General features: G+C 33.4%; 49 protein-coding genes and 2 tRNA genes (2 of these 51 only partly in view). 27 read left to right on the top strand and 24 right to left on the bottom strand.

Annotation, left to right across the window (positions count from 1 at the left end; genetic code table 11):
* The 7 genes from QLQ95_RS02785 to QLQ95_RS02755 form a co-directional block, all read left to right on the top strand.
* Nucleotides 1-1,561, top strand: partial view of a SusC/RagA family TonB-linked outer membrane protein gene (locus tag QLQ95_RS02785; RefSeq protein ID WP_482502527.1) — the 3' end only. Its footprint begins 1,607 nt before the window's first position; 1,561 of the gene's 3,168 nt are visible here — the last part of the coding sequence; its start codon lies off the left edge, out of view; it ends in the stop codon at nt 1,559-1,561.
* Between the two features lie 11 nt (nt 1,562-1,572).
* Nucleotides 1,573-3,135, top strand: coding sequence for a RagB/SusD family nutrient uptake outer membrane protein (locus QLQ95_RS02780; RefSeq protein WP_095931029.1), 1,563 nt, complete (start codon nt 1,573-1,575; stop codon nt 3,133-3,135).
* Nucleotides 3,136-3,155: 20 nt separating this feature from the next.
* On the top strand, nt 3,156-4,226 hold the full coding sequence (locus QLQ95_RS02775) for an IPT/TIG domain-containing protein (protein WP_482502525.1): 1,071 nt from the start codon (nt 3,156-3,158) through the stop codon (nt 4,224-4,226).
* Between the two features lie 81 nt (nt 4,227-4,307).
* Nucleotides 4,308-5,567, top strand: a complete 1,260-nt coding sequence (locus QLQ95_RS02770) for a fasciclin domain-containing protein (protein WP_482502523.1) — start codon at nt 4,308-4,310, stop codon at nt 5,565-5,567.
* Nucleotides 5,568-5,647: 80 nt separating this feature from the next.
* Nucleotides 5,648-6,880, top strand: coding sequence for a glycoside hydrolase family 27 protein (locus QLQ95_RS02765; protein ID WP_482502521.1), 1,233 nt, complete (start codon nt 5,648-5,650; stop codon nt 6,878-6,880).
* Nucleotides 6,881-6,892: 12 nt separating this feature from the next.
* Nucleotides 6,893-7,906, top strand: a complete 1,014-nt coding sequence (locus tag QLQ95_RS02760) for a glycoside hydrolase family 5 protein (RefSeq protein ID WP_482502519.1) — start codon at nt 6,893-6,895, stop codon at nt 7,904-7,906.
* Between the two features lie 690 nt (nt 7,907-8,596).
* A complete protein-coding gene (locus QLQ95_RS02755; RefSeq protein ID WP_248727866.1) occupies nt 8,597-9,691 on the top strand; it encodes an outer membrane beta-barrel protein in 1,095 nt (364 codons plus the stop codon).
* Between the two features lie 409 nt (nt 9,692-10,100).
* Here the strand turns inward: QLQ95_RS02755 and QLQ95_RS02750 are convergent, their stop codons facing one another.
* The 5 genes from QLQ95_RS02750 to QLQ95_RS02730 form a co-directional block, all read right to left on the bottom strand.
* Entirely contained in the window at nt 10,101-11,006 is a 906-nt protein-coding gene (locus QLQ95_RS02750) for an N-acetylmuramoyl-L-alanine amidase (RefSeq protein ID WP_320492297.1), read from the bottom strand.
* A gap of 27 nt (nt 11,007-11,033) precedes the next feature.
* Entirely contained in the window at nt 11,034-11,582 is a 549-nt protein-coding gene (locus tag QLQ95_RS02745; protein ID WP_095931022.1) for a hypothetical protein, read from the bottom strand.
* A gap of 41 nt (nt 11,583-11,623) precedes the next feature.
* Nucleotides 11,624-12,937, bottom strand: a complete 1,314-nt coding sequence (rimO, locus tag QLQ95_RS02740; protein WP_095931021.1) for a 30S ribosomal protein S12 methylthiotransferase RimO — start codon at nt 12,935-12,937, stop codon at nt 11,624-11,626.
* Between the two features lie 209 nt (nt 12,938-13,146).
* Nucleotides 13,147-14,649, bottom strand: a complete 1,503-nt coding sequence (locus QLQ95_RS02735; protein WP_320492296.1) for an OmpP1/FadL family transporter — start codon at nt 14,647-14,649, stop codon at nt 13,147-13,149.
* Nucleotides 14,650-14,691: 42 nt separating this feature from the next.
* Nucleotides 14,692-15,687, bottom strand: coding sequence for a hypothetical protein (locus QLQ95_RS02730; RefSeq protein ID WP_482502517.1), 996 nt, complete (start codon nt 15,685-15,687; stop codon nt 14,692-14,694).
* Between the two features lie 102 nt (nt 15,688-15,789).
* Here QLQ95_RS02730 and proS point away from each other — a divergent pair, with 102 nt between their 5' ends.
* The 4 genes from proS to rpsT all read left to right on the top strand — a co-directional run bounded on the left by proS (nt 15,790) and on the right by rpsT (nt 17,940).
* Complete coding sequence (gene proS, locus QLQ95_RS02725; RefSeq protein WP_320492294.1) at nt 15,790-17,268, top strand: proline--tRNA ligase; 1,479 nt, start codon at nt 15,790-15,792, stop codon at nt 17,266-17,268.
* Nucleotides 17,269-17,346: 78 nt separating this feature from the next.
* Nucleotides 17,347-17,418: transfer RNA gene (locus QLQ95_RS02720), tRNA-Glu, on the top strand.
* Nucleotides 17,419-17,463: 45 nt separating this feature from the next.
* A tRNA-Glu gene (locus QLQ95_RS02715) sits at nt 17,464-17,535 on the top strand.
* Between the two features lie 153 nt (nt 17,536-17,688).
* On the top strand, nt 17,689-17,940 hold the full coding sequence (rpsT, locus tag QLQ95_RS02710) for a 30S ribosomal protein S20 (protein WP_073417115.1): 252 nt from the start codon (nt 17,689-17,691) through the stop codon (nt 17,938-17,940).
* 235 nt (nt 17,941-18,175) lie between these two features.
* Here rpsT and QLQ95_RS02705 read toward each other — a convergent pair whose 3' ends face one another.
* Together QLQ95_RS02705 and QLQ95_RS02700 are read right to left on the bottom strand one after the other, a co-directional pair.
* The gene (locus QLQ95_RS02705; RefSeq protein WP_248727859.1) at nt 18,176-18,586 is read right to left on the bottom strand and encodes a response regulator; all 411 of its coding nucleotides are present in this window, start codon (nt 18,584-18,586) and stop codon (nt 18,176-18,178) included.
* A 5-nt stretch (nt 18,587-18,591) separates the two neighbouring features.
* Nucleotides 18,592-20,301, bottom strand: a complete 1,710-nt coding sequence (locus tag QLQ95_RS02700; RefSeq protein WP_320492293.1) for a PAS domain-containing sensor histidine kinase — start codon at nt 20,299-20,301, stop codon at nt 18,592-18,594.
* A gap of 168 nt (nt 20,302-20,469) precedes the next feature.
* On the opposite strand from QLQ95_RS02700, the gene typA reads away from it, so the two are divergent.
* The gene (typA, locus tag QLQ95_RS02695) at nt 20,470-22,266 is read left to right on the top strand and encodes a translational GTPase TypA (RefSeq protein WP_095931015.1); all 1,797 of its coding nucleotides are present in this window, start codon (nt 20,470-20,472) and stop codon (nt 22,264-22,266) included.
* A gap of 127 nt (nt 22,267-22,393) precedes the next feature.
* Here the strand turns inward: typA and QLQ95_RS02690 are convergent, their stop codons facing one another.
* The 4 genes from QLQ95_RS02690 to QLQ95_RS02675 all read right to left on the bottom strand — a co-directional run bounded on the left by QLQ95_RS02690 (nt 22,394) and on the right by QLQ95_RS02675 (nt 29,122).
* A complete protein-coding gene (locus QLQ95_RS02690; protein WP_482502513.1) occupies nt 22,394-24,844 on the bottom strand; it encodes a T9SS type B sorting domain-containing protein in 2,451 nt (816 codons plus the stop codon).
* A gap of 164 nt (nt 24,845-25,008) precedes the next feature.
* Nucleotides 25,009-27,357: a choice-of-anchor L domain-containing protein gene (locus tag QLQ95_RS02685; protein ID WP_482502511.1), complete on the bottom strand. Its 2,349-nt coding sequence runs from the start codon at nt 27,355-27,357 to the stop codon at nt 25,009-25,011.
* Nucleotides 27,358-27,370: 13 nt separating this feature from the next.
* Nucleotides 27,371-28,207: an ABC transporter permease gene (locus QLQ95_RS02680; RefSeq protein WP_428237656.1), complete on the bottom strand. Its 837-nt coding sequence runs from the start codon at nt 28,205-28,207 to the stop codon at nt 27,371-27,373.
* A gap of 3 nt (nt 28,208-28,210) precedes the next feature.
* Nucleotides 28,211-29,122 (bottom strand): ABC transporter ATP-binding protein, encoded by a 912-nt coding sequence (locus tag QLQ95_RS02675; RefSeq protein WP_095931012.1) that lies wholly within the window; start codon nt 29,120-29,122, stop codon nt 28,211-28,213.
* Between the two features lie 106 nt (nt 29,123-29,228).
* Here QLQ95_RS02675 and QLQ95_RS02670 point away from each other — a divergent pair, with 106 nt between their 5' ends.
* Both QLQ95_RS02670 and QLQ95_RS02665 read left to right on the top strand, forming a co-directional pair.
* Nucleotides 29,229-30,281, top strand: a complete 1,053-nt coding sequence (locus tag QLQ95_RS02670; protein ID WP_320492289.1) for a hypothetical protein — start codon at nt 29,229-29,231, stop codon at nt 30,279-30,281.
* A 58-nt stretch (nt 30,282-30,339) separates the two neighbouring features.
* Entirely contained in the window at nt 30,340-31,197 is an 858-nt protein-coding gene (locus tag QLQ95_RS02665) for an SdiA-regulated domain-containing protein (protein ID WP_428237655.1), read from the top strand.
* A 162-nt stretch (nt 31,198-31,359) separates the two neighbouring features.
* Here the strand turns inward: QLQ95_RS02665 and QLQ95_RS02660 are convergent, their stop codons facing one another.
* Entirely contained in the window at nt 31,360-35,091 is a 3,732-nt protein-coding gene (locus tag QLQ95_RS02660) for a metallophosphoesterase (RefSeq protein WP_428237654.1), read from the bottom strand.
* A 26-nt stretch (nt 35,092-35,117) separates the two neighbouring features.
* Here QLQ95_RS02660 and QLQ95_RS02655 point away from each other — a divergent pair, with 26 nt between their 5' ends.
* Nucleotides 35,118-36,305, top strand: coding sequence for a Pycsar system effector family protein (locus tag QLQ95_RS02655; protein ID WP_482502508.1), 1,188 nt, complete (start codon nt 35,118-35,120; stop codon nt 36,303-36,305).
* A 218-nt stretch (nt 36,306-36,523) separates the two neighbouring features.
* On the opposite strand, the gene QLQ95_RS02650 is transcribed toward QLQ95_RS02655, so the two are convergent.
* The gene (locus QLQ95_RS02650; RefSeq protein ID WP_482502506.1) at nt 36,524-38,893 is read right to left on the bottom strand and encodes a GAF domain-containing protein; all 2,370 of its coding nucleotides are present in this window, start codon (nt 38,891-38,893) and stop codon (nt 36,524-36,526) included.
* Between the two features lie 227 nt (nt 38,894-39,120).
* On the opposite strand from QLQ95_RS02650, the gene QLQ95_RS02645 reads away from it, so the two are divergent.
* Nucleotides 39,121-39,873, top strand: coding sequence for an SDR family oxidoreductase (locus tag QLQ95_RS02645; protein WP_482502504.1), 753 nt, complete (start codon nt 39,121-39,123; stop codon nt 39,871-39,873).
* Nucleotides 39,874-39,944: 71 nt separating this feature from the next.
* On the top strand, nt 39,945-40,526 hold the full coding sequence (locus QLQ95_RS02640) for a TetR/AcrR family transcriptional regulator (protein WP_482502503.1): 582 nt from the start codon (nt 39,945-39,947) through the stop codon (nt 40,524-40,526).
* A gap of 92 nt (nt 40,527-40,618) precedes the next feature.
* Here the strand turns inward: QLQ95_RS02640 and QLQ95_RS02635 are convergent, their stop codons facing one another.
* The 9 genes from QLQ95_RS02635 to QLQ95_RS02595 form a co-directional block, all read right to left on the bottom strand.
* The gene (locus QLQ95_RS02635) at nt 40,619-41,677 is read right to left on the bottom strand and encodes a nucleoid-associated protein (RefSeq protein WP_095931005.1); all 1,059 of its coding nucleotides are present in this window, start codon (nt 41,675-41,677) and stop codon (nt 40,619-40,621) included.
* Between the two features lie 45 nt (nt 41,678-41,722).
* Nucleotides 41,723-42,082: a four helix bundle protein gene (locus tag QLQ95_RS02630; RefSeq protein WP_320492283.1), complete on the bottom strand. Its 360-nt coding sequence runs from the start codon at nt 42,080-42,082 to the stop codon at nt 41,723-41,725.
* 93 nt (nt 42,083-42,175) lie between these two features.
* A complete protein-coding gene (locus QLQ95_RS02625) occupies nt 42,176-42,718 on the bottom strand; it encodes an IS1096 element passenger TnpR family protein (RefSeq protein WP_095931003.1) in 543 nt (180 codons plus the stop codon).
* 198 nt (nt 42,719-42,916) lie between these two features.
* On the bottom strand, nt 42,917-43,516 hold the full coding sequence (locus QLQ95_RS02620) for an HPP family protein (protein ID WP_482502502.1): 600 nt from the start codon (nt 43,514-43,516) through the stop codon (nt 42,917-42,919).
* A gap of 82 nt (nt 43,517-43,598) precedes the next feature.
* Nucleotides 43,599-44,879, bottom strand: coding sequence for a chloride channel protein (locus QLQ95_RS02615; protein ID WP_095931001.1), 1,281 nt, complete (start codon nt 44,877-44,879; stop codon nt 43,599-43,601).
* Between the two features lie 349 nt (nt 44,880-45,228).
* Nucleotides 45,229-45,618 carry an SMU1112c/YaeR family gloxylase I-like metalloprotein gene (gloA2, locus tag QLQ95_RS02610; protein ID WP_095931000.1) on the bottom strand — a complete coding sequence of 130 codons (390 nt, stop codon included), beginning with the start codon at nt 45,616-45,618 and terminating at the stop codon, nt 45,229-45,231.
* Nucleotides 45,618-46,193 (bottom strand): sugar O-acetyltransferase, encoded by a 576-nt coding sequence (locus QLQ95_RS02605; RefSeq protein WP_250837055.1) that lies wholly within the window; start codon nt 46,191-46,193, stop codon nt 45,618-45,620. The genes gloA2 and QLQ95_RS02605 overlap by 1 nt, the downstream gene beginning before the upstream one ends.
* 3 nt (nt 46,194-46,196) lie before the next feature.
* A complete protein-coding gene (locus QLQ95_RS02600) occupies nt 46,197-46,655 on the bottom strand; it encodes a YciI family protein (protein ID WP_095930998.1) in 459 nt (152 codons plus the stop codon).
* A gap of 159 nt (nt 46,656-46,814) precedes the next feature.
* A complete protein-coding gene (locus QLQ95_RS02595; protein ID WP_095930997.1) occupies nt 46,815-47,273 on the bottom strand; it encodes a DinB family protein in 459 nt (152 codons plus the stop codon).
* A gap of 141 nt (nt 47,274-47,414) precedes the next feature.
* Between QLQ95_RS02595 and QLQ95_RS02590 the strand changes: the two genes are divergently transcribed.
* The 9 genes from QLQ95_RS02590 (at nt 47,415) to QLQ95_RS02550 (ending at nt 54,396) form a co-directional block, all read left to right on the top strand.
* Complete coding sequence (locus tag QLQ95_RS02590; protein WP_482502500.1) at nt 47,415-49,580, top strand: TonB-dependent receptor; 2,166 nt, start codon at nt 47,415-47,417, stop codon at nt 49,578-49,580.
* A gap of 227 nt (nt 49,581-49,807) precedes the next feature.
* Nucleotides 49,808-50,215 (top strand): DUF2141 domain-containing protein, encoded by a 408-nt coding sequence (locus QLQ95_RS02585; RefSeq protein ID WP_172426937.1) that lies wholly within the window; start codon nt 49,808-49,810, stop codon nt 50,213-50,215.
* Between the two features lie 49 nt (nt 50,216-50,264).
* The gene (locus QLQ95_RS02580) at nt 50,265-50,885 is read left to right on the top strand and encodes a hypothetical protein (RefSeq protein ID WP_095930994.1); all 621 of its coding nucleotides are present in this window, start codon (nt 50,265-50,267) and stop codon (nt 50,883-50,885) included.
* A 21-nt stretch (nt 50,886-50,906) separates the two neighbouring features.
* On the top strand, nt 50,907-52,244 hold the full coding sequence (locus QLQ95_RS02575; RefSeq protein WP_095930993.1) for a 2TM domain-containing protein: 1,338 nt from the start codon (nt 50,907-50,909) through the stop codon (nt 52,242-52,244).
* On the top strand, nt 52,244-52,567 hold the full coding sequence (locus QLQ95_RS02570; protein WP_482502498.1) for a 2TM domain-containing protein: 324 nt from the start codon (nt 52,244-52,246) through the stop codon (nt 52,565-52,567). Before QLQ95_RS02575 ends, QLQ95_RS02570 begins: the two co-directional genes overlap by 1 nt.
* Nucleotides 52,548-52,877 carry a 2TM domain-containing protein gene (locus QLQ95_RS02565; protein WP_482502496.1) on the top strand — a complete coding sequence of 110 codons (330 nt, stop codon included), beginning with the start codon at nt 52,548-52,550 and terminating at the stop codon, nt 52,875-52,877. The genes QLQ95_RS02570 and QLQ95_RS02565 overlap by 20 nt, the downstream gene beginning before the upstream one ends.
* A gap of 2 nt (nt 52,878-52,879) precedes the next feature.
* Nucleotides 52,880-53,185: a 2TM domain-containing protein gene (locus QLQ95_RS02560; protein ID WP_248727832.1), complete on the top strand. Its 306-nt coding sequence runs from the start codon at nt 52,880-52,882 to the stop codon at nt 53,183-53,185.
* A gap of 13 nt (nt 53,186-53,198) precedes the next feature.
* On the top strand, nt 53,199-53,591 hold the full coding sequence (locus tag QLQ95_RS02555) for a 2TM domain-containing protein (RefSeq protein WP_482502494.1): 393 nt from the start codon (nt 53,199-53,201) through the stop codon (nt 53,589-53,591).
* Between the two features lie 40 nt (nt 53,592-53,631).
* The gene (locus QLQ95_RS02550) at nt 53,632-54,396 is read left to right on the top strand and encodes a LytR/AlgR family response regulator transcription factor (RefSeq protein ID WP_095930988.1); all 765 of its coding nucleotides are present in this window, start codon (nt 53,632-53,634) and stop codon (nt 54,394-54,396) included.
* Between the two features lie 265 nt (nt 54,397-54,661).
* On the opposite strand, the gene QLQ95_RS02545 is transcribed toward QLQ95_RS02550, so the two are convergent.
* On the bottom strand, nt 54,662-55,687 hold the full coding sequence (locus tag QLQ95_RS02545) for a COX15/CtaA family protein (protein ID WP_320492279.1): 1,026 nt from the start codon (nt 55,685-55,687) through the stop codon (nt 54,662-54,664).
* Nucleotides 55,684-57,135, bottom strand: a complete 1,452-nt coding sequence (locus QLQ95_RS02540) for a CCA tRNA nucleotidyltransferase (RefSeq protein WP_482502492.1) — start codon at nt 57,133-57,135, stop codon at nt 55,684-55,686. Before QLQ95_RS02540 ends, QLQ95_RS02545 begins: the two co-directional genes overlap by 4 nt.
* Before the next feature lie 350 nt (nt 57,136-57,485).
* On the opposite strand from QLQ95_RS02540, the gene yaaA reads away from it, so the two are divergent.
* Nucleotides 57,486-57,671 carry the beginning of a peroxide stress protein YaaA gene (gene yaaA, locus QLQ95_RS02535; RefSeq protein ID WP_482502490.1) on the top strand. The gene runs 573 nt beyond the window's last position, so only the first 186 of its 759 coding nucleotides appear in the window; its start codon is at nt 57,486-57,488; its stop codon lies off the right edge, out of view.

Here is a 57,671-nt window from a genome sequence, read left to right as displayed (position 1 = left end):
TCATCATTTTAATGTTTTGGCTGGTCAAGAGGCAAATGATAGTCATTGGTTCGGTAATTCGCAATCTGTTTCTGGGTTATTAAGTAATGATATTCATTCTATTAGTTTAGGAGATCCCGATTCAGTTGTTGCTTCAGAATATAAAGGAAGTTCTGCTTTATATTCTTTCTTCGGATCTTTTAATTATGATTATGATAATCGATATGGTTTACAGGCAACCATGAGAGCAGACGGAAGTTCTAATTTTGGCCCAGGTGAAAAGTGGGGTTACTTTCCTTCAGTTTCTGGTTATTGGAAACTTTCGAACGAAAAGTTTATGGAAGGAACTAGAGAATATATTGATAATATCAAGTTTAGAGGTGGATATGGAGAGACTGGAAACCAAAACATTGGCGGTGGCGGTTACATGAGCACGGTTCGTGCAATCAAATCGGCAATGGGGAACTTCTTTACGGTTAATAATATTGCAAATCCTGACTTAACTTGGGAAACTTCTAAACAAACCAATTTAGGTTTAGATTTTACACTTTTCAAATCAAAACTTCAAGCAACATTTGATGTATACAAAAAAGAATCTGAAGGATTTTTATTTGTGTTGCCATTGCCTTACTACGTTACTGGTACAGATGCGTATCAAGGAGGTTTAGGAGCGCCAAGTGTAAATCTAGGAAGCTTAAGAAATCAAGGTTTTGAGATGACTTTAGATTATAATGAGAAGTTTGGAAAAGATTTTTCATGGAATTCAAAAGTAATTTTTTCTACAAACAAAAATAAATTGTTGAGCTTACAAGATAATTTCGATTTGACAAAAGATGTATTGCTTAATGATTATACGACAAAAGCGGTAACTAAAACTATAGTAGGTCAGCCAGTAGGTCAGTTTTATGGATATCAAGCAGTTGGTATTATCAGAACGAACGAACAGTTGGCCAATGCACCAATTCCTTTTACAGGAAATAAAGCAGTAAAAAGCCAGTTGGGAGATGTTGAGTATGTAGATCAAAACAAAGACGGTCTGATTGATGATAAGGACTTAACCTATATTGGCAATCCCGCACCAAAATTTACTTACGGTTTCAATAATACTTTTAAGTATAAAAATATCGATTTAGGGGTCTTTTTGCAAGGATCGTATGGTAACAAAGTAATGAACTTAACAAGACGTGCAGGTACTAAAAATCAACGTCTGTATGAAAATCAATTGGCAGAAGCGGCAGATTTTTGGACACCAGAAAATACCGATGCAAAATATCCAAGACCTGATGGCGGAGACGGACATCCAAATATTGCAATCTCTGATCGTTATGTAGAAGATGGGTCGTATTTAAGAATTCAGCAAGTTACTTTAGGGTATAACATGCCTTCAGATGTGATCTCAAAAGCGAACATTAGTAAATTAAGATTTTATTTTGGTATTCAAAATCTTTACACATTTACCAAATATACGGGCTATGATCCTGAAATTGGGTCATATAACCAAGATCCATTATTATCAGGAATCGATTCAGGGCGTTACCCAACCAATCGTAGTTTCACTTTTGGAATGAATTTAGAATTTTAATTACTACTCTTATGAAAAAATATATCAATATAAAGACCTTAGTTTTATTCTTAACGCTAGGTTTGGCAACTACTTCTTGCAGCGAAGATTTCTTGGATCGCCCATCTGAAGATAGTTACAGCAGTGACCAGTTTTATAATACTGATGAGCAGGTAGCAAGAACCACTTACGGAATGTATGGTGCAATGTGGGCTCCTTATTATACTAAAAACTTTTACGCATTATCAGAACTGTCATCAGGGAATTGTTTGGCTTATGCCGATGGACCAGAGCTGATTCAGTTTAAATTAACTTCTGATAGTCCAATATTGTTAGATCCATGGAGAGCTTGTTTTGCAATTGTAGCGCAAGCCAATAACTTGATTAATAACATTGAAAAAAATGCTACTGCAGAGGTAAATAAGGCAGTTATTAAAAACACTATTGCAGAAGCGCATTTTTTTAGAGCGATAGCCTATTTTTATTTGGTTCGTTTGTACGGACCAGTGCCTATTATTGAAGATAATTTGGCTCTGGCAAAAGATCCGATGGTGAATACCAATAGAGTTGAAGATGTTTATACATTCATCGAAAACGACTTAAAATTTGCGGCAGCAAATCTAAAATCAAAAATTAGATCTAGATCTGCTAGCGGAGAAAATATTTTTGTGTCGCAAGGTTCTGCTGAAGCATTTTTAGCTAAAGTATATTTATATGAGAAGAAATTTGCTGATTCTAAAACAATGGCCGAAAAAGTAATTAACTCAGGTGAGTTTGGATTACTGCCAAATTTTGCAGATTTGTTCTTGACAAGTAAAAATAACAACGAAGAATCTATTTATTCTTGGCAATGGTCTGGTGCTATCAATACTTATGGAGGAGGAAATTTCTCTAATATCCAATATGGTTTAGATATTTTGAATGATAATGCTTCATACGGTGCTACTTATGTGCCAAGTAATGACGTTCAAGATGCTTTTGAAATTGGAGATTTAAGAAGAAAAGAATCTTTTATGATTTATGGAGATTCTTATCCTAACATTAAAGGAGATGGTGTGGTAGGTTTTGTTATGGATAAAACCAAATATCCAGATGTATTAGCCAATACAGGAGCAGCGGTTAAGAAATATGTTGTAGGGCAAGTTACTAGCGAGACAGGTCCAGCTGATGGATGGGGCGGAATGAGTAACTGCAATTACATTATGCGTTATGCCGATCTTTTATTAATACATGCTGAGGCAACTATGGCTGGAGCTGATGAAACTACTAATGCAGCAGCAAAAGAATCATATAACAAGGTGAGACTTAGAGCGGGTCTTGGAACTTTAGGAAATAATGTGCCTTTAACAAAAGCAGCTTTGTTTCATGAGCGTAGAGTTGAATTTGCTTTTGAAGGTGAATTTTGGTTCGATTTAGGAAGATTGCCACGTCAAGAAGCAATCAATATTATTTCTCAGCAAGATAGAGGTTTCGATTCGCAAGGGGTAATACATTATACGCCAACGCCAACTGATTTTATTTATCCAAAACCAGATGTCGAAGTTAGAAAAAATCCAAAATTGAAAGAGGCACCAGTTCCTTACACTTTCAAATAATTTTTTAAAAGTAAATCACTATGAAAAATATAAAAAATAGAATGTTATTGAAGTTGTATTTTTTAGCTTCGATTTCAATTTTCCTATTCGCTTCTTGTTCCAATGATGATTCAGTAGGTTCATCTGGAAAACTGGAAGTAACTGGAATTAGCAGATCTGTTGTTGACGACCCTTTGGTTGAAGGAGATAGAAAAGTTGATGTTCCTACAGATGTTATTAATGCAGGAAATTATTATATCATTAGAGGATCTGGTTTTGCGACATTAAGATCAATTTCGTTTAACGGATTAGAGTCTTATTTTAATCCGACATTCGTAACAGATAATGCAATTGTGGTTATGGTAGATTCAAAAACGCCATACTATAATGAAATGGATGAAATGAAGATCGTAACCAATTTGGGTACTCTGAATTATAAAGTGGCTATTAGACCTCCAAGTCCTAATATTACAGGATTTCCTGTCAATGCAAATCCAGGAGATGTCATTACCATTACAGGAGAATATTTCTTGCGTCCTGTCGTTAATTTTGGCGATATCCAAGTTGAGCCAGTGTCTTCTACGTTAACAGAAATTGTAGTTAAAGTTCCTGAAGGAAGTTATTTGAAAAATTTATCTGTAACAAATGTATCTGGAACAACAGTGGCTCCACAAGTAATAGGTTCAGAAATATATGATGATGCTTTCACTAATATTTGGGGCTGGCAATCGCTGTGGGATGGAACTAATGAGTTTGATGCAGCCTACGCTAAAGATGTTTATCAAGGAACGAAGTGTGTTCAATGGAAGGCGGGTGAATGGGATGGATATGTTATTGGTATTAACAACTGGTCTTATCATGATACAGATAAATTCAAAGCAGTAAGATTTTGGGTTAAAGGTGAAAAAGCTGGAAAAGTGAAGTTTTTTGCTAATGGAGATGCTGAGAAAAACATCGTGATCGTTGATGTCAGAACTTCTTGGACTTATGTTGAGGTGCCATATACTTCGCTAGGTAATCCAACTGAATTATCTCAAATTGGATATCAAGAATTTGGCGGTTTTGGCGGAAATGTGATCTATCTAGATGATATCGGATTGGTGTTAAAATAATTGTTAGGATTCAAATAAAGATTTCGACAAAAGTCCAGTCTATTAATCAGAATCCATAATTAAAAAACTAAAAGAGAATTTATGAAAAATATATATAGTAAAATAAAACATATTGCTCTAAGTGTCTTTTTGGTTGTTGCAGCTTCTTCCTGCGATAACGAAATTGAAGATATTGGTGGAGCGCAGCAAAATTATAATACAGCGTATGGCTTAATTCAGGCAAATAGTAATTTAACTACGTTTACAAAAGCAATAAAATTAGCGGGTTTAGAATCAACATTAAATACACCAGATAATTACACGTATTTTGTTCCTAACGATGCCACTTTCGATGCTTATTTGGTAGCCAATGGCTATGTAAATGATCTGGGATATCCAGATATTACGCTGGTTCCTGTAGAAGATTTAAAACAACTTGTTTTAAGTCATGTTATTAAAGGTGTCAAAAAAAGAGTGGGCAAACTTGCAGGGGTTGAAGCCGATTATTTAGAAACGGGAGATTATGCTACAATGGCAAACGCTGTAAATTCAGATTTATACTTGTTAAGCATTAATGTAACCAACGGTGTTTTAAAGGTAAACGGATCCGATAAAGAAGCGCCAGGATTAGATTATTACGGTACAAATGGTTTCGTAAATATTTTAAGCAATGTTATCGAATTAACTCCGCCAGCACCAGTAATTTCAGGATTATCACAAGTGTTAGCTTCTCCTGGAGATGTTATTACAATTACAGGGCAAAATTTTGTAAAAGTTAAAAGCGTAAAATTCGGATCTACTGAAGCGACATTTACTGCGGTTTCTAAAACAGAAATAAAAGCTACAGTTCCAGCTGATTTTGATTCGTATGCGCTTATTGTTGTAGAAACGGAGTTTGGAGTGTCTGCTCCAAGCGGAATCGGACTTAAATATTTATTATACGAAGACTCATTGAAAGGATGGGGCTGGGGCTGGGGAGGAGACATTACCTGGGAAAGCACAGAAAAAGTAAGCAGAGGTACACATGCAATCAAAAAAGTTGCAGAAGCTTGGAGCGGACTTTTCATGCACTCAGATCTTCTTCTAAAAGCGACAGATTATCAATTTGTCAAAATGTCAATATTCCCAACAGAAAGCACTAAAATTATGGTGACTATAAATAGCGACACAGGCGATTCTGCTAAAGGTACGACTGTTGTCTTAGTGCCAGGGCAATGGAATAATATTTCAATTCCTATTTCAGCTTTGCATCCGGAACTTTTAACGGATGGAAATTTTGATAGCGTGTTTATTCAAGAATTTTCTGGAGGAACAATTACTCCGTCTAGCGTATTTTATATAGACGATATCGGATTTTTATAAAAAAATAATATGTTATGAGTTAGTTTGAGGTATTCCCTAATTGAGAAATTAGGGAATATCTTTTTTAAAAAAGATAAAGAATGAAAAAAATAATTTTAGGGTTTCTTCTCAGTATTTCGAGTTTTGCTTTCAGCCAAGGAAATACTCATAAACAGCAAGGCGGAAAATTTGATGGTCTTGCAATGACACCGCCAATGGGGTGGAATTCATGGAATACGTTTGCAACTAATATTGACGAAAAGTTAGTAAAAGAAACGGCCGATATCATGGTTTCTTCTGGTTTGGCAGCGGCAGGTTATAATTATATTGTTTTAGACGACGGATGGATGACGCACGAGCGTGATGCAAACGGTGATTTGGTTCCCGATCCAGAAAAATTTCCAAGCGGAATGAAAGCGCTTATAGATTATGTGCATAATAAAGGGCTGAAATTCGGTTTGTATAATTGTGCAGGAACAAAAACTTGTGCAGGTTATCCTGGAACAAGAGGTTATGAATATCAAGATGCGAGGTTTTATGCAAAACTCGGAATTGATTTCTTAAAATACGACTGGTGTAATACAGAAGGGATCACGGCAAAAGAAGCTTACACCACAATGAGTAATGCCTTAAAAACAGCTGGAAGACCAATTGTTTTTAGCCTTTGCGAATGGGGAGATAATCAGCCGTGGGAGTGGGGAAAACCAATTGGAAATCTTTGGAGAATATCTGGGGATATTTATCCTTGTTTTGATTGCGAATTCAAACATCCAGAAAATTGGTCTTCTTGGGGATTCATGAAAATTGCCGATATGCGAAAAGATATTCGTAAATATTCAGGTCCAGATCATTGGAACGATTTTGATATGATGGAAGTTGGAAATGAAATGAACGATACCGAAGATAAAACGCATTTTGCAATGTGGTGCATGCTTTCTTCTCCTTTATTTACAGGAAACGATTATCGTAAAATGTCAAAAGAAACTTTGGCAATTTTAACCAACAAAGAATTGCTTTCTGTAAATCAAGATAAATTGGGAATTCAAGGTTTTAAATATGCAATTTTAGATGGAGTAGAAGTATGGGTAAAACCGCTTTCTGATGGAGCTTGGGCAGTAAGCTTTGTCAATAGAACCGAAACTTCAAAAAAAGTAAATTTCGACTGGAAGAAAAACAATATCAAAGATGCTGATTTTGGTTATGAAGCCGATTTTAGCAAGACAATCTTCAAAATAAAAGACCTTTGGAAAAACAAAGAAATCGGAAATACGAAAAAGGTCTTTATTGCTGAAATAGCTTCTCATGATGTGATTACTTTAAAGCTAATTCCTTAAATCTAATTGATTATGAAGTTTAGTAAAATTTTAGCGTTTGTTTTTGTATTTGGGTTTTCATTTTCAAATGCTCAGGTAGAAACACATGGAAAACTTAGCGTAAATGGTACTCAATTGGTAAATAAAAATAAAGTGCCCGTTGTTTTAAGAGGAATGAGTTTTGGATGGCATAGTATGTGGCCAAGGTTTTACAATAAAAAAGCAGTAAGTTGGTTAAGAAAAGATTTTAATTGCAACATTGTTCGTGCTGCATTAGGAGTGGAGCTTGGAGAGTATTCATACATGAAAAATCCAGAATTTTCAAAAGAGAAAATAGAAGCTGTTATTAAAGGAGCAATAAAAGAGGATATTTATGTGATTGTTGATTGGCATACCCATAATATTAATTTGAAAGAAGCTAAAGAGTTCTTTGCAGAGATATCAAAAAAGTATGGTAAGTATCCTAACATTATATATGAGATATTTAATGAGCCTGATTATGAAACGTGGGCAGAGGTTAAAGCTTATTCTGAAGAGATAATTAAAGTAATTAGAGAAAATGATCCTGATAATATAATTTTGGTAGGTTCACCGCATTGGGATCAAGATTTGGATCTTCCTGCTTCAGATCCTATTTTAGGGTATGATAATATAATGTACACCATGCATTTTTACGCCGCTACCCATGGGAAAGAATTACGAGACAGAACTGATGCCGCAATAAAAAAAGGACTTCCTATTTTTATTTCAGAATCTGCAGGGATGGAAGCTTCAGGTGATGGGCCATTAAATTACCAAGCTTGGCAAGAATATATAGATTGGATGGAGGAGAGAAAATTGAGTTGGATTGTATGGTCTGTTTCTGATAAAGATGAAACCTGCTCGATTTTATATAAATCTGCGAAGTCGGGAGGAAAATGGAAAAATAAAGATCTGAAAGAATCTGGAGTAAAGGCCCGTGAATATTTTAAAAAATATAATCAATGGACTTATGAAAGATATTTGCCTGCAAATTGGAAGGAGACTGGATATCGCCTGAAAGACTAAAATCATGAAAAGATTGTAATGATTTGTATTTAATATGAATTAACAAAACGGACGCACTAGAAGGTGCGTCTTTTTTTATGCCAATATTTAAGCAAATGTAATTTCCCATAACCTTTATAGATATACAATTAAAGGTCTTTTTTGTCTCTTTATTTTTTAAAAAATGAAGTTGAGGTTTGTAGTGTAGTATAGCGTTTAAATGGTTTGTTTTTTGTAAGAATTTATTTGAAGTAAAAAGAGGAGGGTATATTTGCTTTTTGTATTTTATTGTGTTTTTTGTTTTTTATTATTTTTTACTATACCCCTATAAAAAATAGGGGTTATGGTTTTTAAGTTTGGTTTTTTTAATGTTTTGTGATTTGTTTTTGTAGTATTTTTTACTTTTTGCATTGTAAAAATCAAAAAAACCTTTAAAATTTTGTTATTGAATTTTCAAAAACAATTATCGATAAATGTCAAATCATGATTATTGGAGATTTAATTTTTGTAATCCGTAATTCTTCGCCTAAAACGTCAAAAAAGCCGTTTCGAATTATTCTACTCATACAAAAGTTAATAAATTCGCTAATGAAAATGATGATGATTTGAAGGGCGCATGAAAGGTTTTAGAAATGACTTATACTATTAAAATAGATATATAAAAAGATTAACTAACCAGAATCAATTAATAACTAAAAACCAAATTAAAACATGAAAAAAGCATTTCACATTTTAGCCGCGATGTTAACAAGTTCTTTTGCCTTTGCCCAAGAAGAGGAAGCAGCCGCTACCGCTCCAGCAACCACATGGGGAGGTTCTGCAGATGCGTACTATAAATATGATTTTTCAAAACAAATGAATGGATTAACGAGCTTTACCAACTCACAGAATTCATTCGAATTAGGAATGGCGTCGATTGAAGCAGGTCATACTTTTGGAAAAGCTTCTGTTTTTGTAGACTTAGGTTTCGGAAAAAGAGCAGCAGAATTTTCATATAATGAAACGCCAGATAAAGATGCAAGCGCAAAATTTATGATTAAACAATTATTTTTTACATACAATTTAACTGAAGAGTTTAAGGTAGTGGCGGGTAGTTTCGGAACCCACATCGGATATGAAGTGTTAGATGCAGTAGATAATAAAAATTACAGTATGTCGTATGCGTTTTCTTATGGGCCATTTTTCAATACTGGGGTTAAAGCACAATATACTTCAGGTCAATTTACTGCGATGTTAGGATTAACCAACCCGACAGATTTTAAATCGGCTATGGATGCAGGTTCTTACCAAAAAACATTCATCGGGCAAGTAGGATATATTGGGGATACAGGAAGTGCTTATTTAAATTTTACAACAGGAAGTAGTAATCCAATTCCAGGAAGTACAATTCCAGTTTCAGACGAAAATAAAACGCAGTTTGATTTAACAGCATCTAAAACAATTAGTGATAGTTTCGCTCTTGGATTAAATGCAACTTATGCAAAAACAACAAATGATTTTGATAGCAATTTAGATGGAGATTGGTTTTCTGTAGTAGGATATGCTAATTATACTTTTAATCCAGCATTGCTTTTAGCTTACAGAATAGAATATTTTGATGCTAAAGATGCCGCTCCAAGTTTAGGAACTTTAGCAGGATCAAGTGTATTTGCCAACACAGTTTCTTTAAATTACAAAGTTGGAAAACTTACCATAATTCCTGAGTTAAGATACGATGCGGCTTCTGAGGATATATTTTTAGACAAAAATGCATTGCCAACAGGTGGAAGCTTCTATGGTTTAATTGCAACAACATACTCTTTCTAGAGATAAAGATTGATATTTTTTTTTTTTTTTGGAGCTGTCGAAACATTCTAATGTTTTGGCAGCTTTTTTACATTATGATGAGTTTTAAATTATGAATACTGCTTAATGATTGTTTAAAATTGCTGTGTGTTTTATTTATATGATTGTAGAGATGCGACGTAGTGCGTCTTTTTTCGAATCGTAATGGCGAATTGATTAATATGATTTATATTGTGGAAACGCACCGCAGAACGTCTTTTTGCAAATAGTAAATAGTGAATCGATTAATATGATCGTAGAGACGCGCCGCAACACATTTTTTTTGATAATATGAATCGTTAACTGTATTATGAGTATATTATTATGGAATAAAAAAACGCATTTCTAAAATCTAGAAATGCGTTGTATATTTTAAAAAAATAATTTTTATTTATTGGATTTGTTTTTTGTAAATAGAATAAATAGTGTCTATTGTTTTTCTGTCTAAGACTGAGGTTGCATCAGTTTGAATATAATGCAGTTTAAAAGCTTGAATTGCGGCACTTAAGTTTTTAGTATTATAGCCTATTATTCTAAGTGCGGGTTCAATTTTAAAATCAAAAGGAGCAGGTTCTAAGACTTCGTCTGGCCAAATTCCGAATCCTTTTTCTGCTAAAATTTTCCACGGAAACAATGCGCTCGGATCTTGTTTTCTTCCTGGTGCAATATCAGCATGGCCTAAAAAGTTTTGCGTCGGAATGTTATAATCCTTTTTTAGTTTAGTTAATAAAGCTACTAAACTGCTAATTTGTGCCTCAGTAAAGGGTTTAAAACCATTATTGTCTAATTCAATACCAATCGAACAAGAGTTTAAATCTGTTGTTTTCCCCCAAGTAGAATTTCCGGCATGCCAAGCTCTTAGATAATCATTAAGCATTTGAACCACCTTTCCGTTTTCAGAAATGATATAATGGGCACTTACTTGAGTTTTGGTTTTGGTAAAAGTATTAATCGTCTGCTGCAGCGAATCTTGTGCAGTATGATGAATAATAACAAAACTTGGTTTTCTTAAATTAAAATTTACAGTACCAACCCATTCTGTATTTATTCCGTTTACCAAATAAGTAGAGCCGGTTTTAGATAAAGTGTCTTTTACGATTCCCAGTTGTTGTGCATAAGAAGTGTCAATTGCTAATGGTGGAACCGCAGGAATTGTTTTGGATTCTTTGCTTGTAATCTGGTTTTCTAAAGTTTTCAGTTGCTGATCGTAAGCTTTTTCAGTAGTCTTGTACGGATTTGTAGAGCAAGAACTAATTACAATAGCTAGTATCAGATAACAAAAATGCTTTTTTGTCATAATTCGTTGTTTTATAGTTAATAACGATTATTCTGAAATTTTCGTATCTGGGGCGTCTTTTACTTCTTTTGAATCTTCTTTAGAATCTTTATCTTTTTTCTTTTTTGATTTGGTCTTTTTTATTTCTTTTAAAGAATCCATAAAAGTTTTATACTTTTCAACTTGGTCTGGATTTAAAAAAGCACTAATTTTCTTATCGGTACTTTCGCGTAAAGCTTTTATCTGCTCAATTTTTTGATCTTGATTACTGCTTTCGTTTTTTAATAAAATACCTTGCTCACGTATACTATCAGCCAAAACATTTGAAATTGCAATTGACTGCAACTCATCTAGATTAATTTGCTGTTTCATCTGATCGACAATCAATGCTGCCGTTTGCTCTGGAGGAGTCTCCTTAGGTTTGCTTGGTGTACTTTGCGGACCAGCCATCATACTTCTATCCATGCCCATTCCGCCACCTCGACCATAACCGTTGCCATAGCCATTATTGTAGTATCCGTTTCCGTATTGAGCAGAAACAGTACTGAAACAGAATAAAGTGAAAACGAAAATAATTAAGTTGAGAGTAGGTTTCATAAAAGTATTTTGTCTAATGTTAGCAATAGTTATGTGTAAATTTAAGCAGGTTCTCCGTATAAATCAAATTCTGTCGCTTCAATTATTTTTATATTAACAAATTCTCCAGTTTTTACATAATGTTTAGAGGCATCAATTAGAACTTCGTTGTCAACATCTGGACTGTCAAACTCTGTACGTCCCACAAAATGAGCGCCTTCTTTTCTGTCAATAATACATCTGAAAACTTGACCAACTTTCTCCTGATTCAAATCCCAAGAAATTTGAGATTGAAGTTCCATAATTTCATTTGCTCTAGCTTGTTTTACATCATCTGGAACATTGTCTTCCAATAAATAAGCATGAGTATTTTCTTCGTGAGAATAAGCAAAACATCCCATTCTGTCAAATTTCATTTCCTGAACAAAATCTTTCAAAATTTCAAAATCTTCTTGAGTCTCACCAGGGTAACCAACAATTAATGTTGTTCTAATTGCCATTCCAGGAACTGCTGCGCGGAAATCTTTTAATAACTGAGTAGTTTTAGCTTGAGTTGTACCACGGCGCATCGATTTTAGAATAGAATCTGAAATGTGTTGCAATGGGATATCTATATAGTTACAGATTTTTGGCTCACGTTTCATTAATTCTAAAACGTCCATAGGGAAACCAGTAGGGTAAGCATAATGTAAACGAATCCATTCGATTCCTTCAACAGCTGCTAGAGCTTCTAATAGTTCTGCTAAATTTCTTTTTTTATAAAGATCAAGTCCGTAGTAAGTTAAATCTTGAGCAATTAATATTAATTCTTTAACTCCATTTTTAGCAAGACCTTGAGCTTCTTTGACTAATTTTTCAATTGGTTGAGAAACATGAGAACCTCTCATTAAAGGAATTGCGCAAAAACTACAAGGTCTATCGCATCCTTCAGCAATTTTTAAATAAGCATAATTTTTCGGAGTTGTAGTTAAACGCTCTCCAAGTAATTCATGTTTATAATCTGCACCTAAAGCTTTTAGCAATTGAGGTAATTCTGTTGTTCCAAAATACTGGTCAACGTTCGGAATTTCTTTTTCTAAATCTGGTCTATAACGCTCAGATAAACATCCTGTTACGAAAACTTTGTCTACAAGTCCTCTATCTTTTTTGTCTGCATATTCCAAAATCATATTTACCGATTCTGCTTTTGCATTATCAATAAATCCGCAAGTATTGATTACAATAATGTTTCCTTCTTTTTCTGCAGGAGCTTCATGTTCAACTTCTTTTCCATTTGCACGCAGCTGTCCCATAAGGACTTCACTGTCATAAACATTTTTTGAACACCCAAGAGTGATTACGTTAATTTTGTTCTTTTTTAAAGACTTGGTTCTCATACTTTTATAAATTGGAGTGCAAAATTACACTTTTTTTATTCAAACAACACTAGTTTCCAGTTTGTTTTAGCTGTTTTTTATGAAGTAGTCCTGACTTCTTGACTGTTCATTTTAAATTAAACTAAAAAGAAAGGTCTTTCAAACGGCAAAAAAAAATCCACCAAGTAAAAACCTGATGGAAATTTTCAATCATCTATTTTGATTTTTAATTACAATTCAAATAATAAAGTCATGGTAACATTGTTCAATTTTGATGTAATGTTAGCTCCATCTGTGAATCCTCTTGTAAAGAAACCTTGATTTGAATCTCTTTCTAAATAAGAATAAGCTAAATCAAGCTTTGTAGATCCAAAATTATAACCTAAACCAGCAGAATAGCTGTTTAATTCACCAACTGTAATTCCGTTTTTATAAGGGCTTCCTTCATAACGGTATCCACCTCTTAAGCTCAATTGTTTTATTTTGTACTCAGCACCAATTCGAAGTTCGCCTGTGCTCGTTAAAGTATTGCTGATATCATTATTGATTCCTCTAAATCCCGGATCATTTGTAGGTTTAAATTTGCTGTTGCCATAATTTCTTATGCCGTAATCAACGCTTAATAAACCAGATTTTCCGAAAACATAAGCAGCGCTAAAAGTCCATTTGTCTGGTGTTTGTAAAGTATACGATTCGTATACGTTAACTATGTTTGGGTTTACTGGGTTGCTGAAAGTTTCGCCTGAGCTAGTTTCAGTAGTAGAATATAAACTTTGTGAAAGTTCATCATAAAGTTCGTACCATGTATTTGATTCGTAAGCTATCCCCAGTCTGAAATTGTCTGTTACTTTTCCAATTGCTCCAAGCTGGAAAGAAAAACCATTTCCATATGTGTAAAGTTCGTTGTTGAAACGCACATTAGATATTGTTTCGTATGTTTCTAAAGGGTTGTTATTGTATTCGTAAAAGCTTGAAGATCTTCTGTAGTCGGTTATGTGAGCATTTAAATTGGCTCCAAAATAGAGTCTGTCTTTGTATGAAGTTGCAATATTAAAGCCTATTTTGCTATTATATCCTCTAGTGTAAACATCATTTTCTTGGTGATAATTTCCTCCAGCAGGCACATTTGTGTAGTATTGTGTATTGTTGTCATTGCCTGTAACAGGGTTGATTACGTATCCTTCAAGACCAAAAAAAGCTTGTTGTTCAGAATATGTAAGGTTTCTGAATGGGATTTTAGTGACATTGCCCAATTCAAGTCCGTTTGCATAGTTTAAAAAATAGCCATCTATTGAATTAGTTGGATTCGTTCCTGCAGAAAAAACTTGATTGTTGAAATTATTAGTATTTTCATAAGTTGCGCCAATCGCAATCTTATTCCATCCAACATTTGGATTGTTATTTTTAAATACAAAAACGCCTCCTGCTTGATTTAAGATAAAAGAGTTCTCTTTATCTGATGTTTCAGTTCCGAAGTAATTAGAATTGTTTTTAATATTCTGATTGCTAAATGTTACTCCAACTTGATTGCTATTAAAAATTGCAGATCCAGCTGGGTTAACACTTAAAGAAGAAATGTCTCCTCCAACTGCTCCAAAGGCACCGCTCATGGCTCTATAGCGTGCAGTTCCGGTAAGGTTCTCTTGAGAATAACGTAAAGCATCTGAAACTTCTTGTGAATATGACGCGCTGACAGTTAGTCCTGTTATAAATAGGAAAAATATTTTTTTCATTTTGATAAGTTTAAGTTAGAAATTGAGAGGGTTGAGGAAGAATTATCTTCTGCCTCCACCGCCACCGCCACCAGATCTCATTCCGCCACCGCCGCCACCGCCGCTGTATGATCTAGATCCTCCACCGCTATTGCTAGGAGCGTAGCTTCTTGATGAACCACTATTGCTAGGAGCATAGGTTCTTGATGATCCACTGTTGTTGCTAGGTGCGTAAGTCCTATTTGTTGTGGTATTTCCGCTATTATTATAAGATCTTCTATTGCTATAATTACTATTGTTGTAGTTTGAGCTGTTGTCGTAAGATCTTCTGTTTGTAAACGTAGGACTGCTTGTTCTTCCATTCATATTAGAACTTCTAAAGTCAGTGTATCCGTTTGATCTGTTTGTGGTATAATTTCTATTTGTTGTGTAACTTCCTCTATTTGTAGTATAGTTTCTGTTAGTGGTATAGCCTCTATTGGTGCTGTAATTTCTGTTATAAGCATAGTTTCTATCGCCATAATAACCTGCAGAGCCTCTTCTTCCATAGCTATAAGAGTAATTTCCATAATATGGATATCCCCAACTTGGGTAGCCCCAGCCTGGATATCCCCAACCAGGGTAACCCCATCCTGGATATCCCCAGCCGTAGTAAGGGTAACCCCATCCATAACCGTAGCCGTAATAAGGGTAGCCCCATCCAATTCCGAATGACCATGATGGATTAGAGTAGACATTTACAGAAACTTCAGAACTGCTGCTTCCCCATGCAGGATAACCTACAGAGGCAGTTTGGGTGCTGTCTGAATAATTAGTGTAATTGTCAACGTCTGTAAATATCTCAGTCGGCTGATTGTCATCTTGTAACGATCTGAAATATTCTTTGTATTGGTTGTTTGTACCTGTTTGTACGTATTTAACTGATGTACCACCATATACTCCATCATTATCGTAATAAGATGAATTTTGGTAAGAACCACATGATGCAAGCAGTAAACTCAGTAATCCGATTAAGTAAAAATGATTAGAGTTTTGGCGGAGTGAAAGGTAAGTTTTCATATCTGTGGTGTTTTTTATTGTTGCACATTACAAAATTAGTTAGTTTTGTCAAACTATTTAGTTAAAATTGTATAAAACAAAATTTGTGCCAAAAAATATAATATGAGTAAGAACCTTACTACAAGATCAGAAGATTATTCGAAATGGTATAACGAACTGGTTGTAAAAGCAGATCTAGCTGAAAATTCAGGAGTTAGAGGATGTATGGTAATAAAACCATACGGATATGCTATTTGGGAAAAAATGCAAGCTGAGTTGGATCGTATGTTCAAGGAAACTGGACATCAAAACGCATATTTTCCTTTGTTTGTACCGAAAAGCATGTTTGAGGCAGAGGAGAAAAATGCTGAGGGATTTGCGAAAGAATGCGCTGTTGTAACGCATTATAGGTTGAAAAATGATGAGGATAGACCTGGGAAACTAATGGTTGATCCAAATGCAAAATTAGAGGAGGAGCTTATTGTTCGACCTACAAGTGAAGCTATTATTTGGTCTACATATAAAGGATGGGTGCAATCTTATAGAGATTTGCCTTTGTTAATTAATCAATGGGCTAATGTGGTTCGATGGGAAATGCGTACGCGTTTATTTCTAAGAACTGCTGAGTTTTTATGGCAGGAAGGGCATACAGCTCACGCTACAAAAGATGAAGCAATTGAGGAATCAGAGAAAATGATGAATGTTTATGCTGATTTTGCAGAAAACTTCATGGCGATTCCGGTTGTAAAAGGTTTTAAAACTGAAACAGAACGTTTTGCTGGAGCAGATGAAACGTATTGTATTGAAGCATTAATGCAAGACGGAAAAGCATTGCAAGCAGGAACATCTCACTTCTTAGGGCAGAACTTTGCAAAAGCATTTGATGTTAAGTTTGCTAATGCTGAAGGAAAGCAAGAGCATGTTTGGGGAACTTCTTGGGGAGTGTCTACTCGTTTAATGGGGGCGTTAATTATGACGCATTCTGACGATCAAGGATTGGTATTGCCTCCTAATTTGGCTCCAATTCAAGTAGTAATTGTTCCTATATATAAGACAGATGAACAATTGGCTCAAATTACAGAGGCAGTTAAGGATTTGACTGCTAAATTGAGAAAATTGAAAATCACTGTCAAATTTGACGATAGAACAACGCAAAAGCCAGGATTTAAATTTGCAGAATGGGAACTTAAAGGAGTGCCTGTTAGAATTGCGGTTGGTCCAAAAGATTTAGAGAACGGAACTTTTGAGGTGGCAAGACGTGATAATTTGACAAAAGAAGTTGTTTCTAACGAAAAAATCGTGGAACACGTAAATGATCTTTTAGAACAGATTCAAAGGGACTTATTTGCAAAAGCATTAGATTACCGTAATACTCATATTACGGAAGTAAATAATTTTGAGGAATTTAAGGAAGTTTTAGAAGGAAAAGGAGGCTTTTTATCTGCTCATTGGGATGGAACTGCTGAGACAGAAGAGAAGATAAAAGAATTGACAAAAGCGACGATTCGTTGCATTCCTTTGGATGCTGTAGAAGAAGCGGGAAGCTGTGTGTTTACTGGGAAACCTTCGTCTAAAAGAGTGCTTTTTGCTAAGGCATATTAAAAAAATATAGTTTTTTTTGCATTAGGTATTGCGCAAATAAAAAATAGATGTATCTTTGCATCCGCAATACAGAAGCGCGGTCCGTTCGTCTATCGGTTAGGACGCCAGGTTTTCATCCTGGTAAGGGGGGTTCGATTCCCCCACGGACTACAAGTTATATTACATATTGAAAAGTTTCCAACTTAGGAGAATATTGGTCCGTTCGTCTAGGGGTTAGGACGCCAGGTTTTCATCCTGGTAACAGGGGTTCGATTCCCCTACGGACTACAAATTAGTTGTAAATAAGTTTTGTAAAACAAAAATTGGTGTCTCGGTTTTTGTTTTATTAGTTAAAACCAAAGTGATTGTTTTACAGTTGTGGGAGGTTTTTCTTTTTTAACTAGTATTTATAATAATTATTACATCTAAAATTAAAAGAAAATGGCAAATCATAAGTCAGCATTAAAAAGAATCAGAAGTAACGAAAAAAGAAGAGTTCTTAACAGATACCAGCATAAAACTACTCGTAATGCTATTAAAGCGTTAAGATTAGCTACTGATAAAGCTGATGCTACTGCAAAATTATCAACTGTAATCTCTATGATTGATAAATTAGCTAAAAAGAACATCATTCACGATAATAAAGCTTCTAACTTGAAGTCTAAATTAACGAAACACGTTGCTAAATTGTAATTAATACAATTTGTAAGATATATAAAAGTCCTCTTCTCAGAGGACTTTTTTTTGTTTTAAATTGCATGTAAATGAAATTCCAATAAAAAATAAATTCCAAATTCCAATCTTTATGAATAATTGGAATTTGGAATTTAAAATTTAAAATTTAAAATATTGGAGTTTTATAAACCTTAATTTGATTTTGTACCGAAGACTTTGGTATTTGGAATTTAAGATATTGGAATTTTAATTTTCACTCTAAATCAATCTTCTTTTTAAGATATTCCAGCATTGGCTGTGTAATAGGTTTGGAAAGGAAATCTATTATAATGGGATATTTTTTTGCTTTAGCAAGATCTTCGGGATCAATAGTGGAAGATAATACGATTACTGGAACGGTATTAAATTCTTTGTAATCTGAAGAAGTGAAATGATCCAGAAATTCCCATCCTCCCATAATTGGCATATTTAAATCTAAAAAAATTAATTCTGGTCTTTTCTTAGCTTGATCGTTGGTGTATTTTAAAACATTAAAATGATGAAGAGCTTCTTCGCCGTTTTGAGCTGTAATAACTTCGTGTGAGAATGAAGATTTTGAAATTACCTTTTTGCATAGCATCAGTGTGATAGGGTCATCATCGATGCATAAAATCTGCTCAAGCATAATAATTAATTTTTAAATGTTATTGTAAATGTGGTTCCTTTATTGACTTCGCTTTCGATAGAGATTGTTCCTCCCATGGTTTCTACCTGCGATTTTACAAGGTATAATCCTAATCCTTTGCTGTCGGGATAATTGTGGAATCTTTGATAAAGCCCAAATACTTTGTCGCGATTTCTTTCTAAGTCAATTCCGATTCCGTTGTCTTTAAAGGTTAAGATTGTTTTTTGTTCTATTTGTTCTGCTATTATTGATATTTTTAATTTTCTATTTTCCGATTTGTATTTTATAGAATTAGTAAGCAGATTTAATAGAATGCTTTCTATATAGGCTTTATTGGTAATGAGTTCAGGGACTTTATCAAATTTAAGCTTAATTATAGGTTTGTGTAATTCAATCTGAAATGAAAGCTGGCTGAATACATTTTCAAAAACTTCTTTTAGAGACACTTCCTCTTTTTGCATCGAAGGATTGTCTTTTATAATAATAACCTTTACTAAATCATTGATGGTTTCGTTTAGTAAATGAGTCGATTTTGTAAATCCAGCTAATATTTCTTCTAGCTCTTCATTTTCGATCGGAATATCTTCTATTAAATTTAATAGTCCGATTAAGTTAGAAAGTGGAGCTCTAAGGTTGTGCGATGTGATGTAAGAAAACTGTTTTAAGTCTTTATTGTTTTGTGTTAATTCTCGAATAAGATGTTCTTTTTCTGTTTCTAGTTTTTTCTCATCTGTAATATCTCTTTGTATCGAAATCCAATGCGAGATAACGCCTTCGTTATTAAAAATAGGAATCATAGAAAAGCGTACCCAATATTCTTCTTTGCTTTTAGTGTATGTAATGGTTTCGATTAAACATTCCTCTTCATTTTTTATGGCTCTCAGAAGTTTTTTTAATTCATCAGAATCCGATTTTGGTCCTTTAAAAATGTTCGGCGATTTTCCGATAATTTCATTTGACTGATAACCCGACATTTGAGAAAATGCTGGATTTACATATACTATTTTTGGTATTTTTCTTTCAGAAGAATTGGCTTCGGTAATTAAAATAGAATCTTTAGATTGTGTAATTACGGTTTCTAAAAGTTTTAATCGCTGTTCTTCTTCCTTTTGTTTTGTAATATCTTGAATGGCTCCAATCATTCTGATGGCTCTTCCGTTTTCATCTTTTAATAAAAAACCTCTATCCAAAACATATTTGTAGGATCCGTCTGCGCATCTAAAACGGTATTGATCTTGCCATTTTTCAGTTTTTTGCTCTATAAAAGAATATAGTTTTATTGACATTCGGATACTGTCTTCTGGGTGAATTTTGTCAAACCACCATTTAGAAGTTTTTCCTACTTCTTTTGGGTCATAACCAAAAACACCTTCAATTCCTTTATTCCAATTAATACTGTCCTCTTGAATTTTCCAATCCCAAATAGTATCGCTTGTCGCTTTTGCTACAATGTCATATTTCTCATTAGATTCTTTTATTTCTTCGTTGGTTTTGTTTAACTTTTCAAAAATGGTTATGTTTCTTTTTTCGTTTTTTGAAAGGATAAAGCTAAAAACCAATACTGTAATTAGAATAAATATAACGTCTTTTACTAAGGATAGATATAGATATTCTGATGAGGAAAAGTAGGTTATGAGTAATTTATGACATAGGACCGCCATAATTATCGAGATGATGGTATAAATAAGAGTAATTTGGAGAGTTTTACTTTTCATCACTTCAAATATAGTTAAATTAACTATAACTAAACGTATGTTAATGTCATTTTGAAACCGATATTTTTAGGATTTATATTAACTAATTGATTGTATATACGCAAACTATGGTATAAACATTTTTTTTTAAAAAATAAAGTGTACCTTTGCGCCCATTAAAAATCACAAATGGAATCTATTAGAAATATTGCAATTATTGCCCACGTCGATCACGGTAAAACCACTTTGGTTGATAAAATTATGTATCACTGTCAATTATTTCGTGACAACGAAAATACAGGTGATTTAATTCTTGATAATAACGATTTAGAGCGTGAGAGAGGTATTACTATTACTTCTAAAAACGTTTCTGTTCAGTACAAAGGAACAAAAATCAATATTATTGACACTCCTGGCCACGCGGATTTTGGAGGTGAAGTAGAACGTGTATTGAACATGGCCGATGGTGTATGTTTGCTAGTGGATGCTTTTGAAGGTCCTATGCCGCAAACTCGTTTTGTATTACAAAAAGCTATTGACTTAGGTTTGAAACCTTGTGTTGTTATTAATAAAGTTGACAAAGAAAACTGTACTCCTGAAGAAGTTCACGAAAAAGTTTTTGATTTGATGTTTGAATTAGGTGCTACTGAAGAGCAATTGGATTTCCCAACTGTTTATGGTTCTGCTAAAAACAACTGGATGTCTGATGATTGGAAAAACCAAACAGAAAACATCGAGCCTTTACTAGATATGGTAATTGCTAATGTTCCAGCTCCTAAAGTTTCTGAAGGAACTCCACAAATGTTGATCACATCTTTAGATTTCTCTGCATTTACAGGTCGTATCGCTATCGGTCGTCTTGAAAGAGGTGTATTAAAAGAAGGTATGCCAATATCTTTAGTAAAAAGAGATGGTTCTGTAACAAAATCGAGAATCAAAGAATTACACACTTTTGAAGGTCTTGGACGTAAAAAAGTGGCAGAAGTAATTGCAGGTGATATTTGTGCTGTAGTTGGTGTTGAAGGTTTTGAAATTGGTGACACTATTGCAGATCATGAAAATCCTGAAGGTTTAGCTTCTATTGCTATTGATGAGCCTACAATGAGTATGTTGTTTACGATCAATGACTCACCTTTCTTTGGTAAAGAAGGTAAATTTGTAACTTCTCGTCATATTAGAGAAAGATTGACAAAAGAATTAGAGAAAAACTTAGCTATGAAGTTAGGTGAAACTGATTCTGCTGATAAATTTATGGTTTTTGGCCGTGGTGTACTTCACTTATCTGTTCTTATTGAAACAATGAGAAGAGAAGGTTATGAGTTGCAAATTGGTCAGCCACAAGTTATCATCAAAGAAGTTGATGGTGTGAAATGTGAGCCAATTGAAGAATTAACAATCGACTTGCCAGAAAATCTTTCAGGTAGAGCGGTTGAGTTCGTAACAGTTCGTAAAGGTGAAATGTTAAGTATGGAAACTAAAGGTGAACGTATGATCATCAAATTTAATATTCCATCACGTGGAATTATTGGATTACGTAACCAATTACTTACTGCTACAGCTGGTGAAGCTATTATGTCTCACCGTTTCATTGGATATGAGCCTTACAAAGGAGAAATTTCTGGACGTAACAAAGGGTCATTAATTTCTATGGAAAAAGGAAAAGCGATTCCTTATTCTATCGATAAATTACAAGATCGTGGTAAGTTTTTCGTTGAACCAAATGCTGAAATTTACGAAGGACAAGTAATTGGTGAAAACTCTCGTAGCGATGATATGTGTGTGAACGTAACTAAAGAGAAAAAACAATCTAACGTTCGTTCGTCTGGAGCTGATGAAAAAGCGAGAATTATTCCTCCGATTATTTTCTCTCTTGAAGAAGCTTTAGAGTACATTCAAAAAGATGAATATGTAGAGGTTACACCAAAATCTATTCGTTTGAGAAAAATCTATTTGACAGAAACTGATAGAAAAAGATTTAAAATCTAATTATATTTTAAATTTCAATATAAAATCCCAAATTCCAATTCTGGAGTTTGGGATTTTTTTTGTTTGCAATTTTTGGATTTGTATTTTTTTTGGATTTTGGAATTTAAAAAAGTTGGAATTTTAAATATTATCTTTTTAAACTAAAATGCCCTTTTGCTTCTCGATTATCTGCTAATTTTAAGGTGTACCAATAATCATCAGATGGAAGTGGATTGTTGGCAAAAGTTCCATCCCATCCTAAGTCAAAAGGATGAATTTGTTTTATAAGTTTTCCATATCGATCAAAGATGTAAATAGTGGCATTTCTGTTTTCGGTAGTATTTAAACCTACAATATTCCAGTAATCATTGTATCCGTCATCGTTTGGCGTAAAAAATTTTGGTGCCCCAACAACAGCCGCGGTTTTATGCACAACGCCACAATTTTTTTTGTCGTTTACATATACCTCATATATGCCAGCGCTGAGATTATCAAATGTGTTGGAGTCTTGAAAAGGTCCATATGGCGCGTTTAAACTATATTCGTAATCGCCTTTTCCAGATACAATTATTGTTATTTTATTGGAAGAGCCATCTATTAGATCTACGACATCTATACTCTCGATGTTTGCGGTATTAGATCCAGAAACTTCTATTGTTCTGGTTTTTGTACAGTTGTTGCTGTTTGTTATATTGGCAGTATACGTTCCGCTTTCATTAACATCTAGTGAATAAGAAGTGGCATCAGGTACTTTTACACCATCTTTGAACCAGGAATAAATAAAATTATTTATGGTAGAAAGTTCTATTATTCCAGCATCTAAATGTGCTTTATAGAACGGAAGGTTTTCGCAAATATTCGTAACTGCACTTGTTTCAATGTTTGGCAGTTTATTAATATGTAGTTTTATTTTACTGATTCCATAACAGTCATTTCCTTCTTCAATTCGTGCAAAAATAAATTGATCATAAGGTATTTCATTTTGATAAGCTGTTGGATTTAAAATCGAATTCTGTTCTAACAAGGCATCATTTTCGGTTGAGAAATAGGCTATATTTTGAGAACCAGTAAGAGGAATGTTGGATTTGGTTAAGTCCAATAAATGAAATCCATCTTCTATGCCATCATCGTCACAAACTGGATCAATATTGAAGGTTGATTCTGGAATTATATTTGTTTTTAAAGTTAAGTTGCTTATGCTAAAGCACTTTGTTTTTGAATTCGTAACGCGAGCGAATAGTTGTTGAGGATTACTCGTGTTTTTAAACTCAGTATTAAGTACATTAAGATTGTTTAAGGCATCATTATTACCTAAAAAGAATGAAGTTTCAAGATCTGGATTGTTGTTGGTTAATACAGAGTTAGCTTCTTTTAAATTAAACAAAACTAAACCATTGCTATTTGGATCAGTGTCGCATTGTACTAAAATTGCACTTTTTATCTCAGGAAGAGGATTTATAAAGACTTTAATTTCTTGTATTGCAACACTTGCGGTTTTATTTGAAGCTTTTATAAAAATAGATTGCTGAAAAGGTATGCTATTAGAAAATGTACCTGATAGCGGATTAGTTTCTGTTTCAGCATCATTTCTGGATAAATAATATTTTAGGGTTAGATTCTGTAGATTTTGATTCTCAAAAATACTTGCGGTTATGTCGTCTAAATTAATTTGAGCTTTTCCATCGGTTGAATTAGAATCTTGATCGTCGCATATATTTATAGTTGTTTTTGGGAAGTTTAATTTATCGCTTACTTTGATGTTAAATGAGATCCAATTGTAACAGCCCGTTTTAGTGTTGGTTATTCGGGGATAAAGGGTTTGCGGACTTGTAGTATTTTTAAAATCTGCTGGATTTTGGATTGCATTTAAATTTAATATAGCATCATTAGAGGTAGTATGGTAGGTAACAGCCATATCGGTTTGATTATCTACTATAATAGATGTATTTTTTGTTAGATCAAAACTTACAGAGGGATTAGTTTCGCCACTATAGTCTACTTTTTCTAAATCTAGTACATCTGAGTAAGGTTGAAGGTTTATTCGTGGAGGATCATCAAAAGTTGCGGTTCCTGTCCATTGTATTGAAAAATTAGTGTTTCCTGAAAACCTGTCAATAACAATGTAATAGCTTTGACCTGCAGTAACTGTAAGCCAACTTACAAAGCCATTTCCTTTTTCTCCAGGCCCTTCACTAGTGTCATAATCTTGACCCGTCATTCCTGTTGTGTTATTTTGGAGTTTAGCCAAAGCGGGATTTGTTGATGAGCACCGTATGGATTGTCCTAACGAATTACATGTTGCAGTAGGCCCAAATACGAGAAAATCAAAGTCTACATCTAAACTAGTGTTCTCTGGTCTTAGTATAAAGCCTAAAGTTCCAGATGTTTTAATATAGAGTTTTAGCCATAAGCTGTTATTTTCAGCTGAAAAACAGCTGCCTTCTGAAGGAGAATATTCCGCAATTTGACCCGCACCTGTAGCACTTATGCCTTGAAAACCCGAATTGCCACAAACAAAAATAGCATCTTTACAGTCATTTTGTCCGTAAAGGTTTAAGGAGATAATTAAAAGGAACAGAAATATTTTAACTCGATTCATCTTAATAAAGTAAGATGTAAAAGTAAGAATAATGTAATTGAAATCTTAAAATACTGAACTGTTGTTGGTTGGCTGTTTTTTGTTTTTTGTTGAATTTATTTTCAAGGATGTTAAATTAAATAGCTAAATAGGTATTGATGTTAAAAAAGAAAGAATTTAAGATATTACCTTTTCAGGCTAAAGTGTCCTTTGACATTTTTTCCATTAGAAAAAAAGAGCGTAAACCAATAATCGTCTGAAGGCATTTGTCTCCCGTTAAAAATTCCGTTCCAGCCAGCTCCATTTTGATTCATTTGTTTTAGCAGATTTCCGTAACGATCAAAAATAGAAATGGTGTAATCTGGCATTTGATCAATATTTTTAATAACCCATAAATCATTGAATCCGTCTCCATTTGGAGTAAAGAAACGCGGATAATCCAAAACATATACTAAAAAAGAATTCGACAAACCACAGCCATTTTTGTCCCGAGCCTTTACATTATATATACCTGGGTTTACTTGTGTGAAAGTAGGGCTATCTTGAAAAACAGTTCCGTCTAGAGAAAATTCATAATTTCCAACACCCGTGTACTGAACTTGAATAGTATTGTCAGTTCCAGAAAAATCTTTTACATCTGCTCCAGTAATTAAAGCGGGTTCAGATAAAATTATTTTAAATTTTTTAGTTTTTTCGCAACCATTCGCATCTTTTACAGTTACCGAATAATCACCAGCGCTATTAATTAAGGTAGAATTTGTACTGCTTCCATTAGACCATGTATAACTGCTAAAGCCAGTTGCAACGGTTAGCGTCATTTCATCTCCTTTACATAAATAATGCGTTTCATCTTCAAAATTAGGAGGATCAAATGTGTGTACAATTAATTCTATTGAAGTAATATCGTAACAACTTGGACCATTTACAACACGAGCATAAATCGTCTGGCTGTTTGGAGTTGTATTTTTGAAAATATTAGGCAGCAGATTGGTTTCGGTAAGGGCATCAGAAGCAGTTAAAAAATAATTAATTGCCAAGCCTGTAGGTAAACCTGTTAAAATTTGAGGAGTCACTTCTGCATTTAAATCAAATTGATACAAACCGTCTTGCATATTGTCTCCATCGCAAGTTTCTACTGGAGATTGGTCTGGAATAGTAGAATTAGAGATGTTTAGTGTAATTTCAGCTATTTTACTACAGCCAAACGTGTTTTCAATTCGGGCAAAAATAATTTGATCTGCGCCTTTATTGGTGTATCGTTCCGGATTTGAAATTGGATTTGTTTTTGCTTGAGCATCTGCCAAAGTTTCATAATATCCCTGATTAATAATTTGAGAATCATTGTTTTTGATGAAATTGCCAGCTTTAGTCAAATCAAAAATTGAAATACCATCAGTATCATCATCACATTGAAGCAAAGAAGTATCCGTAGATGGGATTTCGGGAGCAAATTCAACAGTGATTTCTCCAACAGAAACACAAGTTGTATTGCCCAAGGTTGCCTCCACTTTATACGTTCCCGATGATGTTACGTTGTAAGAAGGAGATGTAACACCTGGAAGTTCAGAATAAGTGTTAGACGCATCTTTTTTAAACCATTTAAAAGTATAGCCTGTAGCACTCAAGTTGGTGTTCAAAACATAAGTTTCGCCATAACAAACAGGATTGTTATAGGCTACAGTTCTGTTTTCTCCAAAATTTATTTTAGTTACAAAACTGCCCGCTTCTATAAAAACAGCAGAGTTGTATTGTCTGGTTGCATCATCGGCAACGACCAATTTTAGATGGTATGTTCTGTTCGGAATTACACTTGTAGAGGCATTCATTACAATAGTTTGCCCTGCATAATTGATGGGGCTTCCATTTGCATTATAACCATTAAAGTAGTTTTCGTTTAAAGCTTCACATCCTTCTAAAGGCTGTCCATAATTGTCATTTACGGTTTCAATTTTAGGATGAACCGTTGTAGCTGACACTGCCGTAGTTGAATTAGGTAGAACGGCAAGATTTTTATATTCTTCAGAACTTCCGACTTCTTTAATTAAGAAAGCAAATCCATCTGAATAAGTGCAAGGAAAATTAGTTTGATATTCATTCGAAGCAAAAATATAATTGAAGCTTATTGAATTGGTCTGCGCTGTAAAATCAAATTCTATAAGTGTTGCTTGCGTGCTATTTGTAATTCCTAAAGCTTCATTAAGATCTGCGTCACCATTCCAACCTAAAATCCTTACTCCTTTGGAATCTTGTTTGTAAAACGGTCCTTCTGCATTTTTGCTAGGCGAAGTAGCCAAAACAATTCCTCCTGAAAAAGGAAAATTGGCACCAGCTGTAAAGGAACCGTAACTCTGTCCACTTAGATTCGGGTTTCCTGATGCCGTTACACTTTCTACATCAATACAAGAACTATTTATTAAAACATTTTGAATTAAATCTGTTGGAGTTGCTGTATCAGTTACAGAAATATTCTGCCCACTGATTTTATGGAAAAAACAGCACAAAATTAGAATTAGAAATGTTCTTAGTTGACTCATAGTAGCAAATATACTACAAATCTCTATTTTTTAATAGTTTGTAAGAAAAATATATAAATACAAAAGTCCAAGCTAAAACGATTAAAACAGCAGTATAATCTACATTGAAATTGCCTTCTGTTTCGATTCCCATTTGAGTGCCAATATTTTTAATTACCGATAATCTTGGTCCAGGATTAACGATTAGATTTGACATTGATTCTAAAGGTAAAAACTGCGTGATTTTTTCATCAGTATCGCTGTTTGGGAAAATTTTAAAAGCTAAAGTGCCTCTTATAATTGCTTCAATGATGCTCCAAACTAATAGAAAACCAAGGGCGAAAGCAGAACGTTTTACTAAAATTCCTAAAAACAAACAGAACGAAAAAAATCCGGTCAACTTTACAAAAAAGGCTAAAAGATAATCTAAGTCAGAAAAAATAATTCCAAATTCGGTATAAGATGAAAAAGAGAATCCTAGAAGCAAGCTCATAACAAAAACGAAAACCGTAGATCCAAAAGCAAATAAAACTACAGTTAAAAACTTGGATAAAATAAATTCTTTTTTGCTTAAACCATCAATTAGATTTTGTTTTAAAGTTCCGTAGCTATATTCATTCGCCATCATAGAAACAATTACAATAGCTAAAAAGAATTTAAGCCACGCAGCAACATACGTATTGAAATGCCAGATAAAAGGAAAATTGAAGATTCCCATTTCTGCCAAATGAAATTTGAAAGGGCCTATATCAAATTTTATTGCAGCGATTAAGGCTATAAAAGAAAGTAATACAAAGTAAGTTAAGGTTAATATACGGCTGGCTTTGTTCATCCAGATTTTTTGAAGTTCTATAGAGAGAAGTCTTTTCATGGTTTAGTTTTTTTGAGCGATGGCGTTTTTGGTTAATTCTAAAAATTGAGCTTCTAAACTGTTTTTACGTTTTACTAAATGGCTTAAAACAATGTTTTTAGAAAATAAAAATTGGTTTAACTCTGAGGCAGATAAGTTAGAATTTAAGTAAACTAAAATTTTCCCCTCTTCTTCAGTAATTCTATCAATAGCAGGATGTTCTGATAAAACCGTTTTTAAAACTAAATTATCTTCGGCTTGCAATTCAAAGAAACCTTCGTTAGAAGACATTCCGTCAACAGGGCCAGAATATAAAACTTCGCCTTTTCTTAAAACAATTACTTGCGAGCAAACTTTTTCTACTTCGTCCAATAAATGAGAGGCCAATAAAATAGTAGTTCCTTGCGATGCAATTTTTTTAATGATATCTCGAATCTGATGAATTCCCTGAGGATCTAGTCCGTTCGTTGGTTCATCTAAAATTAAAATTTCAGGATCGTTTAAAAGTGCCGATGCAATTGCCAGACGCTGTTTCATTCCTAAAGAAAAAGTGCTGAATTTGCTGTCTTTTCTTTCGATTAAACCTACTAATTCCAGTTTTTCATTAACTTTAGAATAGTTTATATTTTTGATTTTGCAAACCAATTGGAGGTTTTGCTCGGCCGTCATGTACGGATAAAAATTGGGCCTTTCTATAATTGCACCCACTTTTTTTAAAGCATCATGCGTTTCTACATTGCCATCAAACCAGCGATAATTGCCAGAAGACTTATTAACAACATTTAAAACAATTCCTAATGTAGTCGATTTTCCGCTGCCGTTTGGCCCTAGAATGCCATAAACTCGACCTTTTTGTATTTGAAAAGATACATTTTTCAAAGCCTGAATTCGGCCGTATCTTTTACTTAAATTCTCAATGGTTAATATGGTTTCCAAATTTTTCTGGTTTTAGTTTTTAGTATGACGAGTCAAGTTGATTTTTGTTACTTTAAACTCTAACTTTAAATCGTATTGATGTAAATTTGTAATAAAGATATTCAAAATGAGCGAGCCTTTAATGGTTTTAAAAAAACCGTCTTACCCTTTAACACAGCCACTTTTAAGCTATTTAGAACGATATGAGCGTATTTCTAAAGTTTCTGTGTTTTATGATGACTTGCTTCGTTTTTCGGGTTCTATAAATGTTTATGACAAATACGATAATGATACGCTCTGGATTCGGGTGTATTATGGTGAATTTGAGCGCAATGAAATTGATTTAAATCTAAAAAAAATATATTCGCTTCTGCATTCTGATGGAAATAGCGAAATCATTCAATTTCTGAATGTCGATGCAATTGATTATTGCACTTTCGGAAATTCGAAGCCTTTTAGAATTAAAGTTCGAAATATTCTCAATGACAACTATGTTCATTTTTACATCAAAAAAGCAGATGCTTCACGTATTTACGGATTAGAATTGGAAGATATTCTTTCGCCAGATAAAATCAATTTTTTGGTATATAAAGACACCTTGATCGAAGAGCATATTATCGGAATTCCAGGCGATGTTTTTATGGATACACTTTTGGATAAATGTAGCGAAATGGAAAAAGCGCAGATTGCAAAAGAATTTGTAAAATTTAACGAACGCTGTATGATTCGTCTTTTGGGAGATATGCGCGCTTACAATTATGTAATTGTTCCAATTCACGATTTTGATCAGGTTGTTTATAAAATTCGTCCAATCGATTTTGATCAGCAATGTTACGAAGGGAATTTTAAAGTTTATCGCCCACAGTTTTTTAAAGAAAATTTCCCAATGATCCAGTTGATTAAAGAGAAATTAGAAGAACGTTCCATTATTCAGTATAAAGATGAGGAAAGAGCGATTTTAGCAAAACGTATTCATTCTGCCGAAACCAGAATAAAAAAATTACTGAATATAATGTGTCACGATACCATTTCGACGCATGAACATCTGACGCAGTTAAAAATGGAATTGTATCGTTATACAAACGATATGAAATTTAAAAATGCAAAATCGATGGGACACGTTATGCAAGCCGCGTTTGAATTTATTACACGTAATTTTAAAAACACTAACTTAGTTTAGAATTACTCGTGTGATCCCTTCGTTCTTCAGGATGACAAAAAAAATAAAAAATAATATTATGAAAAAATCTTTTTTAGTAGCCGTTTCTATAGTTTTATTGGCGTGTCAACAGCAGTCAGATAGCAAATTAAAAGAACTTTATACACTTCCGAAAAAATTAAAAGAAGTTTCGGGAATTACTTATTTTCCTGAAAGTAATTTGCTTTACACTTTAGAAGATAGCGGAAATAAAAATGCTATTTACGCCCTTGATTCTAAAGGAAAATTGGCTAAAACAATCACGATTTCTAACGCTACAAATGTCGATTGGGAAGATATTACAAAAGACAAATCTGGGAATATTTATATCGGAGATTTCGGAAACAATGATAACGAAAGAAGAGATTTGTGTATTTATAAAGTCGCAAAAAATCAATTGAATAATGATTTGGCCAAAGCCGAATATAAAATTTCATTCTCCTATCCAGAACAAAAAGAATTTCCGCCAAAGAAAAAAGAAATGTTCTACGACGTTGAAGGTTTCTTTGAACATGGAGGTTATTTTTATCTATTTACCAAAAACAGAAGTAAAGGTTTTGACGGAACGGCTTTTATCTATAAAATAAAAAATGCTACAGGAACTCAGAAAGCCGTAAAAATAGGCGAATTTAAAACGTGCAGCAATTACAATCATTGCGTGCTGACAAGCGCAACAATAAGTCCAGACGGGAAAAAAGTGGCTTTATTAAGTCATGATAAAGTACTTTTATTTAAAGATTTTAAAGGAGATTTATTCCATAAAGGGACTCATACAGAACTCAATCTAAATCACTTCTCGCAAAAAGAAGCCATCGTTTTTAAAGACAACAATACTTTATTAATCGCCGACGAAAAAACAAATAAAATAGGAGGGAATGTTTATGAGTTTAGACTCTAAGATTCTAAGATTCTGAGATGCTAAGATACTAAGGTTCTAAGTTTTTCGAAAAAAAGTTAGCCACGAATACTTTAATTAAAATTCGTGAATTCGTGGCTATTTTTTTTAAACTCAGAGCTAAAAAACTTAGAACCTTAGCATCTCAAAACCTTAGCATCTTTTTTAAAAGCTATATGCCGCTCCAAAAATCACCCTTCCAATTTCGTCAGGAGATTTAAAATAAGAAATTCTGGCTGTGATAACATTTATGGCATTCAGCCAAAGTCCGCCGCCGTAATCGTGGTGCCATTTTTTAGAATCTTCGCCATCAAGCCAAACTCTTCCGTAGTCGAAACCACCTAAAATTCCATAAGTAAAAGGAACGATCGTTTTACGGATTTTTCCAATACTTAAGCGTAAATCTGAACTTTGAGAGAAATACGAACTTCCTAAGAAACGCTCATTTCTAAAACCTCGTAAATCGGTATCACCACCAAGAGAAGCACCTTGATAGAATTCGTAATTATTATTGAAAATAGCCTTTCCTTTTACGTAAGTAGCCAATATCAATTTTCCGTTGTGATCAATCTTGTGTGTAAAACCTAAGAAACTCTCCAGAGTAGGAAAATTTTTCTTAGTATCATCCAAATTCGTTGTCCAAGTGGCAGCAACCATAAAGGCCATACCTAAAGTTGGTTTTGCAGCAAAATCTGAATTTTTAAAAAGGTATTTAACCTTTAAACTTCCGAAATTCTGACTATTAAATACATCAGGATTTACGATTCCAGGAATATTAATATATCGGTTTTCGGTTTCTTCAACAGTCATTCTCTGAAAAATGGGCTGTATGCTAAATTCGCTTCCATATCTTCCAACGTGTCTTATGGCTGTAGAAGCATTAAATTTTCTGATTCGGACACGATTGTAATCCATTCCTAGATCGTCATCGTATTTCGATTCATTTCCATAACCAAAATAGTTCATGGCAAAGTTTGGAGTCGTATATAAAGATTCCACATCTATAACCCATTTTCCTAATAAACCTGGGAAATGTGCTGCATAATTAAATTCTAAACCACCGGTAGCGAAATAGTAAAAAGCATTAAAAATATGTCTTTGCGTGTAAGGATTTTGTTTAAAATTATTGACTGTATAATTTAAGTTTACGCCCATTTTCACACCATCATCAGGATTATATCCAATGTTCGGAAGTCCTGCAATTACATTGTACTTAGGTTTTTCGTAGTTATACAAATTAACATCATAGTCATCTGTCAGTTGCGTTTGTGCCTTTGAATCTAAGTTATAAGTGTTTTCTTTTGACTTGAAATCGTAAACAATCACTTTTCTACCATTTTCAATGTTATAAGTGTCATTGTTTTGACCTCCAATCAAACGAATTTTAATGCTTGATTTTTCTTCCCCCTTAACTTCAAAAACATCATTATCGTCTAGTCCGTAAATCCAAAGATTTTTTGTTTTATCATCTGTTACATTTTTAGTGTAAAGCAATTCATCGCCTTCTTTTTTAATTCTGAAAACCTGAATTTCAATTCCTTTTTTTACATTATGGTTTAAAACAAATTTGTCTTTTTTGTCTGTTCCAGCAATCATAACGGTTTTGCTTAAAACATCAGAATATCTGCGAGCATACTTTTGAAGATCTCTTTTTCTGCTTTTTAGTTTTGCTTTTATTTCATCGACCGTTTCATCCTGAACTTCTTTAGGCATATTTTTGAAAGCCTCATCAATATCAGCATCTGTCAAGCTTTCCTGAATGTATTTGGCCTGTTCAACCCAATCTTTTTCTTGAGCAGTTTTTAGAAATGCCAAATCCATCGGATAAGGTTCTCTTCCTAGCCATTTTACATTGATTCTGTCACCTTTAAAAGAACGCATATGACGAAGCGGAGGCATATTCATGATAAGCGAAAGCAAAGCGCCATCGTATTTTACAAAAGCCTGATCACGATCTCTCGGAATTGGTCTATAAATTACTTTTCCATCTTCTTTATATTCAGCCCAACGCCATTGATCGCTGTGTCTGTCCCAATCTCCTAGAAGGATATCAAATAAACGTGCTTTTATATATTCTTTTTCATCAACGCCATATTTTTCATCTTTATGAAGATTAAGCATCATATCATCAGTTCCAATGATGTTGCTTGGTTTGCCGAAATTTTTTCCGTCCAAATGATTGTCAGCCGGTCTTTCTTCTACCATATATAACTGATCTCCAAAACTGGCATTAAACTCACCCAAACCATTTTGTTTCGGGATATAATATAAAATCGGATTGGTATGTCTCAAACCAATTTGATCAGACATGCTCCCAATTGCAAAAGAAGAATAAGGGTGAGAAGTCGTATAAAAATCAAATAAGAAATCTTCTGCGTATGTTTTTTGAAAATCATTTACCACATATTGATCTTTAAAAGCTACTGATTGTAAAAATACTGTGGCACTTTTTTTCATTGCACGCATTACATATTCACGTCCTTGAGAATCAGACATTCTTAAGGAAACCGATTGATGTCCGCCGCCTTCGCGAATTGGTTTCAAGCCACCTTTTAAAGTATCAACCGTTGCTGTTGTGGCTTCAATTGGCATACTGTAATATTTTCTGTAATGTTGTCCAAATAAAAATCTGTGAAACACACCTTTTTGAGTCATTTTTGGAGAATAAATCGAAGTGGTCACCGTAGCAGGAAATTTATTCGGAATATCTGAAGCCCAGTTAATTTCTTTGGCTTTTATAATTTCGCGTTCAAAAAGTAGCTTCTCTTTATTGTTTTCATTTCCATAATACGAGACCTTAGCATCGCCACTTTTAAACATTGTTAAGACCGCATAACCATTTCCTCCATATGAAAAATCGTAAGGATTAATGGCTCTTGCTGCTTCCGATTTTGATCCTGCACCACTAATGATCTGCTGAATGTTTTCTTTGCTGATATATTGCAGATTGTGATCGTGTCCAGAAACTACAATGACATTTTTCTGCTTTTGCAAAAGCGTTTTTATTCTTTTAGCATAAATAGTATATTGCTTATTTTGAATATCCTGCGGACTAACTCCAGATGTTTTTCGAACTAAATTAATAAAAGAGCCAATTACCGGAAGCGGAATTTTTTGTTCTAGAGGGAATAATTGTTTTTCTAATGAAAATTGTCCGCCATGGGTTCCGTTGCTTAATAATGGATGATGAATAGCTAAGACAACTGTCTTTTCTTGATTTTTGTTTAAAAGGCTTTCTAATTCTTCAAAAAATGCTTCTCTAGTTTTTATTTCACAATTATCATTTATGGTTGGGTGATCGTTCCAATCTTCCAAAAACCATTCACTATCAACAGCTATCAAAGTAGTAACGCTATCAATTTTTACATCTTCAATCGGGCATGATTTTCTTGGAAGAAATCCTTTTTTGTCATTCAAATATTTCGTGACAAAATCGGCTTGACGTTCTAAACCTTTAATTCCACTGTACCAATCATGATTTCCAGGAATTACGATTGTTCTTCCTTTAAAACCTTCCGTTAATTTTAATTGATTCGTCAGTTTAGTTTCTGCTAAAGCCTTGTCTTCAGGGTTTTTGTTACCCGGAAAACCTTTGGGGTAAATGTTATCTCCCAAGAAAAGAAGTGTCGATTTTTTATTTGCTTTTTTCAGTTTTTGATGCAAAAGTTCGAGCGTTTGTTGCGCTTGTTCTTCATCGGCATTTCCAGCATCTCCAACAAGAAAAAATGTATGTGCAATTTTTATAGTGTCAGTTGCGTTTTCTGTTTCGTTGGCACTAACGTTTTTCCCGTACTGCGGTTTGCGCGTAGAACAAGAGTAAACGATGAATAGGGCCATAATTGCCAAAGAAAAGTTTTTAATCTTGGCAATAAAATGATTATCCAAAAACAATTTCATAATTTAGTGGTATAAAAATATTCTTTATGAATCTAATAGAACAATCCGAAGATTTTGTCGGTAATTTACTCAAAGATAAACTTTCTAATTTATATTCTTACCATAATTTTAACCATACTTTCACAGTAGTTACAGCGGTAAAAGAACTATGCAAAAAAGAAGATGTAGAAGGTGAGGACAAAGAGGCACTTTTGGTTGCTGCATGGTTTCACGATACTGGATATATAGAAGGATATGAAAATCATGAGCAGAAAAGCACTGAAATTGCAGCAGATTTTTTGCGTAAAAAAGGAAAATCGGAGGAATTTATTTCGCTTGTTTCAAGTTTAATTTTAGCTACAGTTAAAGAATATGAGCCTAAAACGCATTTAGAAAAAATTATAAGAGATGCAGATTACGCGCATTTAATGGGAGCGGAATATGCTACAACTTGCGAATTATTGCGTCTGGAATTGAAAAATGCAGGAATAGTTAGTTTTTCTAATGCCGAATGGACAAGAGAAAATTTAAATTTCTTGTTGAATAAACATAGGTTTTATACCGATTACGCTTTAAGAAAATGGCAACCTTTGAAAGAAAAAAATCTATTAATGATTCAGAAAAAAATCAATAAGCAGGAATTGAAAGCGGCCGCTGCGCTTGAGGAAGAAAATAAAAAGAAAGAAAAAGCTGAAAAAGCTGAAAAACCAGACCGCGGAATTGATACTCTGTTTCGTGTCACTCTCGGAAATCATACTCGTCTAAGCGGTATTGCAGATAGTAAAGCCAATATATTATTGTCGGTAAATGCGATTATTATTTCGATTGCCTTGTCTTCTATTATTCCAAAATTAGACAGTCCAAAAAATGCACATTTAGTTGTCCCTACTTTTATTATGCTGATGTCTAGTGTAATTACTATTATTTTTGCCATTCTTTCTACGCGTCCAAAAGTAACTTCTGGATTTTTTACAAGAGACGATGTGGAAGCTAAAAAAGTGAATTTAATGTTTTTTGGAAATTTCTATAAAATGCCTCTTGAAGATTACGATTGGGCAATGAATGAAATGATGAAAGACCGTGATTATTTGTACTCAACCATGATCAAAGATTTGTATTATCTAGGATTGGTTTTACAGCGAAAATATAATTTACTCCGAATTGCCTATAACTTTTTTATGTTCGGAATCATCATAACCGTAATCGCATTTGTGATTGCTTTTAAATCAATTTAAAGCTATTAACTTTGTCAAAGTTTCAAACTTTGACAAAGTTTTTTTATACAGAAATATTTTTAAACACATAGAAACATAGTTTTTTCTTATCTACAAAGAATAAAGAAAGAAACTAGTTTCTCACACATAGCTATGTGAATTGATGCAAGTGAAACGCCTTTTTTAAGTTTTAAAATCTATGTTTCTATGTGTTTAAAAAACAAAAAAAGCTCAACTATTTAGTTGAGCTCATCTAATAAATCTTGATAGGTTATTTTTTTAACCCCTGGGTCTGCATTATTATTAATTACTTTAACGCGAATAGCTCTCAAACCTGAAACTCCCTGAAGATCTTCAACTTCAAATTGTTCAATAGAAGGCTCAAGAATTTTCTTGTGCTGTAAATATTTAATATATTTTAAATATTCTGCTTCTTCGCTATTTTGAGAATATACAATGGTGATTTTCTCTTTCTCAGTAATTCTTTCGTTTGTTCCTTTAATATGCGATTTGTCAATTCGTTTTTTAACGACTTCGTATCTTGCATTATAAGTCCCGTCTACATCAAAACGTTTTTCATCCATTCTAAAACGGATTGAAAGGGCAGAACTGAAAACCAAAATCAATGAAGTAACATCCAATTCGTATGGTAATGAAGATTTAAGATCATGATGTTCCAATTCCATTTCGCATAAAGTCTGCAATTGCCATAAACGAAGATTGTGCAGATACATGATATCGAATGGTTTTGTTGGCGAAATTGAAGCTCCAATATATAAATTATGTTCTACGCCATCTGTTTTAAAACGTTCGTAATAATGCGGATAAATCTGTTGTGCTTCAACTTGTTTTCTATCTAAAACAGTTGCCAATCTTTTATTGATAATCGACATTGCATTGTCGAACTTTTTTCTTTCGTGGTAAAACATTCCAGTTTTTTCATCCAGTCTTTCAAAGTACAATTCTTCTAGCTTTTCGCTTTTAGCGTTGCTTTTGGTATTTTTTAAAATCGGATGAATTTCTTCTTCAATATAACGCTGAACATGTTGTTCTGTATCTGCTTTTAAAGGAAAATCCAATTCGCTTCGAAGCGATTCCAGTTCAAATTTTCTCTGTTCCAAAAGAACAAGATTGGAATTAGAATCTTGATTATCAAATATTTCCAAAAGAGCTGTAAGCTGACTTTTTAAATCAATTTTTACCGTTTCATTTCGGTGTTCAGACGAACCTTTAATATCAATCTGGCCATACAGCGGATATACATTTTTAAAGACAATTTCTTTAAAAATATAATCTTTAGTATGATTCATATTCTGAAAGTAATTTTGTGATTCCCTTTTAAATTTCCAATAAACGCTCGGGTGAATTGTAGTATATTCTCGCTGAATAATCGCTTCGATCTGATGCTGCATATCAGTATTGTAGCGATCAATTGTGTCAGTTAAATACGGTAGAACCAAATCTAGTTTTGTAGCATTAACGCTATTTAAATCTCTCGGATTTTCAGAAATCAATTCGACAACACCTAATAAATGTCCGCTTTTGATGACTGGTGCAAAAATACAGCTCTGAATTCCTTGTTTTAGTAAATGTTCGCCCAGTCTTTTATTGGTTTGTTCTTCAGTGAATTTGCTGACATTAGAAATAACAAAAGGCTCTTGATTGTCTAATAGATTTTCGAACGAGCATCCGAAAAAAGCATTTTTACAATCGACTTCCTGATCGGCAGAAAGTAAAAAGCTTTTGAGTTGGTTTTCGTATTTCGCAGGTCGCATAAATTTCTCTTCCTCAGGATTGTAAATAATGAATCCAACTTTCAAGTTTGGAAGATTAAAAATTGATTGGAAAATATTAGAAACCTCTTCACCAGTTGTAACTGTTTTTGGACCAGGCTTCAATAGATTACTTTTCAATATAGAAATAGCACTTTCGGTCGTTGCATCAAACAAAGAAACAATACCAAAACCTCTTAAAATCCAGCTTCCTTTAGGAAATTTAGATTTCCATAAATCGATATCGTTGTAATTATCTATTAATTGATCGATATTTTCTTGAGTTAAAGGAATAGCGTTTTCAGTAGGAATAATTTCCATGAAATCGGCATTGTACAAAATGCGGTAATGTTTTTCAACGCCATTTTCATCTGGAATATCGTAGAAAAATGGCTGATTGAAGTCAATATGCTGTTTGTAATAGTTGCTTAAAATTAAACAGCAGTTATTGATGTAAAATTGATGTTCGCTAAAATCACGAATTTCCATATAAAATTCGTCTCCCGCATTTTTCAAGATTTTCTTGAAGCGCTCCGTATAATTGAAGGAGATATTTTGAAACGGAATTGTTACCGCTTTTATTTCGTTGTGCGTCAATGCAGTCGGAAATAAATCGGCTAATATATTTTTAATTAAAGCTTCATTGTTTTTGATAACCGAATAATCCTGGATTCCAGTCCTAAGTTCCGGAATTAATTCAATCTGTTCTAAAATCGCTTTGGCATAGTTTGACCTGTAATCAACATTTGATTGCGCAATTTCTTCAAAAGATTCAATTAGCTTGTGAAATGAAATTATAGTGGTAAAAGGACTTTCTTTAAAAAATTGAATATCCATCTGAGTTATTTTTTAATGCAAAATTAAGGATAAATTAAGAATACTCGACATTTTTCGATTTCTTTCCTCTATAGTTAAATAGTTGTTTTCCTTAGAATTAAAGGGTTTCGGGAAGTGCTTTTTTATTTTAACTAAAAATTAACATTATTAATAACGGAACAATCGTTCCGTTATTATATCTTTGTACTGTAATAATTGAATAATCAATAACTTAAAAACAGATAAAAATGAAAAGTTTAGAAAACAAAGTAGCAATCGTGACAGGTGGTAATAGTGGAATCGGATATGCAGCTGCAGCCGATTTAGTATCAAAAGGAGCAAAAGTAATTGTAACAGGAAGAAATAAAGAAGCTTTAGCGAAAGCGGAAACAGAATTGAAAGTTACAGGAATTGTAGCCGATCAATCTGATTTAAAATCAATTGATAATTTGGTTGAAGAAGTAAAAACAAAATTCGGAAAAGTTGATATTTTATTCTTGAATGCCGGAATAGCAGCTTTTGCGCCTCTAGATTCAGCTTCAGAAGATCACTATGATAGTATCATGAATGTGAACGTAAAAGGAGTTTATTTTACCGTTCAAAAAGTATTGCCAATTTTAAACGATGGAGGTTCAATTATCTTTAATACTTCTGTAAATGCTCATGTTGGAATGCCAAATTCTAGTGTTTATGCCGCAAGTAAAGCAGCCGTATTATCTTTAAATAAAGTTTTTGCTGTAGAATTAGCTTCAAGAAAAATTAGAGTAAATGCGGTTTCTCCTGGCCCGATTGAAACACCATTGTACGGAAAAGTGGGTTTGGAAAAAGAAGAAGTAGAAGGATTGGGATCTGCTTTAGGTGAGAAAATTTTATTAAAACGTTTTGGACAAGCTGCAGAAGTTGCGAAAACAGTTAGTTTCTTAGCTTCAGAGGATGCGTCGTTTATAACTGGATCTGAAATTGTGGTAGATGGTGGACTTATCGTAAATACCGTATTATAATTTTTTTGACTAATTCAGGAACGATTGTTCCGTATTTTTATATCTTTGTAAATGAATTTAATTGGAATGTCATGGCTAGAACAAAAGAATTTAATGAAGATCAGGCTTTAGATAAAGCAATAGAAATTTTTTGGCACAAAGGTTACAACGGAACTTCGGCTCAGGATTTGGTAACTCACTTAGGTTTGAGCCGTTCTAGTTTGTATGATACTTTTGGCGATAAGCAGCAATTGTTTACAAAGTCTTTACAGCGTTATCAGCAACAATCGCAAGATACTGTCAAGGAGCTTTTAGAAAAATCTGAAAATATCAAAGAAACATTACAGGCTATTTTTAAGCAGGCTGTTATCGAAAGTTTGGAGGACCGAATTACAAAAGGCTGTTTTATGGTTAACTCGTCTGTAGAATTGGCTATGCACGATGAAGAAATTGCCAAAATTGTAAAAAGCAACAGCCAAACTATGGAAGAAGTTTTTACAAACGCTGTTAAAAAAGGGCAGGAGGCTGGACATATTTCCAAACAGCTGGAGGCAAAAGTTTTGGCCCGATTTATCTTTAATAATTATTCCGGAATTCGAGTTTTGGCTCGCGCTGGAGAAAGAAACAAACAAGTTTACGATGATATTGTAAAAGCTGTATTTTCGGTTTTATAACATTAAAATTCAAGACAATAAAAAAAACGGCAATTACATTTGTAACTGCCGTTTTCTGTATTAATAAGTAAGTAATAGAAAATGAAAACTTCTTAGCTTTTTTCTTCTTTGTTGAAGTAAACTAAGTAGTAATACATTTGTTTTTCTTCATCCCAGCCTTTTTCAACAAATTTTTCTGCGCTTTCAGGATTAATAAAATCCATTTTAATCTGAATATGAGTATCCAAATTAATTACATTTTTAATCGATTTTCTAGCGTCAGAAACTGCTGCGTTGGCAATTGGGAATGAGGTAACATCTTCGATGCTGTATTTTTCTCCTTTATCAACTTTATAGTTTTTAAATTCAGGGATCAAATCAGGATTATCAATTACTTCATTCAAGAAATTCTGTTCTTCAAACTGATCATTTTTAGCGAAATAATTCACAGATCGGTTCATAAACATTACTTCCTCTTTCTTGTCTTCTGCTGGCAAAACCACGTCTTTTGCGAAGTTTTGACAGAATTTCAAATATTTTTTAGTGATGAAATTTTCATCTTCAAAAGCATCAACAGATAAAAAGTGCTCTAACCAGTAACGTGCATCATAACGGTTGCTGTCTACAGTCAGGATTTTGTATCCTTCTTCTTTTTTGTAGTTGAAGATCAAACATCCTTTATCTAATTTATTCAGGTTGATTCCCTGTTGTAAAATCATCTCAAGGTTACTGTTATTTTCTTCAAACTGTAAAAAGTCTGCTTGTAACTCACTTTTAAAAATTCCGATCGCATCAACAACATTGTTGTCAATACTTAAGTTTGTCAAATAGGTTACATAAACCTCTCCGTTTTTAATGTGCGGGTGATTTGACTGCTCGTATAAATGTTTTGTGATGTTTTTAGAAACTTCATGAACATTTGACGGATTTGCAAAAATCTCAGTTGCATACTTAAACATGTCGTTGTAGTCCAAGTCCACTTCGTGTGCAAACTGATAATAGTTTTCTTCTTTTTCTCTAAAAGGCTTAAAAAAGAATTCTTTAATCAAAGGAACAATCTCATCATTTAAGTTGAATGGTTGCTCTGATAAAAAAATAGCTTCGTTACGACTTTTGTTTCCAACGCGGTGTATGGAAAGGGTGTCGATGTGGGTATTGAATAAGTTGATCATTTTTTTTGAGTTGCTGAGATTCTAAGTTTCTAAGATACTAAGTTTTTAATTGCTGTCTTTTAATTTTCTAATTAATGACGCTAACATTCTTTCGATCTCTCGACTATCCTCATATAAAAGGTTAAATTCTTCTTCGTTTATATAAATTATATTTTTTGCGATTTCAAGTTGGGTCTGCATTTCAAATAAAGAGCCGAGAGAAATATATAAAAATCGTAAAAAATCTTTATTGCTTTCTCTTCCAGATCCTTCTGCAATATTACTTGGAATTGATACTGAACTTCGACGTATTTGTGAAGTTAATCCAAAAGTTTCTTCTTTTGGGAAAGTTCTTGTTACTTTATAAATTTTTGTAACTAAGGAAATTGATTTCTGCCAGACCAAAATTTTTCTAAAATGACTCATTGTCTTATTTTTTAATTAACATTAAAAATAAGAAAAATCTTTCAAAATAAAAAACTCAGAATCTTAGAGTCTCAGCATCTTAGCAACTAAACGTTAGTTCCAATTCTCCTCAAATCCATAATCTTCGAAGCTGTCATCGCCTTCGAACATGTCAAGATCGTCTTCGTCTAGATCGTCTTCAAATTCTCCGTAGATATCATCATGCATGTCATCAGCTTCAAAGTTTTTTTCGATAGCGTCTGCTGGCATTTCACCATGAGAAAACAAAGTTTCTGGGTAAGTAACTCCAACTTGTTCATCTTCAACGGCAGCCAATTCAACTAAGAAAGTCCACATACTGATGAAGTCATAAACGTAGATAATTTTAGTATTGTCTTCGTCTAAAATACTTGATAACGGATAATCGTTCATGGTTCTTATTTCGCCAGGAACATCTCCTGTATCGAAAAGCGGAATTTCATCTTCTTGATTCCAAGTATCATCACAAGTATAAAATGAAGCCACTTCTGATCCGTCAAAGCCAAAAGAGTTGAAGATTGCATTGTGTAAATCCTCAAGAGTATCTTCCTCAAGAATAGCAATGTCTCTAAAAATATCTTCTTCGGCGTCTAGAATAACTCTAAATTTATAAACCATAATCTTTGTTTTTATTGAGAGGTCAAAGGTAAAATATAAAAAACGAAATACGAATTGTGAATTACGATTTGTTGAAAAGATTTTTCGAAGGAAATAATGAAGTTCGAAATACGATTGTCAGGCTGAGCGAAGTCGAAGGCTCGCAAAGTGGAATGTGGCTTCGACTTCGCTCAGCCTGACAAACAGAACTCAAAAAAACTATTTTCTCGCCAGTCTTTTTCTAATTTTATGATAATGTTTGTGATAAGTACTGTGACTTGGATAGCTTCTGCTTGAAGTCATATTATTAAAAATCAAAGCCGTGAAAAGCAATATCATAACTCCTGTAAAAACGGGAGAGAGCACATACATATAACCTAAGGCTTTTACTTTTTCTGTTCCGATAACTGCGATTAAAGCTGTTGCTCCTCCAGGCGGGTGAAGCGTTTTGGTAATCTGCATTAAAATAATGGCGATTGAAACCGCTAAAGGCGCTGCAATCCACATAATGTCTGGAACTAGTTTATGGACCGTAACGCCTACAAGAGCAGAAATTACGTGTCCGCCAACTAAATTTCGCGGCTGAGAGAACGGACTCTGAATAATTCCGTAAACCAAAACACTCGATGCTCCAAAAGAACCAATTAAATAAACGGCATCAGGCCCAGAAAAATGTATGGATTGTACATAAGCTAAAATTCCGATTCCGACGAAAGAACCTAAAAATGACCAAAAGTGTTCCTTATAATCGATTAAAGTTTCTTTGTAAAGAATGTAACGTGTTTTGCGATAGCTTCTTTTTATTTTTTCAGTTGGCATTATTGTGGTATTATATTTTATTCGTTATGCTTTTAAATATACTTTGCTGTACGTTTTTAATTTCAGATTATTAGTCTGTAAATTATTTAACTAAACTTGGAGAATAACTATAAACGGTATACGGATAAATTGTTTTTGCAGTGTATTTTGAAATTAAACAAACTACAAGAATTGGGAAAAACAAAGTATAATCGTTTGTTAATCCGCAAACCAAGAATATTGCTGTAAAAGGTGCATGAATACTTGCACTAAGAACTGCAGCCATTCCGATAATCATAAAGTTGACCGGAATTACATTTACATGGAAAAAACTGTTTAAGGTCGAAGCCAATAATAATCCTAAAAATGCTCCGATGAATAAACTTGGAGCAAAAACACCTCCGTCACCTCCAGAAGCCAATGTTATTGAGGTAACAATTGGTTTTAGAATTAAAATTCCGATAAATGTTAAAGCCAAAGTTATAGTCAATTGGGTTTGAGGTGCATTTCCAAAAATTCCTTTAATGGCGTGATAACCTTCTCCATATAATTGAGGGAAAAAGAATAAGGAAATACTTAAAACTGCTGAACCTAAAATGATTTTGTAATAATGTGTGTCGATTTTACCAAATTGTGATTTGAAGAATAAGACACAACGTGTTAGGTAAACCGAATTCATTCCAGCTAAAATTCCTAAAAGAATGAAATACGGAATCGCTTTTAAATTCCAAGTTGCAATTGAAACGGCAAATAAAGGTTCTTCTTTTAAAATCGTTAATAAACCAAATGCAATAGAAACTGCAATTAAATTTGAAATGATAAATGCACGACTTACTTTTCTAGAAATAACTTCGAAAGCAAATAAAACTCCCGCAATTGGACTGCTAAAAAGTGCCGTAACTCCTGCTGCAACTCCCGCACAGATTAATTCTGTTTTGTATTGACGGAAAACATTTTCTTTTTCATGAGCAACAGATCCAATAGTTGCTGTAGCGACAACGGTAGAAACTTCGATTCCTGTAGAACCTCCAAAAATAACCGTTAGTAATCCGTTTATGAAATGTGATGGAATTTTATAAGAAGGAAGATTTTTAGATTTTGATGCGGTGCTTTCAAAAACTTCTTTTATTCCTTTGTTTTCTTTTTTCTTAAAAAGATATTGTCTCAAGAAATAAATTACCGACAATCCGAAAACTGGAAATATGATATAAAAAATGGGATGAACCGAAACTTCGTGAAAGAAGATTTCTTCGTAGTATTCTGTTATTTTTTTTAGTGAAATTCCGAGAAAGGCAGAAAGAAAGCCAATTAAGATAGAAACAATAACTAATTTTCGGAGTTTAATGAATTGATGATTTTTTTTGATTTGCGCCGTTTTGTTCATCATTATAAGTTTGAGAATTCCGCATTTTTTTTTCTGCGGATTACAAAATTAAGCATCAAATTCGGTTTTTTCTAGAAAATGTTCATTTTAGTGTGTTAAAATCAATATAAACAGGAAAATTCTTTCGATGTGTGGTTTTGCCACAAAGGCGCTAAGACGCAAAGTTTTCTCTTATTTTTTGTCATTTCGACGAAGGAGAAATCTTCGCGAGAAGCTCTACAAAGATTGGCGTTTTTGATTGCGGAGTTACTTGCGAAGATTTCTCCTTCGTCGAAATGACAAACTGCCTGTTTAGTCATTGTCTTAAATAAAAAAACTTAGCGCCTTAGCGCCTTCGTGGCAAAAAAGCCTAACGCTCATAAAACTCAATTGGCAATAAATCAGGATCTGCAATAAAAGTAAAACGTTTTTCAGTTGTTTCATCAATTCTAATGGGTTCTGATTCTATGTTTTTAGAAGTTAAAAAAGCAATAGTTTCTTCTAGATTAATAACCTCAAATGCCAGATGGCGCAAACCAACAGCTTCTGGTCTTGAAGGTCTTTGCGGCGGATTTGGAAAGGAGAATAATTCAACTACATATGAACCATTCAAAGCTAAATCTAATTTATACGATTGGCGTTCTTCGCGATAGATTTCTCTAATTATGGTTAAACCTAAAATCTGTGTATAGAAGTGTTTCGATTTTTCGTAATCGGAACATAAAATAGCAATATGATGAACTTTATTAAGGGTAAGCATTATTTTTTTGATTCAGGTTCTTGATTTAATTTTCGAATGACTTTTGCAGGATTTCCAACTGCTAGTGAATTGTCTGGAATATCTTTTGTAACTACAGACCCAGCGCCAATAACACAGCCTTTTCCGATGGTTACGCCTGGGCAGATAACAGAATTTCCGCCAATCCAGCAATCGTCTCCAATTGTAACAGGATAAGCATTTTCTAATGTTTTTCTTAATTCGGCGTCAAGCGGATGTGAAGCGGTATAGATTTGAACATTTGGTGCAATAAATACATTAGAACCAATGTTTACCGGTGCGCAGTCCAAAACAACACAATTCACGTTAAAATAAACATTTTCGCCAGCAAAAATATTATAACCGTAATCACAATGAAAAGGAGGTTCAATATAAAGACCAGCTCCAGCATTCGGAATTAATTCTTTTAAAATCTCTTTTGCTTTTTTGGTAACTCGGTATTCTTTTACGTTTAAAGTGTGTAAAAGATTTTTGGCATTTCGGCGTCCTTTTACTAATTCTGGATCAAAGGCATTATAATATTCGCCAGAGATCATTTTTTCTTTTTCTGTTTTCATATTTTACATTTTCGTCTTGGCAATTTTGTCGTGTATTTTTACAGTTTCCTGCAAAGCTGCGGTGCAGTACCAAGGCGTTAATTCGGCTTCAAGTAAATTGGCTTTTATGGCCGGATCGGAGGCAACAAGAGCTTTGGCTTCTTCTATAGTTTCTACATTAAAGATGTAAATACCACGATAATTTCTGTCATTTTTCATGAATGGTCCTGCAACAACCAGTTTTCCTTCTTGGGCTAATTTACCAATGTTTTCCATGTGACCTTCAAAAAGTTTTTTGGTTTCTTCCTTAGAAGCGGTTGTATTGCTTCCAGATTTTAAAAGACAAAAAACATATTTCTTCATTCCGTATTCGTCGGCATGGAGAGATTTTGCGAGGTTTTCATCATATTTCACTTCGGTTTCTTGCGAAAAGCCGATTGCATTAAAAACCAAAAATGCGAGGACAAAAAGTATCTTTTTCATATCAATGATTTTTTATTTTAACACATAGAAACATAGCTTTTAAAACGTGGTAAAGGCATTTCATTTTTAGATTTCCCCATAGAACTAATGTGTTAAATCTAGATTTTTAAATATTCTTTTTGAGTTCCAAAACCTATGTTTCTATGTGTTAGAATTAAATTAAAGCAATTTCTTCAAAATAACAATCTGTCCTAAATGATAGACATCGTGCTGAATAATTCCATGAATGTGTTCGTAGTATGTATGACCATTATTCACATAAATTTTAGCTAAATCTTCGTCATTAAAACCTTCAAAAAAAGCATTCCAAGAATCTTGAGATTTTGCTAAGGTTTGAAGCGATTGTTCCCATGCAGCTTCAGAAGGATCTAAAACAGGAACAAAATAATTATGATCTGGAGTTATGATCACTTCGCCTTGCATACGTTCCAGAATATTTCTTCTCCATTGAATCAAATGATTTACAATTTCCCAGATGGTATTCAGGTTTGGGTTTATTTTTCTGTAAGCTTGCTCAGCTGTAACATTTTTTAAAGTATTGTCTAAATTAACTTCAAGCCAAGGATTTCCATTATAAATAGACTGATATAGATTTGAAATTCGTTTACTTTCTGACATAAAATGATGATTTTGGTTTTCCTAGCTAAGATACAAATTAGTATTTTACAACTCATCCTCGAAAATCTACAATTGGGTTATTATATATTTTTTAACGTTTAATGTTAAAATACATTTGCTTCATCAAAAACCAAAGATGACATGAAAACCAAATTATTTTTTACCGTTAGTTTTTTATTTTTTACTGCATTAATTTTTGCTCAAAATACAATTTCAGGAAAAGTAGTAGATCAAAAAGGAAAACCAGTTGCAGGTGCAAACATATATATTGACGGAACTTATGATGGAGCAACAAGTTCTGAAACTGGAGATTTCTCTTTTGAAACGACAGAAACAGGAAACAAATTTTTAGTAGTGAGCTTTTTGCTTTTTGAAACTTTCAAACAAGAAATTGATGTTGCCAATTATAAAGGCCAAACGGTAAAATTAAGAGAAAATGTTAATGCTCTAGATGCGGTTGTGATTACAGCTGGAACTTTAGAATCTGGTGATAAGGCAAGAGTTTCTGTTTTAAAACCTCTGGATATTGTTACAACAGCTGGATCTGCTGGAAATATCGTGGCGGCATTGCAGACTTTGCCAGGAACGCAGTCAGTTGGGGAAGACGGACGTTTGTTTGTACGTGGAGGTGAGGCGAGCGAAACTCAGACTTTTGTTGACGGAATTCGTGTAGCACAGCCTTACGGTGCAACAACGAACAATTTGCCAACAAGAAGCCGTTTTTCTCCTTTCTTGTTTAGCGGAATCGCATTTTCTACGGGTGGTTATTCTGCAGAATATGGTGAAGCTTTATCGAGTGTTTTACTTTTAAATACTCAAGATGAGGAAGATCATGAAAAAACAGATATAGGATTAATGACGGTTGGTTTGAGTTTAGGAAATACACAGAAATTCAAAAAGAGTTCTTTAAGTGTAAATATGGCTTATATCAACTTGGCTCCTTATCAGGCGGTGATTCCGCAGAATGTAGATTGGAATAATCCATATCAATCACTTGGAGGCGAAACGGTTTACAGATATAATTTCACAAATGGAATTTTTAAATTGTATGCTTCATTCGATTCTGAAAAATTCGATTTAAATCAGAAAAACGTCAATTTCGAAAACCCGATTCGAACTGATATGAACAATAATAACTTTTATTTGAATTCTTCATACAAAGGAAGTTTCGGAACAGGATGGCAGATTACTTCTGGAGTTAGTTACGGTTACAGCAAAAACAAACTTAAATATAATATTACGGGAGTTGATAGTCAGGAAAATGCGGCTCAGTTGAAATTGAAATTAAGCAAGAAATTTTCAAACTATTTTAAATTGTCTTTCGGAACAGATTATTTCATTACAAAATACAATGAAAATGTAGCCGATAATATTGCGCTTGATGTTACAAATGGTTACGATTCGAACATTTTTGCAGCGTATACAGAAGGTGATGTTATGTTTTCTAAAAAACTAGCTTTAAAAGTAGGTTTGAGATATTCTAATAACAGTTTGTTAAACGAAAACCATATTGCGCCTAGAGCCTCATTAGGATATAAAGCTTCAAAAAGTAGTCAGTTTTCTTTTGCTTACGGAGATTTTACTCAAACACCAGTTGTAGATTATATTAAGTTTTCTAAATATCATCAGTTTGAAAGCGAGAAGGCAAGTCATTATATTTTGAATTATACGTTTACAAGACCTGGGCAAACCCTTAGAGCGGAGGCTTATTACAAAGATTATAGCAATTTGGTGCAGTATGATACAAGAGATATTCAATACAATTCGGTTTTCAACAACAACGGATCGGGTTATGCAAAAGGATTGGATATTTTCTGGAGAGATAGCAATTTGTACAAAAACTTAGAATATTGGATTTCGTATTCTTATATCGATTCAGAAAGACAATATAAAAACTTTCCTTACATGGCAACTCCAAGTTTTATTGCGAATCATAATTTATCTGTTGTAACAAAATATTTTATTACAGATTGGAAATCGCAAGTTGGTTTTACAAACAGTTTCAGTACAGGTCGTCCGTACAATGATCCAAATCAGACGCAGTTTATGAACGGAAAAACAAAATCATACAATAGTTTGAGTTTCAACTGGGCATATTTATTAACGACACAAAAAATCCTTTATTTCTCGGTTTCAAATGTTTTAGGAACACAAAATGTTTTCGGATACGATTATGCTAAAAATCCAGACCCAAGCGGAGTGTATCAAAGACAAGCCGTGGTTCCAACAGCAGACAGATTCTTCTTCGTAGGTTTCTTCTGGACAATCAGCCAGAATAAGAATGAGAATCAGTTGAAGAATCTTTAAAAAGGCTCTAAGATGCTAAGGTTCTGAGGAAAAAAACTTAGAATCTTAGCATCTCAGAACCTTAGAAACTTAAAAAAAACAATTCAGTAACCAAAATCAACAACTCAGTATCATTTAATTTTAAAAGAGTGAAAACCGATATACTTTTGAATTATAAACTAACAAACCGAGTTTTAATCATCAACATAAAAAAACTTAGAACCTCAGAACCTTAAAAAAAAAAAATCATGACCAAAATTATCACAATAACCATCTTATTTATCTGCAGCTTAATGTCTGCACAAAATGTAAAATTAACTGTTGCTGTTTCAGGTTTAAAAAATGATACTGGAGTTGTAAAAGTAGGATTATATAATTCAGACGGAACATTTCTTAAAACAACTTACAAAAGTCTTGCTTCGGAAATTAAAGACAATAAAGCAGTTGTAACTTTTGATAATCTTCCTGCGGGAGAATATGCAATTTCTACGTATCATGATGAAAACAGCAACGGAAAGCTGGATAGAAACGCAATGGGAATGCCAGTAGAAGAATATACAGCTTCAAACAATGCAAAAGGATTTATGGGACCTCCTTCCTATCAAGATGCTAAATTTAATGTTAGTAAAGATTCAAAAATTGAAATTGTATTCTAAAAAGACAAATAACTAATCTATATAAACAAAATCATTAATAATTTATAAAATGAAAAAAATCATCACTTTAATCGCACTATTTGTAGTAGTAATAAGTTCAGCTCAGACACAATTTGAACAAGGAATGAATAAAGCGTTCGGACTTTGGAAAGAAGGAAAAAATACAGAAGCTTCTGCTTTATTTGAAAGAATTGCGGCGGCTGAAAAAAACAGTTATTTGCCAAATTACTATGTAGCTTTGATCAATGCAACAGCTGTATTTACAGAAAAAGACAAAACTAAAATCGATTTATTATTGACAAAAGCGCAAGATGCATTAGATATCGAATTGATAAAGGATCAAGCAAACTCAGAGCTATACGTAATGCAGGCTTTAATTTACACAGGATACGTTGTAGCCGACCCAATGACAAACGGGATGAAATATTCTGGTAAAGTGATGGAAGCTTACGCGAAAGCAAAAGCGCTAGACCCAAACAATCCGAGAGCTGTTTTTGGTGAGGCAGATTACCAATTAGGAGGAGCAAAATGGACAGGAGTAGATACAAAACCTTTGTGCGCGCAAGTTGATAAATCTATTGAACTTTTTAATACTTTTAAACCAGCTACACCTTATGCTCCAAAATGGGGATTGGATAGAGCATTAGAAATTCAAAAAACTTGTAAATAATTCAATAGTTTATAAAACATTATGATATTAAAACCTAATTTGTTAAAAGCATGCTTCGTTGGAGGAATAGTATTTTTATTTTCTTTTCTAATTCGGTTCGCCTCTTTAGGAACAGCAGTTTTTACCAAGAATCTTTACATTTATTTCTTGTACTGCATGCTTTACAGTGTGGTTTTATATATCGTAAACGTTGTTCTTTTTGAGTTTTTAGATAGGGTTTTCCGAGAAAATCCATATTCGCTAAAGAGAATTTTAATTGGTTTTGCAAGTTCGTTTTTAATATCGATGATTGTAATTGGAGTATTGCGTTTGTTTACAAGTGTAATAATCGAGAATAAAACAATAATTGGTTTTCTTGCGAATGAAAAAGCAGAAAATTATATCGAATCTGCGGTAATGACTTTTATTGTGCTTTTGTTTTTTCATGGACTTAATTTTTATAAACTCTATCAGGAAAATAAAGTAACGCAGCAGAAAATTATTGCGGGAACGGCAAATGCCAAATTCGAAAGCTTAAAAAATCAGATCGATCCGCATTTTCTTTTTAATAGCTTAAATGTTCTGAGTTCTTTAATAGAAGAAAATCCAGACAATGCGCAGCGTTTTACAACTTCTCTTTCTAAAATTTATAGATATGTTTTGGAACAGAAGGACAAAGAATTGGTTTCGGTTGAAGACGAATTGTCATTTGCAAAAACCTATATGAATTTGCTGAAAATGCGTTTTGAAAATAGTTTGTTTTACGAATTGCCAACAGAAAACATTAATCCAGAAGCCAAAGTGGTGCCGCTTTCTTTACAGCTCTTGCTGGAGAATACTGTAAAACACAATGTAGTAAGCGAGCAAAAACCGCTTCATATTAGAATTTTTATTGATAAAGATTATCTGGCGATTCAGAATGATCTTCAGAAAAAAGAAGTTTTGCAGGACAGGCAAGGTGTCGGATTGCAAAATATTGTAAACAGATACGGAATTATAACAGATAGAAAAGTGAAAGTTGATCAGGATGAGAAGAATTTCACTGTTAGAATTCCAATTTTAACCAAACAAATTGCGGTTATGGAAATGAGTGCAGAATATACCGACGAAGCAAAAGCTTACTATAGAGCCAAAAAAAGAGTAGAGGAACTGAAAGGATTTTATGGAAATTTAATTTCATATTGTTGTGTGATTCCGTTCTTGGTTTTTATTAATCTAAAATTTTCACCAGGATTTCAATGGTTTTGGTTTTCAGCTTTAGGCTGGGGATTTGGAGTTGCAATGCATGCTTTTAAAGTTTTTGGATACAGCTCAGATTGGGAAGAAAGAAAAATTCGCGAGATTTTAGAGAAAGATAACAAACAAAAAACGTGGAAATAATGGAAAATAATTTCACAGAAACAGTTCGCTATTATGATGCTCAGAAAAAAGTAAAAGAGATAAGAGGATTTTACGAGCATTTGACTGTATACGCTTTATGTAATCCAATTGTGGTTGTTGTAAATTATATGACTTCTCCAGAATACCTTTGGTGGATTTGGTCTGTAATGGGGTGGGGAATAGCCATAATCTTGCACGGACTGAAAGTTTTTAGTCTTCCGCCTTTCTTTAATAAGAAATGGGAACAGAAAAAGATTCAGGAAATTTTAGAAAAAGAAAATAAACAACGATTAGAAAATAGTCATGGAAACAAATTTGAGTAACGATCAAGAAGAAGTAATACTGCAAGAATTAGCAAGTAAAAAAGTAATTCAGCTGAAATCTTTTTACAAGCATTTGTTGATTTACACTCTTGCACTGATTGTTTTTCTTTTAAAAGAATACACCAATCTGCCATTGCAATTTTTTCCGATAAAATATCTCAATTGGGTAGTTGTAATTATTTGGTCGGCTGTTATAGTGGGTTCTGCAATCGATTTGTTTGCTTCCTATAAGATTTTTGGACACGAATGGGAAGAACGAAAATTGAGAAGCATTTTAGAAAAAAAATATAAAAAACAAAAATGGGAATAATCATGGAAACGAATTTAAGCGAGGAAGAAAGATATATTCAGGCAAGAAAAAAAGTTGAAAATTTAAAAGGATTTTATGGAAATCTAGTTGCTTATATATTGGTAAATGCAATTTTGATTTTTATAAATCTTTATACATCACCTCAATATCTATGGTTTTTTTGGCCATTATTGTGGTGGGGAGTTGGAGTAGTTTTTCACGGATTAAAAGTTTTTGAGGTTTTTCCAGGAATGGGTAAGGAATGGGAAGAAAGAAAAATCAAAGAGTTTATGGAGAAGGAAAAACAGAATAAAAACAAGTGGAAATAATTAAAATATAGTTATGGGACGTTTAAGAAGACAATTCTATGATGAATTAGGAAGAGAATATGAAAAGCATTATGGAAAAGAGTTTAGTCAGGATGAAAATTATAATGCAGCTTATAGAAGAGTAAAAAAACTTAAAGGGTTTTACTCACACGTTAAAGTTTACATTATTGTCAATATTATCATCATTGTATCCAGTTTAACCCGAGATAATTTTAATGAAGGAATGGATTTTAGTGGTTTGACGCAATGGCACACGTACTCTACTGCGCTTTTCTGGGGAATTGGTTTACTAGCTCACGGATTATCCGTATTTGGAACTGATTGGTTTTTTGGATCAGATTGGGAGAAAAGAAAAATCCAAAAATACATGGAAAAAGATACCGCAAATAAAAATAAATGGGAGTAACTTTGACTTCATAATTTTTTCAAATTTCACATTATAGTAAATGATCACATTAATTATAGAAGACGAAAAACCAGCGGCGAGATTGCTGCAAAGAAAACTTGAAAAGTTAGATGTAACCGTAGAAACAATGCTTCACTCTGTTGAAGAATCGGTTCTTTGGTTTGAAAATAATCCACATCCAGATTTGATTTTTTTAGATATTCAACTGTCTGATGGTTTATCATTTGAGATTTTTGAAAAAATAGATATCAAAAGCGCTATCATTTTTACTACGGCGTATGATGAGTACGCTTTAAAAGCTTTTAAATTAAACAGCATAGATTATCTTCTCAAACCTATTGATGAAGATGATCTGGAAACAGCAGTTTCAAAATTCAAATCGCGTCTTCCGAAAACAGCAGAAACTTCAAATTTGCAATTGGACTTTGAGCAAATTCGACAGATGTTATCTAATCCTTTTGAAAAAACATATAAAAAGAGGTTTACAGTTAAAATTGGTCAGCATCTAAAAGTCATTACTACAGAAGAAATCGAATGTTTTTTTAGTGAAAATAAAGGAACTTACATTCGTACGTACGACAATCGAGATTATTTGATCGATTCGACTTTGGAAATTTTAGAACAAGAACTTGATAAGAAAGATTTCTTTCGCGTAAGCAGAAAATTTATTGTTCCTTTAAAAGCAATTAAAGAAATTCAGGTTTATACTAATTCTCGACTTAAAGTGATTCTTCCAACTTATAAGGAAGATGAGGTCATTGTAAGCCGAGAAAAAGTACAAGATTTTAAGACTTGGTTGGGATAGAAGCTTTTATTAAAATTAGAAATTCAACAGATTTTAATTTAATAAAATCCCAGAGGGGTGAAATATTTATAGAATTGCAATAAACAATTAAAATAAGCTCTGGAGGAGCGGCATATATTAAAAGTAAAAAAAAATAAATATGTCGCTCCGCTGGAGCTTTATATTGTAAACTTTTATCTTTTGCTATAAATATTTCGCTTCTCCGAAGCTCATAAAAAAAGCTGTCCTTTTGAGACAGCTTTTTTATGTTTTAATATATTCGATTTTATTTGCTCAATCTATGCAATGTATACGTCATTGCACTCAAAAGGAAAAACGCCATAATTTGGTGAATTAATCCTAAAGCCAATGGCACGCTATATAATAAAGTGAAAACTCCCAATAAAAACTGAATAAAAACAAAAACGACTAAAGTTTTGATTCCGTTTGATTGAGTGTGAGTAAGCGTATATTTTTTGCTTTTGAAGAAAAGGAAAAGAATAATCGCGACTACTACATAAGCAAAAGTTCTGTGTACAAACTGAACACCACTTTTTCCTTCAATTAAATTTTTAACTAAAGAAGATTGCTCAATAAAAACCGATTCGTGAATAAATTCTCCGTCACTCATTAAAGGCCAGTGATTATGAATTAGTCCTGCATTTAGACCTGCTACAAATCCGCCGTAAATGATTTGAATTAGAAGAGCAACCAAAGCATAACGCGCAATATTTCTAAGCGGTAGAATTTTGTTGATATTTCTTTCAGGATAAATTAAATCTAAGGCAACCCAAAGTGTGTATGCGAAAGTAATGAATGCAAAAGTTAAGTGTAATGAAAGTCTGAAGTGGCTTACATCTGGATTGTCAATTAATCCGCTTCTTACCATAAACCAGCCTAAAAATCCTTGAAAAGCTCCCATTGCCAAAAGAACGATACATTTTTTAATCGTATCTGTATCTAATTTCTTTTTGGCTAAAAAGTAAACAAATGGTACAAAGAAAACCAATCCAATTATACGACCGATGAAACGGTGAAACCATTCCCAGAAATAAATGAATTTATAATCGGCTAATTGAAAATCGTTATGAATGTTGATTTTCTGATACTCTGGAAATTTTTTGTACTCGTCAAAAGCGGCTTGCCATTTGGCGTCTGTTAAAGGCGGAAAGGTATCGGTTACCAAATGCCAGTCGGTCATTGATAAACCTGAATTGGTTAAACGGGTAATTCCTCCCACGACAACCATTAAAAACAATAAAACACAGCCTGATAGTAACCAAATGATTACTGATTTATTCTCTTTTTTCATTTTATTAAATAATACTTATTTCTCAACTTTTTTAAGCCCAATTTCTCCGCTCTTTTAATTACAAAATCATAAGCCGCCTGATATTCATTCGGGATATCACCTTCTAAAATAGCTTCTTTTACTGCTTCTTTTAAAATTCCAATTTCGCGTGACGGTTTCAAATCGAATATTTCCATAATTTCTTCTCCAGTAATTGGTGGCTGAAAATTACGAACGTGATCTCGTTCTTCTACTTCAACGATCTTCTTGCGTACGAGTTCGAAATTTTTATGATATTTCTTGAATTTTGATGGATTTTTGGTTGTGATATCTGCCTCGCACAAAGTCATTAAATTTTCGACATCTTCGCCAGCATCAAAAACCAAACGGCGAACCGCGCTGTCCGTCACAATATCCTGAGCCAAAACAATCGGACGCGAACTCATAATAACCATTTTCTGCACAAACTTCATTTTGTGGTTCAATGGCATGTGCAAACGTTCAAAGATTTTCTTTGCCATTTTTCCGCCCAAGAATTCGTGTCCGTGAAAAGTCCAACCTTGTTTTTTGGTGAAACGTTTAGTGGGCGCCTTTCCAATATCGTGTAATAATGCCGACCAACGAAGCCAAACATCATCTGTGTTTGGACAAATATTGTCGACAACTTCCAGCGTATGGTAAAAATTGTTTTTGTGCGTATGTCCTTCAATTTCTTCAACCTGATTTAACGCGGTCAATTCAGGTAAAATTAAATCTAAAAGTCCTGTTTTGTATAACAGTAAAAACCCTGTTGAAGGTTTATCCGTCATAAGAATTTTGTTTAATTCATCAACGATTCTTTCGCCAGATATAATTTTAATGCGATCTGCATTTTTTGTGATCGCATTCAAAGAATTTTCTTCAATTTCGAAATTCAATTGAGTCGCAAAACGAATCGCACGAAGCATTCGCAAAGGATCATCAGAATAGGTAATATCTGGATCCAAAGGCGTTTTGATTGTTTTATTTTCTAAATCGGTTAAACCATCAAAAGGGTCTAAAAGATCTCCAAAATTGTTTTTATTTAAAGATAAAGCAAAAGCATTGATTGTAAAATCACGACGGTTTTGATCGTCCTGCAAAGTTCCGTTTTCCACAATCGGATTTCGGCTATCACGATTATATGATTCTTTTCGGGCACCAACAAATTCAATATCCGTATCTTCAAAACGAAGCATGGCAGTTCCGTAAGTTTTAAAAACCTGAACTTTTGGTTTATTCGGAAGTAAATCGGAAACTTTAAGCGCTAATTCGATGCCACTTCCCACAGCAACTACATCAATATCTTTTTTAGAACCTCGATTTAAAAGCAAATCGCGAACAAATCCCCCTATCACATAAGAGTCGATTTTTAATTCCTGAGAAGCTTTCGAAATAACATCGAAGATTTTGTTTTGTAAAGCAGTTTTATAATTTGTTTGTATCGCCACGAATTCACTGATTTTTTGAGTAAAAGCATTATTTAATTTCAGTAGAAATAAAATGCATGCAAATTTACAACATAGAAAATGCCTATTATAATCTAGAGCTCACTTTTTTGAACAATTTCACATTTTGTAGGGTCGATTTTTATGAATTGGGAAAGGTTTGCCACGAATTGCACGAATTTCCACGAATTATTTTTTTTCTGCCACAGATTACAGGATTAAAAGGATTAAAAAAATCTGTGTGAATCTTTTTAATCTGTGGCTAAAAAAAATACAACAATAGAACAAATCAATTGTAAACGATAATTTTTAGAAATGCAATTTGTATTTTTGAATCACAGAAAAATGCACACATGAAAATTGTTATATCTCCAGCGAAATCACTGAATTTCGAAAAAGAATTACCAACATCTCAATATACAGAACCTTCATTCTTAAAAGAAGCAAGAGTGGTTCATAAAGTAGTAAAAGAAAAAAAGCCTTCTGAATTATCAGAATTAATGTCTATCTCAGACAAATTAGCCGATTTAAACTGGAAG

Source organism: Flavobacterium sp. B330r, assembly GCF_056824325.1.
This window is presented reverse-complemented; position numbering and strand designations above follow the sequence as displayed.

Excerpts from the sequence above, each read along its gene's own strand:
- typA (WP_095931015.1), top strand. The coding sequence starts at position 20,470 with ATGGAATCTATTAGAAATATTGCAATTATTGCCCACGTCGATCACGGT.
- QLQ95_RS02745 (WP_095931022.1), bottom strand. The coding sequence starts at position 11,582 with ATGAAACCTACTCTCAACTTAATTATTTTCGTTTTCACTTTATTCTGT.
- QLQ95_RS02780 (WP_095931029.1), top strand. The coding sequence starts at position 1,573 with ATGAAAAAATATATCAATATAAAGACCTTAGTTTTATTCTTAACGCTA.
- QLQ95_RS02620 (WP_482502502.1), bottom strand. The coding sequence starts at position 43,516 with ATGCCAACTGAAAAAATAAAAAGAAGCTATCGCAAAACACGTTACATT.
- QLQ95_RS02755 (WP_248727866.1), top strand. The coding sequence starts at position 8,597 with ATGAAAAAAGCATTTCACATTTTAGCCGCGATGTTAACAAGTTCTTTT.
- QLQ95_RS02770 (WP_482502523.1), top strand. The coding sequence starts at position 4,308 with ATGAAAAATATATATAGTAAAATAAAACATATTGCTCTAAGTGTCTTT.
- QLQ95_RS02685 (WP_482502511.1), bottom strand. The coding sequence starts at position 27,357 with ATGAGTCAACTAAGAACATTTCTAATTCTAATTTTGTGCTGTTTTTTC.
- QLQ95_RS02650 (WP_482502506.1), bottom strand. The coding sequence starts at position 38,893 with ATGGATATTCAATTTTTTAAAGAAAGTCCTTTTACCACTATAATTTCA.
- QLQ95_RS02670 (WP_320492289.1), top strand. The coding sequence starts at position 29,229 with ATGAGCGAGCCTTTAATGGTTTTAAAAAAACCGTCTTACCCTTTAACA.
- QLQ95_RS02550 (WP_095930988.1), top strand. The coding sequence starts at position 53,632 with ATGATCACATTAATTATAGAAGACGAAAAACCAGCGGCGAGATTGCTG.
- QLQ95_RS02705 (WP_248727859.1), bottom strand. The coding sequence starts at position 18,586 with ATGCTTGAGCAGATTTTATGCATCGATGATGACCCTATCACACTGATG.
- QLQ95_RS02630 (WP_320492283.1), bottom strand. The coding sequence starts at position 42,082 with ATGAGTCATTTTAGAAAAATTTTGGTCTGGCAGAAATCAATTTCCTTA.
- QLQ95_RS02605 (WP_250837055.1), bottom strand. The coding sequence starts at position 46,193 with ATGAAAACAGAAAAAGAAAAAATGATCTCTGGCGAATATTATAATGCC.
- QLQ95_RS02545 (WP_320492279.1), bottom strand. The coding sequence starts at position 55,687 with ATGAAAAAAGAGAATAAATCAGTAATCATTTGGTTACTATCAGGCTGT.
- QLQ95_RS02700 (WP_320492293.1), bottom strand. The coding sequence starts at position 20,301 with ATGAAAAGTAAAACTCTCCAAATTACTCTTATTTATACCATCATCTCG.
- QLQ95_RS02635 (WP_095931005.1), bottom strand. The coding sequence starts at position 41,677 with ATGATCAACTTATTCAATACCCACATCGACACCCTTTCCATACACCGC.
- QLQ95_RS02750 (WP_320492297.1), bottom strand. The coding sequence starts at position 11,006 with ATGACAAAAAAGCATTTTTGTTATCTGATACTAGCTATTGTAATTAGT.
- QLQ95_RS02570 (WP_482502498.1), top strand. The coding sequence starts at position 52,244 with ATGGAAAATAATTTCACAGAAACAGTTCGCTATTATGATGCTCAGAAA.
- QLQ95_RS02645 (WP_482502504.1), top strand. The coding sequence starts at position 39,121 with ATGAAAAGTTTAGAAAACAAAGTAGCAATCGTGACAGGTGGTAATAGT.
- QLQ95_RS02690 (WP_482502513.1), bottom strand. The coding sequence starts at position 24,844 with ATGAATCGAGTTAAAATATTTCTGTTCCTTTTAATTATCTCCTTAAAC.
- QLQ95_RS02555 (WP_482502494.1), top strand. The coding sequence starts at position 53,199 with ATGGGACGTTTAAGAAGACAATTCTATGATGAATTAGGAAGAGAATAT.
- proS (WP_320492294.1), top strand. The coding sequence starts at position 15,790 with ATGAGTAAGAACCTTACTACAAGATCAGAAGATTATTCGAAATGGTAT.
- QLQ95_RS02600 (WP_095930998.1), bottom strand. The coding sequence starts at position 46,655 with ATGAAAAAGATACTTTTTGTCCTCGCATTTTTGGTTTTTAATGCAATC.
- QLQ95_RS02575 (WP_095930993.1), top strand. The coding sequence starts at position 50,907 with ATGATATTAAAACCTAATTTGTTAAAAGCATGCTTCGTTGGAGGAATA.
- QLQ95_RS02660 (WP_428237654.1), bottom strand. The coding sequence starts at position 35,091 with ATGAAATTGTTTTTGGATAATCATTTTATTGCCAAGATTAAAAACTTT.
- QLQ95_RS02680 (WP_428237656.1), bottom strand. The coding sequence starts at position 28,207 with ATGAAAAGACTTCTCTCTATAGAACTTCAAAAAATCTGGATGAACAAA.
- QLQ95_RS02560 (WP_248727832.1), top strand. The coding sequence starts at position 52,880 with ATGGAAACGAATTTAAGCGAGGAAGAAAGATATATTCAGGCAAGAAAA.
- QLQ95_RS02615 (WP_095931001.1), bottom strand. The coding sequence starts at position 44,879 with ATGAACAAAACGGCGCAAATCAAAAAAAATCATCAATTCATTAAACTC.
- QLQ95_RS02590 (WP_482502500.1), top strand. The coding sequence starts at position 47,415 with ATGAAAACCAAATTATTTTTTACCGTTAGTTTTTTATTTTTTACTGCA.
- QLQ95_RS02655 (WP_482502508.1), top strand. The coding sequence starts at position 35,118 with ATGAATCTAATAGAACAATCCGAAGATTTTGTCGGTAATTTACTCAAA.
- QLQ95_RS02665 (WP_428237655.1), top strand. The coding sequence starts at position 30,340 with ATGAAAAAATCTTTTTTAGTAGCCGTTTCTATAGTTTTATTGGCGTGT.
- QLQ95_RS02775 (WP_482502525.1), top strand. The coding sequence starts at position 3,156 with ATGAAAAATATAAAAAATAGAATGTTATTGAAGTTGTATTTTTTAGCT.
- QLQ95_RS02625 (WP_095931003.1), bottom strand. The coding sequence starts at position 42,718 with ATGGTTTATAAATTTAGAGTTATTCTAGACGCCGAAGAAGATATTTTT.
- QLQ95_RS02765 (WP_482502521.1), top strand. The coding sequence starts at position 5,648 with ATGAAAAAAATAATTTTAGGGTTTCTTCTCAGTATTTCGAGTTTTGCT.
- QLQ95_RS02760 (WP_482502519.1), top strand. The coding sequence starts at position 6,893 with ATGAAGTTTAGTAAAATTTTAGCGTTTGTTTTTGTATTTGGGTTTTCA.
- QLQ95_RS02585 (WP_172426937.1), top strand. The coding sequence starts at position 49,808 with ATGACCAAAATTATCACAATAACCATCTTATTTATCTGCAGCTTAATG.
- QLQ95_RS02640 (WP_482502503.1), top strand. The coding sequence starts at position 39,945 with ATGGCTAGAACAAAAGAATTTAATGAAGATCAGGCTTTAGATAAAGCA.
- rpsT (WP_073417115.1), top strand. The coding sequence starts at position 17,689 with ATGGCAAATCATAAGTCAGCATTAAAAAGAATCAGAAGTAACGAAAAA.
- gloA2 (WP_095931000.1), bottom strand. The coding sequence starts at position 45,618 with ATGCTTACCCTTAATAAAGTTCATCATATTGCTATTTTATGTTCCGAT.
- rimO (WP_095931021.1), bottom strand. The coding sequence starts at position 12,937 with ATGAGAACCAAGTCTTTAAAAAAGAACAAAATTAACGTAATCACTCTT.
- QLQ95_RS02565 (WP_482502496.1), top strand. The coding sequence starts at position 52,548 with ATGGAAACAAATTTGAGTAACGATCAAGAAGAAGTAATACTGCAAGAA.
- QLQ95_RS02735 (WP_320492296.1), bottom strand. The coding sequence starts at position 14,649 with ATGAAAAAAATATTTTTCCTATTTATAACAGGACTAACTGTCAGCGCG.
- QLQ95_RS02580 (WP_095930994.1), top strand. The coding sequence starts at position 50,265 with ATGAAAAAAATCATCACTTTAATCGCACTATTTGTAGTAGTAATAAGT.
- QLQ95_RS02730 (WP_482502517.1), bottom strand. The coding sequence starts at position 15,687 with ATGAAAACTTACCTTTCACTCCGCCAAAACTCTAATCATTTTTACTTA.
- QLQ95_RS02595 (WP_095930997.1), bottom strand. The coding sequence starts at position 47,273 with ATGTCAGAAAGTAAACGAATTTCAAATCTATATCAGTCTATTTATAAT.